At 59.0% G+C, this 55,717-nt stretch carries 57 protein-coding genes, 1 tRNA gene and 1 riboswitch (2 of these 59 only partly in view); of the genes, 29 read left to right on the top strand and 29 right to left on the bottom strand.

Annotated features, from left to right (window positions below; all coding sequences use genetic code 11):
- The 5 genes from QFX16_RS24345 to QFX16_RS24325 all read right to left on the bottom strand — a co-directional run.
- Positions 1–495, bottom strand: partial view of a ribose-phosphate pyrophosphokinase gene (locus QFX16_RS24345; protein ID WP_003208392.1) — the 5' portion only. The gene continues 447 nt to the left of window position 1, outside the view; only the first 495 of its 942 coding nucleotides appear in the window; it begins with the start codon at positions 493–495; the stop codon falls past the left edge of the window.
- Positions 496–540: 45 nt separating this feature from the next.
- A tRNA-Gln gene (locus QFX16_RS24340) sits at positions 541–615 on the bottom strand.
- Between the two features lie 37 nt (positions 616–652).
- Positions 653–1,504 carry a 4-(cytidine 5'-diphospho)-2-C-methyl-D-erythritol kinase gene (gene ispE / locus QFX16_RS24335; RefSeq protein ID WP_283184629.1) on the bottom strand — a complete coding sequence of 284 codons (852 nt, stop codon included), beginning with the start codon at positions 1,502–1,504 and terminating at the stop codon, positions 653–655.
- Between the two features lie 2 nt (positions 1,505–1,506).
- Positions 1,507–2,124 (bottom strand): lipoprotein insertase outer membrane protein LolB, encoded by a 618-nt coding sequence (gene lolB, locus QFX16_RS24330; protein ID WP_283181653.1) that lies wholly within the window; start codon positions 2,122–2,124, stop codon positions 1,507–1,509.
- A gap of 4 nt (positions 2,125–2,128) precedes the next feature.
- Entirely contained in the window at positions 2,129–3,853 is a 1,725-nt protein-coding gene (locus tag QFX16_RS24325; protein WP_283181652.1) for a tetratricopeptide repeat protein, read from the bottom strand.
- A gap of 182 nt (positions 3,854–4,035) precedes the next feature.
- On the opposite strand from QFX16_RS24325, the gene hemA reads away from it, so the two are divergent.
- The 6 genes from hemA (at position 4,036) to QFX16_RS24295 (ending at position 9,400) form a co-directional block, all read left to right on the top strand.
- Positions 4,036–5,325, top strand: coding sequence for a glutamyl-tRNA reductase (gene hemA, locus QFX16_RS24320; protein ID WP_033061251.1), 1,290 nt, complete (start codon positions 4,036–4,038; stop codon positions 5,323–5,325).
- Positions 5,322–6,404, top strand: coding sequence for a peptide chain release factor 1 (prfA, locus tag QFX16_RS24315; protein WP_283181651.1), 1,083 nt, complete (start codon positions 5,322–5,324; stop codon positions 6,402–6,404). The genes hemA and prfA overlap by 4 nt, the downstream gene beginning before the upstream one ends.
- A complete protein-coding gene (prmC, locus tag QFX16_RS24310; protein ID WP_283181650.1) occupies positions 6,405–7,235 on the top strand; it encodes a peptide chain release factor N(5)-glutamine methyltransferase in 831 nt (276 codons plus the stop codon).
- The gene (locus QFX16_RS24305; protein ID WP_283181649.1) at positions 7,229–7,984 is read left to right on the top strand and encodes a molybdopterin-synthase adenylyltransferase MoeB; all 756 of its coding nucleotides are present in this window, start codon (positions 7,229–7,231) and stop codon (positions 7,982–7,984) included. The genes prmC and QFX16_RS24305 overlap by 7 nt, the downstream gene beginning before the upstream one ends.
- Positions 7,977–8,768, top strand: a complete 792-nt coding sequence (gene murI, locus QFX16_RS24300; RefSeq protein ID WP_283181648.1) for a glutamate racemase — start codon at positions 7,977–7,979, stop codon at positions 8,766–8,768. Before QFX16_RS24305 ends, murI begins: the two co-directional genes overlap by 8 nt.
- Positions 8,769–8,881: 113 nt before the next feature.
- Positions 8,882–9,400, top strand: coding sequence for an acyloxyacyl hydrolase (locus QFX16_RS24295; RefSeq protein ID WP_283181647.1), 519 nt, complete (start codon positions 8,882–8,884; stop codon positions 9,398–9,400).
- A 39-nt stretch (positions 9,401–9,439) separates the two neighbouring features.
- On the opposite strand, the gene QFX16_RS24290 is transcribed toward QFX16_RS24295, so the two are convergent.
- From QFX16_RS24290 to QFX16_RS24240, 11 genes are all read right to left on the bottom strand, one after another.
- Positions 9,440–9,745: a YkgJ family cysteine cluster protein gene (locus tag QFX16_RS24290; protein ID WP_046030160.1), complete on the bottom strand. Its 306-nt coding sequence runs from the start codon at positions 9,743–9,745 to the stop codon at positions 9,440–9,442.
- Between the two features lie 53 nt (positions 9,746–9,798).
- Positions 9,799–10,302: a DUF2878 domain-containing protein gene (locus QFX16_RS24285; protein WP_283181646.1), complete on the bottom strand. Its 504-nt coding sequence runs from the start codon at positions 10,300–10,302 to the stop codon at positions 9,799–9,801.
- Positions 10,295–11,566 carry an SAM-dependent methyltransferase gene (locus QFX16_RS24280; protein WP_283181645.1) on the bottom strand — a complete coding sequence of 424 codons (1,272 nt, stop codon included), beginning with the start codon at positions 11,564–11,566 and terminating at the stop codon, positions 10,295–10,297. Before QFX16_RS24280 ends, QFX16_RS24285 begins: the two co-directional genes overlap by 8 nt.
- Positions 11,553–12,368, bottom strand: a complete 816-nt coding sequence (locus tag QFX16_RS24275; RefSeq protein WP_283181644.1) for a DUF1365 domain-containing protein — start codon at positions 12,366–12,368, stop codon at positions 11,553–11,555. The genes QFX16_RS24280 and QFX16_RS24275 overlap by 14 nt, the downstream gene beginning before the upstream one ends.
- Complete coding sequence (locus QFX16_RS24270) at positions 12,365–13,612, bottom strand: NAD(P)/FAD-dependent oxidoreductase (RefSeq protein WP_283181643.1); 1,248 nt, start codon at positions 13,610–13,612, stop codon at positions 12,365–12,367. The genes QFX16_RS24275 and QFX16_RS24270 overlap by 4 nt, the downstream gene beginning before the upstream one ends.
- Entirely contained in the window at positions 13,609–14,391 is a 783-nt protein-coding gene (locus QFX16_RS24265; RefSeq protein ID WP_283181642.1) for an SDR family NAD(P)-dependent oxidoreductase, read from the bottom strand. Before QFX16_RS24265 ends, QFX16_RS24270 begins: the two co-directional genes overlap by 4 nt.
- Positions 14,388–14,810, bottom strand: a complete 423-nt coding sequence (locus tag QFX16_RS24260) for a nuclear transport factor 2 family protein (protein ID WP_283181641.1) — start codon at positions 14,808–14,810, stop codon at positions 14,388–14,390. The genes QFX16_RS24265 and QFX16_RS24260 overlap by 4 nt, the downstream gene beginning before the upstream one ends.
- A complete protein-coding gene (phrB, locus tag QFX16_RS24255) occupies positions 14,803–16,248 on the bottom strand; it encodes a deoxyribodipyrimidine photo-lyase (RefSeq protein ID WP_283184628.1) in 1,446 nt (481 codons plus the stop codon). Before phrB ends, QFX16_RS24260 begins: the two co-directional genes overlap by 8 nt.
- A gap of 20 nt (positions 16,249–16,268) precedes the next feature.
- On the bottom strand, positions 16,269–17,210 hold the full coding sequence (locus QFX16_RS24250) for a MerR family transcriptional regulator (RefSeq protein ID WP_283181640.1): 942 nt from the start codon (positions 17,208–17,210) through the stop codon (positions 16,269–16,271).
- Positions 17,211–17,220: 10 nt separating this feature from the next.
- On the bottom strand, positions 17,221–18,180 hold the full coding sequence (locus tag QFX16_RS24245; RefSeq protein WP_283181639.1) for a YbgA family protein: 960 nt from the start codon (positions 18,178–18,180) through the stop codon (positions 17,221–17,223).
- A gap of 129 nt (positions 18,181–18,309) precedes the next feature.
- The gene (locus QFX16_RS24240) at positions 18,310–19,296 is read right to left on the bottom strand and encodes an NAD(P)/FAD-dependent oxidoreductase (RefSeq protein ID WP_283181638.1); all 987 of its coding nucleotides are present in this window, start codon (positions 19,294–19,296) and stop codon (positions 18,310–18,312) included.
- Between the two features lie 196 nt (positions 19,297–19,492).
- Between QFX16_RS24240 and QFX16_RS24235 the strand changes: the two genes are divergently transcribed.
- Together QFX16_RS24235 and hemH are read left to right on the top strand one after the other, a co-directional pair.
- Positions 19,493–20,395, top strand: a complete 903-nt coding sequence (locus tag QFX16_RS24235; RefSeq protein WP_283181637.1) for a TIGR01777 family oxidoreductase — start codon at positions 19,493–19,495, stop codon at positions 20,393–20,395.
- A 13-nt stretch (positions 20,396–20,408) separates the two neighbouring features.
- Entirely contained in the window at positions 20,409–21,434 is a 1,026-nt protein-coding gene (gene hemH, locus QFX16_RS24230) for a ferrochelatase (RefSeq protein ID WP_283181636.1), read from the top strand.
- 110 nt (positions 21,435–21,544) lie between these two features.
- Here the strand turns inward: hemH and QFX16_RS24225 are convergent, their stop codons facing one another.
- Positions 21,545–22,819 (bottom strand): uracil-xanthine permease family protein, encoded by a 1,275-nt coding sequence (locus tag QFX16_RS24225; protein ID WP_076029807.1) that lies wholly within the window; start codon positions 22,817–22,819, stop codon positions 21,545–21,547.
- 2 nt (positions 22,820–22,821) lie between these two features.
- Complete coding sequence (gene upp, locus QFX16_RS24220) at positions 22,822–23,460, bottom strand: uracil phosphoribosyltransferase (RefSeq protein WP_150658982.1); 639 nt, start codon at positions 23,458–23,460, stop codon at positions 22,822–22,824.
- 166 nt (positions 23,461–23,626) lie between these two features.
- On the opposite strand from upp, the gene QFX16_RS24215 reads away from it, so the two are divergent.
- From QFX16_RS24215 to QFX16_RS24200, 4 genes are all read left to right on the top strand, one after another.
- A complete protein-coding gene (locus tag QFX16_RS24215; RefSeq protein WP_283181635.1) occupies positions 23,627–24,184 on the top strand; it encodes a hypoxanthine-guanine phosphoribosyltransferase in 558 nt (185 codons plus the stop codon).
- Between the two features lie 4 nt (positions 24,185–24,188).
- Complete coding sequence (locus QFX16_RS24210) at positions 24,189–24,662, top strand: WbuC family cupin fold metalloprotein (protein ID WP_283181634.1); 474 nt, start codon at positions 24,189–24,191, stop codon at positions 24,660–24,662.
- 172 nt (positions 24,663–24,834) lie between these two features.
- The gene (locus QFX16_RS24205; RefSeq protein ID WP_283181633.1) at positions 24,835–25,320 is read left to right on the top strand and encodes a hypothetical protein; all 486 of its coding nucleotides are present in this window, start codon (positions 24,835–24,837) and stop codon (positions 25,318–25,320) included.
- Between the two features lie 63 nt (positions 25,321–25,383).
- Complete coding sequence (locus QFX16_RS24200; RefSeq protein WP_008153397.1) at positions 25,384–25,671, top strand: PA4642 family protein; 288 nt, start codon at positions 25,384–25,386, stop codon at positions 25,669–25,671.
- A 67-nt stretch (positions 25,672–25,738) separates the two neighbouring features.
- Here QFX16_RS24200 and mqo read toward each other — a convergent pair whose 3' ends face one another.
- Positions 25,739–27,247, bottom strand: a complete 1,509-nt coding sequence (gene mqo, locus QFX16_RS24195) for a malate dehydrogenase (quinone) (protein ID WP_223429649.1) — start codon at positions 27,245–27,247, stop codon at positions 25,739–25,741.
- 739 nt (positions 27,248–27,986) lie between these two features.
- Positions 27,987–28,220 carry a hypothetical protein gene (locus QFX16_RS24190; RefSeq protein WP_150658978.1) on the bottom strand — a complete coding sequence of 78 codons (234 nt, stop codon included), beginning with the start codon at positions 28,218–28,220 and terminating at the stop codon, positions 27,987–27,989.
- A 205-nt stretch (positions 28,221–28,425) separates the two neighbouring features.
- Here QFX16_RS24190 and QFX16_RS24185 point away from each other — a divergent pair, with 205 nt between their 5' ends.
- Complete coding sequence (locus QFX16_RS24185) at positions 28,426–29,010, top strand: YajG family lipoprotein (protein WP_150658977.1); 585 nt, start codon at positions 28,426–28,428, stop codon at positions 29,008–29,010.
- 102 nt (positions 29,011–29,112) lie between these two features.
- On the opposite strand, the gene QFX16_RS24180 is transcribed toward QFX16_RS24185, so the two are convergent.
- Positions 29,113–29,319: a hypothetical protein gene (locus QFX16_RS24180; RefSeq protein WP_283181632.1), complete on the bottom strand. Its 207-nt coding sequence runs from the start codon at positions 29,317–29,319 to the stop codon at positions 29,113–29,115.
- 192 nt (positions 29,320–29,511) lie between these two features.
- Between QFX16_RS24180 and QFX16_RS24175 the strand changes: the two genes are divergently transcribed.
- On the top strand, positions 29,512–29,796 hold the full coding sequence (locus tag QFX16_RS24175) for a hypothetical protein (protein ID WP_283181631.1): 285 nt from the start codon (positions 29,512–29,514) through the stop codon (positions 29,794–29,796).
- A 64-nt stretch (positions 29,797–29,860) separates the two neighbouring features.
- On the opposite strand, the gene QFX16_RS24170 is transcribed toward QFX16_RS24175, so the two are convergent.
- Entirely contained in the window at positions 29,861–31,024 is a 1,164-nt protein-coding gene (locus tag QFX16_RS24170) for a 1-acyl-sn-glycerol-3-phosphate acyltransferase (protein WP_176471583.1), read from the bottom strand.
- 142 nt (positions 31,025–31,166) lie between these two features.
- Between QFX16_RS24170 and QFX16_RS24165 the strand changes: the two genes are divergently transcribed.
- From QFX16_RS24165 to QFX16_RS24155, 3 genes are read left to right on the top strand one after another with little or no spacing between them, the layout of a single operon-like run.
- The gene (locus QFX16_RS24165) at positions 31,167–31,349 is read left to right on the top strand and encodes a CPXCG motif-containing cysteine-rich protein (protein WP_283181630.1); all 183 of its coding nucleotides are present in this window, start codon (positions 31,167–31,169) and stop codon (positions 31,347–31,349) included.
- A 9-nt stretch (positions 31,350–31,358) separates the two neighbouring features.
- Positions 31,359–31,619, top strand: a complete 261-nt coding sequence (locus QFX16_RS24160; RefSeq protein ID WP_283181629.1) for a putative signal transducing protein — start codon at positions 31,359–31,361, stop codon at positions 31,617–31,619.
- Positions 31,620–31,654: 35 nt separating this feature from the next.
- A complete protein-coding gene (locus QFX16_RS24155; protein WP_283181628.1) occupies positions 31,655–32,278 on the top strand; it encodes an SOS response-associated peptidase in 624 nt (207 codons plus the stop codon).
- A 188-nt stretch (positions 32,279–32,466) separates the two neighbouring features.
- Here the strand turns inward: QFX16_RS24155 and QFX16_RS24150 are convergent, their stop codons facing one another.
- Positions 32,467–34,608 carry a methyl-accepting chemotaxis protein gene (locus QFX16_RS24150; protein ID WP_283181627.1) on the bottom strand — a complete coding sequence of 714 codons (2,142 nt, stop codon included), beginning with the start codon at positions 34,606–34,608 and terminating at the stop codon, positions 32,467–32,469.
- 273 nt (positions 34,609–34,881) lie between these two features.
- Between QFX16_RS24150 and QFX16_RS24145 the strand changes: the two genes are divergently transcribed.
- Positions 34,882–35,700: a M48 family metallopeptidase gene (locus QFX16_RS24145; protein WP_283181626.1), complete on the top strand. Its 819-nt coding sequence runs from the start codon at positions 34,882–34,884 to the stop codon at positions 35,698–35,700.
- A gap of 122 nt (positions 35,701–35,822) precedes the next feature.
- Here QFX16_RS24145 and QFX16_RS24140 read toward each other — a convergent pair whose 3' ends face one another.
- The 3 genes from QFX16_RS24140 to QFX16_RS24130 all read right to left on the bottom strand — a co-directional run bounded on the left by QFX16_RS24140 (position 35,823) and on the right by QFX16_RS24130 (position 38,668).
- Positions 35,823–36,407, bottom strand: a complete 585-nt coding sequence (locus tag QFX16_RS24140) for a TMEM165/GDT1 family protein (protein ID WP_283181625.1) — start codon at positions 36,405–36,407, stop codon at positions 35,823–35,825.
- An 88-nt stretch (positions 36,408–36,495) separates the two neighbouring features.
- Positions 36,496–36,619: riboswitch (yybP-ykoY riboswitch) on the bottom strand.
- Positions 36,620–36,670: 51 nt separating this feature from the next.
- Entirely contained in the window at positions 36,671–37,669 is a 999-nt protein-coding gene (locus QFX16_RS24135; RefSeq protein ID WP_283181624.1) for a methyltransferase, read from the bottom strand.
- 33 nt (positions 37,670–37,702) lie between these two features.
- Positions 37,703–38,668: a 2-hydroxyacid dehydrogenase gene (locus tag QFX16_RS24130; protein WP_283181623.1), complete on the bottom strand. Its 966-nt coding sequence runs from the start codon at positions 38,666–38,668 to the stop codon at positions 37,703–37,705.
- A 91-nt stretch (positions 38,669–38,759) separates the two neighbouring features.
- Between QFX16_RS24130 and QFX16_RS24125 the strand changes: the two genes are divergently transcribed.
- The 5 genes from QFX16_RS24125 to QFX16_RS24105 all read left to right on the top strand — a co-directional run bounded on the left by QFX16_RS24125 (position 38,760) and on the right by QFX16_RS24105 (position 48,004).
- Positions 38,760–39,389 (top strand): LysE family translocator, encoded by a 630-nt coding sequence (locus QFX16_RS24125; RefSeq protein ID WP_046048281.1) that lies wholly within the window; start codon positions 38,760–38,762, stop codon positions 39,387–39,389.
- Between the two features lie 160 nt (positions 39,390–39,549).
- Entirely contained in the window at positions 39,550–41,232 is a 1,683-nt protein-coding gene (locus tag QFX16_RS24120) for a fatty acid--CoA ligase (RefSeq protein ID WP_283181622.1), read from the top strand.
- Between the two features lie 336 nt (positions 41,233–41,568).
- Positions 41,569–43,506, top strand: coding sequence for a DUF1302 domain-containing protein (locus QFX16_RS24115; protein ID WP_283181621.1), 1,938 nt, complete (start codon positions 41,569–41,571; stop codon positions 43,504–43,506).
- Positions 43,507–43,534: 28 nt separating this feature from the next.
- Positions 43,535–44,899: a DUF1329 domain-containing protein gene (locus QFX16_RS24110; protein ID WP_283181620.1), complete on the top strand. Its 1,365-nt coding sequence runs from the start codon at positions 43,535–43,537 to the stop codon at positions 44,897–44,899.
- Positions 44,900–45,268: 369 nt separating this feature from the next.
- Positions 45,269–48,004 (top strand): winged helix-turn-helix domain-containing protein, encoded by a 2,736-nt coding sequence (locus QFX16_RS24105; RefSeq protein WP_283181619.1) that lies wholly within the window; start codon positions 45,269–45,271, stop codon positions 48,002–48,004.
- Between the two features lie 54 nt (positions 48,005–48,058).
- On the opposite strand, the gene QFX16_RS24100 is transcribed toward QFX16_RS24105, so the two are convergent.
- Positions 48,059–48,877, bottom strand: a complete 819-nt coding sequence (locus tag QFX16_RS24100) for a PP2C family serine/threonine-protein phosphatase (RefSeq protein WP_283181618.1) — start codon at positions 48,875–48,877, stop codon at positions 48,059–48,061.
- 231 nt (positions 48,878–49,108) lie between these two features.
- Between QFX16_RS24100 and QFX16_RS24095 the strand changes: the two genes are divergently transcribed.
- Both QFX16_RS24095 and QFX16_RS24090 read left to right on the top strand, forming a co-directional pair.
- A complete protein-coding gene (locus QFX16_RS24095) occupies positions 49,109–49,753 on the top strand; it encodes an MBL fold metallo-hydrolase (RefSeq protein ID WP_056740859.1) in 645 nt (214 codons plus the stop codon).
- Positions 49,754–49,869: 116 nt separating this feature from the next.
- A complete protein-coding gene (locus QFX16_RS24090; protein ID WP_283181617.1) occupies positions 49,870–50,586 on the top strand; it encodes a YiaD family glycine zipper/OmpA-like lipoprotein in 717 nt (238 codons plus the stop codon).
- 84 nt (positions 50,587–50,670) lie between these two features.
- Here QFX16_RS24090 and QFX16_RS24085 read toward each other — a convergent pair whose 3' ends face one another.
- Positions 50,671–51,105: a Z-ring associated ZapG family protein gene (locus QFX16_RS24085; protein ID WP_283181616.1), complete on the bottom strand. Its 435-nt coding sequence runs from the start codon at positions 51,103–51,105 to the stop codon at positions 50,671–50,673.
- Positions 51,106–51,249: 144 nt separating this feature from the next.
- Between QFX16_RS24085 and QFX16_RS24080 the strand changes: the two genes are divergently transcribed.
- The 3 genes from QFX16_RS24080 to zapE all read left to right on the top strand — a co-directional run bounded on the left by QFX16_RS24080 (position 51,250) and on the right by zapE (position 54,445).
- The gene (locus tag QFX16_RS24080; RefSeq protein WP_283181615.1) at positions 51,250–51,879 is read left to right on the top strand and encodes an alpha/beta hydrolase; all 630 of its coding nucleotides are present in this window, start codon (positions 51,250–51,252) and stop codon (positions 51,877–51,879) included.
- A 24-nt stretch (positions 51,880–51,903) separates the two neighbouring features.
- Positions 51,904–53,259 (top strand): tryptophan--tRNA ligase, encoded by a 1,356-nt coding sequence (locus tag QFX16_RS24075; RefSeq protein WP_283181614.1) that lies wholly within the window; start codon positions 51,904–51,906, stop codon positions 53,257–53,259.
- Positions 53,260–53,350: 91 nt separating this feature from the next.
- On the top strand, positions 53,351–54,445 hold the full coding sequence (gene zapE, locus QFX16_RS24070; RefSeq protein WP_283181613.1) for a cell division protein ZapE: 1,095 nt from the start codon (positions 53,351–53,353) through the stop codon (positions 54,443–54,445).
- Between the two features lie 127 nt (positions 54,446–54,572).
- Here the strand turns inward: zapE and QFX16_RS24065 are convergent, their stop codons facing one another.
- Positions 54,573–55,469: a GlxA family transcriptional regulator gene (locus tag QFX16_RS24065; RefSeq protein ID WP_173860460.1), complete on the bottom strand. Its 897-nt coding sequence runs from the start codon at positions 55,467–55,469 to the stop codon at positions 54,573–54,575.
- 244 nt (positions 55,470–55,713) lie between these two features.
- Between QFX16_RS24065 and QFX16_RS24060 the strand changes: the two genes are divergently transcribed.
- Positions 55,714–55,717 carry the 5' end (the start) of an acyl-CoA dehydrogenase family protein gene (locus QFX16_RS24060; protein WP_283181612.1) on the top strand. 1,133 nt of this gene lie beyond the right edge of the window, so the window shows 4 of its 1,137 coding nt (coding positions 1–4); the start codon lies at positions 55,714–55,716; its stop codon lies beyond the right edge, outside the window.

Raw genomic sequence — 55,717 nt, 5'->3', positions numbered from 1 at the left:
CATCAGGTTTTCGAAGCGCTGATCTTCAATGTCATCCACCAATACCGGGGAGCCGTAGATGTTATCTACCGGAATATCGAAGAAACCCTGGATTTGGTCAGCATGCAGATCAACCGTGAGAACACGGTCAATGCCGACTACGGTAAGCATGTCAGCAACGACTTTCGCGCTGATAGCCACACGTGCGGAACGCGGACGGCGATCCTGACGGGCATAACCAAAGTAAGGAATAACAGCAGTGATACGAGTAGCCGAGGAGCGGCGGAAGGCATCAGCCATCACTACCAGTTCCATCAGGTTATCGTTGGTCGGAGCGCAAGTCGGCTGAATAATGAAGACATCTTTACCGCGGACGTTTTCATTGATCTCGGCAGTAATTTCGCCGTCGGAGAACTTTCCGACAGAGATGTCACCGAGAGGGATATGCAGCTGACGTACAACACGCCGAGCCAGATCGGGGTTAGCGTTCCCCGTAAAGACCATCATCTTGGACACGCGCAGTACCTAGAGGCTGAGGGTAACCTGGATGAGTATAGAAAATGGCAGGGGCGGCTGGATTCGAACCAACGCATGGCAGGATCAAAACCTGCTGCCTTACCGCTTGGCGACGCCCCTGTATCTGTTGCAACGAGTACCCAGTACTCGATTCCTTTTAGAGCAGACTTTGCAGCTTGCGATGCAACATCGAAATGTTGCTTCCCTTTGCTACAAACCCTGTAAGGGTCTCTGTAAGAAGGGCCGAGACTTTATCAGCTTCAGCTTTGCTTGGGAAGCCCCCAAACACACAACTTCCAGTTCCGGTGAGTTTTGCTTCGGTAAATTTACCTAACAAATTCAATGCGTTACGTACATCTGGATAACGCCTTGCTACCACCGGTAAGCAGTCATTTCGACTGTTTCCCTTGGGAACGGGGCGCACTTTAATGGGAGAAGAGTTACGTGTCAACAACGGATCTGAAAAAATTTCTGCTGTACTTACAGAGACTTGCGGCACAAGCACGAGATACCACGGTTCTTCGGGGTCTACAGGGGTCAGTTTCTCCCCCACGCCTTCGGCAAAAGCCGCGTGCCCACGTACGAAAACCGGGACGTCCGCGCCAAGCGTCAGGCCCAAAGTGGCCAGCCGATCCTCATCCCAACCCAGTTGCCAAAGATGATTGAGGCCGAGCAAAGTCGTCGCGGCATTTGAACTGCCGCCACCGATTCCACCGCCCATGGGCAGAATTTTTTCGATCCAGATGTCGATACCGAGCGAACAACCGGATTGCTCCTGAAGTTTTTTTGCAGCTCGAACAATCAGATTGCTGTCGTGAGGAACGCCATCGAATTCGGTGTGCAGTCGAATCACACCGTCATCACGAACGGCGAACGTGATTTCATCGCCATAATCGAGAAACTGAAAAATAGTCTGCAACTCGTGATAACCGTCTTCACGGCGCCCGAGGATGTGCAGCATCAGATTGAGTTTGGCCGGGGAGGGCAGCGTCAAGCGCGGAGCGGTCATGTTCACTGCCCCAGTTTGCGAGGTTGCCATTCCTTGATCACCAGCGTGACGTCAAGGTCGGTGCCGTGCAGTTTGATCCGCTCGGGCAGCCAAATGCCATTTTGCTCGGCATAGCTGAGGTATTCGACCTGCCAGCCATCCTGCTCAAGATTGGCCAGGCGGCTGTCGGCATCGAGCGTCAGACGGCTTTTGCTGTCCGGGGCCGGGAGCCCGCGAACCCACCAGGCCAGATTGGACACCGGTAACTTCCAGCCCAGCTGTTCTTCGACCAACACTTCAGGCGTCGGCGCTTCATAGCGGCCCTGGTTGGCAACTTCCAGCGAGACCTTGCCGGGGCGGCCGGTCAGGCGTGCGGCGCCACGACCCAAGGGGCCGGAGAGGCGAATGTCGTAGTAATCCTGTCGCTGCAGCCAGAACAACGTGCCGCTGCCCGAGTCTTTCGGGGCGCGAATGCCGATCTTGCCGTTGATCTGCCAGCCGTCGAGGCTGGTCAGTTGCTGTTTGTACTCGCGCCATTGGGCCGTGTTGCCTTGACCCTGGACTGATTCGCGGGCACCGAAGCCCGCGCAACCGGCGAGCAGGGCGATGAAACTGAAAACAATGAGGTGGCGCAAAAACATAATCTTAAAGAGTCTCTGATCCGGTCAGGCGCTTGATGGTGCTGCGCAGGATGGGGCTGTCGGGCTGCTCCTTAAGGAACTTGCTCCAGATTTGTTTGGCTTCCCGTTGCTTGCCATTGGCCCACAGGACTTCACCCAGGTGCGCGGCGACTTCCTGATCGGGGAAGCGCTCCAGCGCCTGGCGCAGCAGGCGTTCGGCTTCGTCGAGATTGCCGATGCGGAAATTCACCCAGCCGAGACTGTCGAGTACCGCCGGGTCTTCCGGATTGATTCGGTGCGCCTGTTCGATCAAGGTCTTGGCTTCGGCGTAGCGCGTCGTACGGTCGGACAGGGTGTAACCGAGGGCGTTCAATGCCATCGCGTTGTCCGGATCGCGCTTGATGATCAGGCGCAGGTCTTTTTCCATCTGCGCCAGGTCATTGCGTTTTTCCGCTTGCATGGCGCGGGTGTACAGCAGATTCAGATCGTCCGGGTATTGCTGCAAGGCTTGCTTCAATACATTCCAGGCCTTGTCGGGCTGTTTATTGGCGGACAAGGTTTCGGCTTCGATCAAATACAACTGAATCGCGTAATCGGGCTGCTCATCGCGCTCCGCAGCCAGACGGCTTTGGGCTTCGGCTGTCTTGCCGTTGTTCATCAGGATATCGGCCTGACGCAATTGCGCTGGCAGGTAATCGTTGCCCGGGCCGACCTGGGCGTACTCGATCAACGCGGCTTGAGGGTCGTTGCGCTCTTCAGCGATACGACCGAGGTTCAAGTGAGCCGAATCGACGTGGCTTTCCCGGGCAATCAGGTCTTCCAGGTAGCCCTTGGCCTCATCCCAGGCCTTGGCCTCCAGGCAGACCAGCGCCAGGGAATAACGCAGTTCATCGTCTTCGGGGTACTGCTGAACCAGGCTCGAAAACTCGGCTTTGGCGTCGTCCATGCGGTCCTGTTCAACCAGCATGCGCGCGTAAGTCAGGCGCAGGCGTTTGTCGTCCGGGTACTTCTTGATACTTTTTTGCAGCAGCGGCAACGCTTCATCGCCACGATTGAGGGTTTGCAGCAGGCGCGCGCGCAGCAGGATTGGCGCTATTTCGCCGTCGTCCGGTGGATTGTCTTCCAGCAGGCCCAGCGCACCCTTGGCGTCACCGTCCTGTTGCAGGAGCAAGGCTTTGCCGAAAATCAGCTGACTGTTGTTCGGATGGCGCTGCAACAAACGGTCAAAACTTTTCATCAAGCCGTTGCGCGTGTCCTGGTCGGTATCGGCCGCAGACAGGGCGAGGAAGTCGAAATGCGTGTCGCCCTTGCCTTGCAGGACTTTCTCCATATAGACCATGGAGTCGTCATAACGCCCGGCACGAGCCAGTTGCACGGCAGCGGCCCGTTGCGCCTCGAGGTCGTCCGGGGCGTTTTTCGCCCAGATCAATGCGGTGTCCAGGGCAGCCTGATCGGCGCCCAGGTATTCGGCGATACGGAATGCCCGCTCGGAGATGCCCGGATCCTGAGTATTGATCGCCTGGGTGACGTAGTTGTCCAGGGCAATGTCGAAACGATTGCGTTGGCCAGCCAGTTCGGCGCTCAACAGACTGAAGACGGTTTCTTCACTGAATGAGCTGTAAACCTTGGGCTTTTCAGGGGCCGGAGTGCTGTCTTCGACCGGCGGCGTACCGTCCGACGAAACGGGTGCCAAGGCCTGGCAGCCGCTGAGGAAGACAAAAGCGAGGAGCAACGCGGAAGATCTATTCATATAGGAAGAGGACGACTAACCTGCGGTCGGATCATCATGACACAAGCCTTCAGCCAAACATAACCGAGTCTCAATCGGTGCCTTTATAGAGGCAGGTCATTGGGACAATAGTCAGCGGTAGTTGTTCTGGCTCTGTCGAAGTAGGACAATTGCCGGCTTCACGTCACTATCAGCGACCTTGAATGGCCTTCCTTGCACTCGGTATTAACCACAAGACTGCTTCAGTAGACGTCCGCGAGCGCGTGGCCTTTACCCCTGAGCAGCTGGTGGAGGCCTTGCAGCAGCTCTGCCGACTCACCGACAGCCGCGAAGCTGCGATCCTCTCCACCTGCAATCGCAGTGAACTCTATATAGAACAGGATCACCTTTCGGCAGACATCATATTGCGCTGGCTGGCCGATTATCACCATTTGAGCCTCGAAGAGCTGCGCGCGAGTGCTTATGTGCACGAAGATGATGCGGCAGTTCGTCACATGATGCGGGTGGCCTCCGGGCTTGATTCGCTGGTGTTGGGCGAACCGCAGATTCTCGGTCAGATGAAATCGGCCTACGCCGTGGCCCGCGAGGCCGGCACCATCGGTCCGTTGCTCGGGCGACTGTTCCAGGCGACGTTCAATGCGGCCAAACAGGTGCGCACCGACACCGCCATCGGCGAGAACCCGGTGTCTGTGGCGTTTGCCGCGGTCAGTCTGGCGAAACAGATTTTCAGCGACCTGCAACGCAGCCAGGCCTTGCTGATCGGCGCCGGCGAGACCATCACCCTGGTCGCCCGTCATCTGCACGAACTGGGTGTAAAGCGCATCGTCGTTGCCAACCGCACTCTGGAGCGCGCGAGCATTCTGGCCGAGCAGTTCGGCGCCCACGCGGTGTTGCTTTCGGACATCCCGGCGGAACTGGTGCGCAGTGACATCGTTATCAGTTCCACCGCCAGCCAGTTGCCGATTCTCGGTAAAGGCGCGGTGGAAAGCGCCCTGAAGCTGCGCAAACACAAACCGATCTTCATGGTAGACATCGCCGTTCCCCGGGATATCGAGCCGGAAGTCGGCGAACTGGACGACGTCTACCTTTATAGCGTCGACGATCTCCATGAAGTGGTCGCCGAGAACCTCAAGAGTCGCCAGGGCGCAGCCCAAGCGGCGGAAGAGATGGTCTCGATCGGTGCCGAAGATTTCATGGTCCGCCTGCGTGAGCTGGCGGCGGTGGATGTGCTTAAGGCCTATCGCCAACAAAGTGAGCGCATGCGCGACGAAGAATTGCAGAAGGCCCAACGCATGCTGGCCAACGGCAGCAGCGCCGAAGACGTGCTGGTGCAACTGGCGCGGGGCCTGACCAACAAACTCTTGCACGCACCGAGCGTACAGTTGAAAAAGCTTTCTGCCGAAGGCCGCCTCGATGCGCTGGCCATGGCCCAGGAACTCTTTGCCCTCAATGAGGGCTCATCGGATAGCTTTTCGGATAAAAAACCGCAATGAAAGCGTCACTGCTCAATAAGCTGGACATCCTCCAGGACCGTTTCGAGGAATTGACCGCCTTGCTTGGCGACGGCGAAGTCATTTCCGATCAGAACAAATTCCGCACCTATTCCAAGGAATACGCGGAAGTCGAACCGATTGTCGAAACCTATAAACAGTTGCTCAAGGTGCAAAGCGATCTCGAGGGGGCTCAGGCGCTGCTCAAGGACAGCGACCCGGACATGCGCGAAATGGCCGTGGAAGAAGTCCGCGAAGCCAAAGAGCAATTGATCGAAATCGAAGCCAGCCTGCAACGCATGCTGCTGCCCAAGGATCCGAACGATGGGCGTAACGTGTTCCTCGAAATCCGCGCCGGCACCGGCGGTGACGAGGCGGCGATTTTCTCTGGTGACCTGTTCCGCATGTATTCGCGTTACGCCGAGCGTCGCGGCTGGCGGGTGGAAATTCTCTCGGAGAACATCGGTGAGCACGGCGGCTTTAAAGAAGTCATCGCTCGCGTCGAAGGCGACAATGTCTACGGCAAGCTGAAATTCGAATCCGGTGCGCACCGCGTGCAGCGGGTTCCGGCCACCGAATCCCAGGGTCGCATCCACACCTCGGCCTGCACCGTAGCCGTGTTGCCCGAGCCGGACGAACAGGAAGCGATCGAGATCAACCCCTCGGATTTGCGCATCGATACCTACAAATCCTCCGGTGCCGGTGGTCAGCACGTTAACAAAACGGACTCGGCGATCCGCATCACGCACTTGCCGTCCGGTATTGTCGTCGAGTGCCAGGAAGAACGTTCCCAGCACAAGAACCGCGCCCGGGCGATGTCCTGGCTGTCGGCCAAGCTCAACGATCAGCAGACCAGCGCCGCCGCGAACGCTATCGCTAGCGAGCGTAAATTGCTGGTGGGTTCGGGCGATCGCTCGGAGCGGATCCGCACCTACAACTTTGCCCAGGGTCGGGTCACCGACCATCGGGTCAACCTGACGCTGTATTCCCTCGACGAAATCCTCGCGGGTGGCGTCGATGCGGTGATCGAGCCGTTGCTGGCCGAATACCAGGCCGACCAATTGGCAGCGATAGGTGAGTAAATGACGATCATTGCCAGTTTGTTACGCGCAGCCGACCTGCCCGATTCGCCCACCGCGCGCCTGGATGCCGAATTGTTGCTGGCCGCTGCACTGGGCAAGTCCCGCAGTTTTCTGCACACCTGGCCCGAGCGCATCGTCCCGAGCGAGGCGGCGCTTAAATTTGCCGAGTATTTGCAGCGCCGCCGTGGCGGTGAGCCAGTGGCCTACATCCTCGGTCAGCAAGGTTTCTGGAAGCTTGATCTGGAAGTGGCGCCGCATACGCTGATCCCGCGCCCGGACACCGAGCTGTTAGTGGAGGCGGCGCTAGAACTCCTGCCAGCCACACCTGTCAAGGTCCTCGATCTCGGCACCGGCAGCGGCGCCATTGCGTTGGCCCTGGCCAGCGAGCGTCCGGCCTGGAAGGTGACCGCCGTGGATCGCGTGCTCGAAGCCGTGGCCCTGGCCGAGCGCAATCGCCAGCGCTTGCACCTGAACAACGCCATCGTGCTGAGCAGTCATTGGTTCAGCGCGCTGGAAGGTCAGCGCTTTCAACTGATCATCAGCAATCCGCCTTACATTGCATCCGCCGATCCGCATCTGGTAGAAGGCGATGTGCGTTTTGAGCCGGCCAGTGCCTTGGTGGCTGGCGTCGACGGGCTCGACGATCTGCGTCTGATCGTCGCCCAGGCGCCGGATTATCTGGAGGCGGGCGGTTGGCTGATGCTTGAACACGGTTACGATCAAGCCACTGCAGTACGCGATTTGCTACTGGCTCGCGGCTTTGAAGAAGTCCACAGCCGCACCGATCTGGGCGGTCACGAACGTATCAGCCTGGGGCGCCTGCCGTGCTGAATGATCAGGAATTGTTGCGCTACAGTCGGCAGATTCTGTTGCAACACGTCGACATCGACGGCCAGTTGCGACTGAAAGAAAGCCGCGTGTTGATCGTCGGTCTCGGCGGTCTCGGCTCGCCGGTTGCGCTGTATCTGGCAGCCGCCGGCGTCGGCGAGTTGCATCTGGCGGACTTCGACACCGTCGACCTGACCAACTTGCAGCGCCAGATCGTTCACGACACCGACAGCGTCGGCCTGAGCAAGGTCGATTCGGCTATTCGCCGACTGACTGCAATCAATCCCGAGATTCAGTTGATCGCCCATCGCACCGCGCTGGACGAAGACTCCCTGGCCGCCGCCGTGGCTGCGGTGGATCTGGTGCTGGACTGTTCCGACAATTTTTCCACCCGCGAAGCGGTCAACGCTGCGTGTGTCGCCGCCGGCAAACCTCTGGTCAGCGGCGCAGCGATTCGGCTCGAAGGTCAGTTGTCAGTGTTTGACCCGCGCCGTCCGGAAAGCCCGTGCTACCACTGTTTATATGGTCACGGCAGCGAAGCCGAACTGACGTGCAGCGAAGCCGGCGTCGTAGGACCTTTGGTTGGCCTGGTGGGCAGCCTTCAGGCGCTGGAAGCCATGAAGTTGCTGGTGGGTTTCGGCGATCCGCTGGTGGGTCGCCTGTTGTTGATCGATGCCTTGGGCTCGCGCTTTCGCGAATTGCGGGTCAAGCGTGATCCGGGCTGCAGCGTCTGTGGTTCGAAGCATGCGTGAAGCGCCGATTGGCGTGTTCGACTCCGGTGTCGGTGGGCTTTCGGTGCTGGCCGAGATCCGGCGTTTGCTGCCCAACGAGTCACTGTTGTACGTCGCCGATTGCGGGAATATTCCCTACGGCGAGAAAACCCCGGAATTCATCCGTCATCGCTGCAGTGTGATGGCTGGTTTTTTTCAGCAGCAGGGCGCCAAGGCCCTGGTGTTGGCCTGCAACACAGCGACTGTCGCTGGGGTTGCAGACTTGCGGCGCGATTATCCCGAGTGGCCCATTGTCGGTATGGAGCCTGCGGTCAAACCGGCCGCTGCCGCCACCCGCAGCGGTGTGGTCGGTGTGCTCGCCACCACCGGCACCTTACAGAGTGCCAAGTTCGCCGCTTTGCTCGACCGATTCGCCACCGATGTGCAAGTCATCACTCAGCCGTGCCCCGGCCTGGTGGAGCTGATTGAAAACGGCGATCTGCACAGTGAGGCATTGCGCCAGTTGCTTGCCAGGTATGTCGAACCGCTGCTCGGCGCCGGGTGCGACACGATAATTCTTGGCTGCACGCATTACCCCTTCCTAAAGCCGTTGCTTAGGCAGATGATCCCCGATGACATCAGCTTGATCGACACCGGCGCCGCTGTAGCGCGGCAACTTCAGCGTCTGTTGGCCGAGCGTGAATTGCTCGCCGAGGAGCCTGCTCGTGCTGCACAGTTCTGGACGAGTGCCGATCCGGAGCATTTCAGAAATATCTTGCCGATACTGTGGAATACCGCTGGCGTTGTGCAAAGCTTTAAAGGGTAAGTTAAAGCCTGGGGCAAACGAGTAATTTGGGTGAACTTCTGATTAAACGTCGACTTCTATAGCGTTAAGCAACAAAAAAACCATACGAAATCGTTCGGAAAAGGATGTTTCTAATGAAGCGACTATTCTGCTTGGCCGCGATTGCGGCCGCACTGATGGGGCACAGTTTTACCGCACAGGCGGCAGGCGTGGAGTTCGCGGTCGGCCAGACTAGCGAGTCGACCATGACCTATCGACTGGGCATGCAATTCGATTGGGACAAGAGCTGGTTGCAGAGTGATATCGGTCGTTTGACCGGTTACTGGAGCGGTGCCTACACCTATTGGGAAGGCGACAAGACCACCAGCAACCACAGCCTGTCGTTCTCCCCGGTGTTGGTTTACGAGTTTGCCGGGCAGACCGTTAAACCCTACCTGGAGTTGGGCGTTGGCGTTGCGGTGTTCGCCAATACCGAAGTCGAAAACAACAATCTCGGCAATGCCTTTCAGTTTGAAGACCGGTTCGGTTTTGGGCTGCGCTTTACGGGCGGACATGAAGTCGGGATTCGTGCGACGCACTATTCAAATGCCGGGCTGAGCAGCCCGAACGATGGTGTAGAAAGCTACGCGCTGCATTACACGATGCCGCTCTAAGCACACTGCCCAATCAATGGGGGTGGGTTTGGTTTGAGTTCAGCGATACGCCGTGGTAATCCCCTGGCGTTCGTCGATGCATTCAGGCGCTCCCATCTCGAACTCCCTGCAGATCAGCGGGCGTTTTTCATAGATGGTGCACATCATGCTGTTGCGATCCAGCGCAGCACACCAACCGTCATCCAGACGCAACATGACTTCCCCACCCCAGTCATCAGTATCGATAAAACGTTCGGGCACGCCTGTGTCGGTGATCAGCATGACTTCGAGCTGGCAGCAGCAAGCGGCGCAGGTCGAGCAGGTGACCACCGGTTCGGCGATTTGTGTGTGGGGAATGGTTTTCATGGCTCGCAGTGTAAGGCAGTGGGCCGGGGCTGTGTGAAAGGCCTGACGGACGCTCAGCTGTGAGTATCGGACGCCAGCCGCTGAGCCATGAAATGCAGCGTGGGAAACAGCAGCGCCCACAGTAATCCGATGCCGATCAGTGTCGGCCATTGTCCATAGGGAAATTGCACCCCGGCCAATTGTCCTCCCGCGTAATACGACATCGGCCCACCGACGGCGCCTAGTAGGCTGCCGAGCCACCAGGGATTGGCGGTCCATAGCAGGCAATGTCGCAAAGTGGTTGCCAGCAACGCCCACAACAGCATCAGCCACATCGGAATCAGCGGCGCGACATCGTTGAAGTCGAACACCCCTAGCCAGCGCAACGAACTGTCGACCGTCGTTCCCAGCAGCACCACGCTGAGGATCAGTCGGCCTTCATCAGCCCAGCGACTTATCCACAACAGATGAATCACCAACACCGCCAACGCCACCAGCAACCACAGACCACTGCCTCCCATCACGCAGGCAAACCAGCCGACCTGAAACAGCGCGGCATTTGCCCATCGTTCAAGCATCGAATCGGCCGAGCAGCGGCGCCGGCATCGCGGCGGGTTTGGCCAGCAGCAATTGCGCCGTGCCGATGGTGCGTTCCAGGAAACCACCTTCGCAGTAGCACAGATAAAATTCCCACAGCCGCAGGAAATAGTCGTCGTAGCCCATTTCGCTCAAGCGACCGTGGGCGCGGCGAAAATTCTCATGCCACAGGCGCAAGGTTCGGGCGTAGTGCAGGCCGAAATCCTCCATGTGCAGTAGGTTCATGTCGGTGTCACGGCTGACAATCTCCAGCATTTTCTGCACGCAGGGCAGGGCGCCGCCGGGGAAGATGTAACGCTGAATGAAATCGACATTGCTCTTGGCTTGTTCGTAGCGCTGCTCGCGGATGGTGATCGCTTGCAACAGCATCAAGCCGTTGCTCTTGAGCAGCTGCGCGCATTGCTTGAAGTAGGTCGGCAGGAAGCGATGACCAACCGCTTCGATCATCTCGATCGACACCAGTTTGTCGTACTGCCCGGTCAGGTCGCGATAATCGGACAGCAGCAGTGTGACCTGGTCTTGCAAACCCAGGGCTTCGATCCGTTGCGCGGTAAAGGCGTACTGCTCTTTCGACAGCGTGGTGGTGGTGACTTTGCAGCCGTAATTCTGGGCGGCGTAAAGCGCCATGCTGCCCCAGCCGGTGCCGATTTCCAGCAGGTGATCGCTGGGTTGCAGCGCGAGTTTCTGGCAGATACGTTCGAGCTTGTTCAGTTGCGCCTGTTCCAGGGTGTCTTCAGGGGTGAGGAACTGCGCGGCGGAATACATCATGGTCGGGTCGAGAAACTGCTCGAACAAGTCATTGCCTAGGTCGTAATGTGCCGCGATGTTTTTTTGCGAGCCCTTGCGTGTGTTGCGATTGAGCCAGTGCAGGCTCTGCACGAACGGGCGGCTCAGTTTTGCCAGTCCACCTTCCAGCGCATCCAGCACGTCAAGGTTGCTGACGAAGACACGCACCACTGCCGTCAAATCCGGCGAACTCCAGTAGCCGTGGATAAACGCTTCGCCTGCGCCAATCGAGCCGTTACTCGCCACCAGTCCCCAGGCCGCGGCGTCGAGGATATGGATTTCGCCCACGGGATGGCTACCGGCGGTACCGAAGACGTGCCGTTCGCCGTCTTCGAAGACCACCAGTTGCCCGTGTTTGAGCTGCGCCATCTGCCGCAACACACCACGGCGCAGCAACGATCCGGTCAGGCCGTTGGTACTTAACAGGTTGGTTTTGGCCGAGACACTAGAGGGTTTCATGGCGGCGATCCTTGGGGGGAACAATGGTGGTCTGAAATCTGCCATCGGCAGCCGGATGAGCAAATATCGGCGCGCGTTTCAGTAGCAAGCGCACGGCTTGCCAATAAATCGCCAGACAGGTTTTCGCGGTCATCCACGGAAAGCGCCGCAAGTAACGGTGCAGGCTGCCGCGGGTGAGGGCTTCGCGGTGCAGGTTGAGTGTGGCGTCGAACAGTTTCAGTTCGCCTTGCCAATCCGCCATGTGCACGCCGAGTTTTTGCGCTGCGGGGCTGAAGCTCATGCGGTATTCAATGTCGCGCGGCAGAAACGGCGACACATGAAACGCCTTTGCCACGGCGAAATGCTGGTGGAAGTCCTGCACGTTCGTCGGTGCCTTGGCCGGTAACACGTAGTGGTAACGCTCGCGCCAGGGCGTATTGGTGACTTCGCAGAGAATCGCCGCCAGTTGGCCGTCGGCCTCATGGCAGTAGAAAAAACTCACCGGGTTGAACGACAGGCCCCAACTGCGGGCTTGGGTCAGGAGGCAGATCGAGCCGTGTGGCACATGGCCGATTACCTCGGCGACTTGCTGGCGTACCGCGTCGATCAAGCGCATGCCACTGCCAGTGAAGGCTTTCAAGTAATCGGTTTCGCGAAACGAGAACGGCGCGAAACGGCTGGTGCCCGACAGCGGCGACAAGCCAAGCACCGCGTCCTGTTCGTCGAGGTCCAGGTACAGCAGACCGATCCGGTAACGGAATTCATGGCGCCGCGGGGCAAACCGCCGATGGGCGATCCAGCCGCTGTAAAGGGCGCTGTTCACAACACTTCTCCCAGCGAGCGAGCAACCCGCAGCGCACTGACCACACCGTCTTCATGGAAACCACTGGCCCAGTAAGCGCCGCAAAACCAAGTGTGCTGCGCGCCGTCCAATTCATCCCAGCGTGCCTGCGCGGCGACGGCAGCCAAGCTGTATTGCGGATGGGCGTAGGTGAATTTGGCGAGCACTTTGTTCGGGCTGATGCCTGCACTCTGATTGAGGCTGACGCAAAACGTGGTGTCGCTCTGGATGCCTTGCAGAATGTTCATGTCGTAAGTGACGGCGGCCAGCGTGTGACCGGGACCACCGAGGCGATAATTCCAACTGGCCCAGGCAAGCTTTCGCACCGGCAGCAAGCGCGTGTCGGTGTGCAACACCACTTCGTTGTCGGCGTAGGGCAGGGCGCCAAGGATCGACTGTTCGGCGCTGCTCGGTTTGGCCAGCAGTTTGAGGGCCTGATCGCTGTGGCAGGCGAACACCACTTTGTCGAAACGCTCGCTGCCGGCGGCGCTGTGGATAACGACGCCGTCTTCATCGCGTTCAACGCGGGTCACCGGGCAATTGAGGCGGATCTTGTCTTTAAAAGACGCGGTCAGAGGTGCGACATAAGCGCTTGAACCACCCTCGATCACACTCCATTGCGGACGATTGCTGACGGACAGCAAGCCGTGATTCTTGAAAAACCGGATGAAGAACTGCAACGGGAAACCGAGCATATCGGCCATGGACATCGACCAGATCGCCGCGCCCATCGGCACGATGTAATGCAGGATAAAGCGCTCGCCGTAGCCGCCGGCCTTGAGGTATTGATCGAGGGTGGTGTCGGCGGCGATCCGTTGTTCTTCGAGGTCGCGCTGGGCTTCTTTGTTGAACCGCAGGATGTCGCGCAACATGCCCCAGAACCCTGGCGACATCAGGTTGCGACGTTGGGCGAACAGGCTGTTGAGGTTGTTGCCGTTGTACTCGAGGCCCGAGTCCGGGTCGGTGACCGAGAAACTCATCTCGGTGGGTTTGAAGCCCACGCCGAGCTGGCCCAGCAGGCGAATGAAATTTGGGTAGGTCCAGTCGTTGAACACAATAAAACCGGTGTCCACCGCATAGCGCTGGCCATCGACAGTCACGTCCACCGTATGGGTGTGACCACCGACCCAGTCGCTGACCTCGAACAGGGTGATCTCGTGCCTGCGATTGAGCAGGTAGGCGCTGGTCAGCCCCGAGATCCCGCTGCCGATGATGGCGATGTTCAAGGGACATCCTTGATCGGCGGACTGCTGCGCACCATGCGCTTGCCGATGGCCAGTTTCACGACGTTGGGCATTTTTGACAGCGGCCAGAGCGCGGCCATGAACAGTCCGGGAAACGCGATCTCCAGTGGGCGGTTTTTGAGTTTGGCGAAGATGTGCTTCGCAGCTTTATCCACAGGCCAACTGAGCGGCATCGGGAAATCGTTCTTCGCCGTCAACGGTGTCTCGACAAACCCCGGGCTGACCACGGTGACTTCAATGCCTTCCGGCGCCAGATCAATGCGCAACGATTCGAACAAGTAGCGCAGCCCGGCCTTTGACGCGCCATAGGCTTCGGCGCGGGGTAGCGGCAAGTACGTCACCGAACTGGCGACGCCCACCAAGTGTGGCGCGGTACCCTTGCGCAGCAACGGTAAGGCCGCCTCGATGCAGTACGCGCTGGCGAGCAAATTGGTGCGCACCACATGCTCGACAATCGACGAATCGAATTGGTGAACGTCAACGTATTCGCAGGTGCCTGCGTTGAGAATCACCGTGTCCAGGGATCCCCAGTCTTCGGCAATTTGCGCGCCGATTTCGCGGACTGTCTGGCTGTTGGTCAAGTCACCGGGCACCACCAGCACTTGCCCCGGATAACGCAGGGACAAGACTTTCAGCACCGCCGCCGAGCGTGAGCTGACGGCGACGTGGGCGCCGGTTTTCAGTATTTCTTCGGCCAGCGAGGCGCCAATGCCGCTGCTGGCGCCGGTTAACCAATATCGCCGTGGAGGTGTAAAACTCATCCCATTCTCCTTTTCAGCCAGGCAATCGCCCGACCCAATACGGGTACATGTTCGTAAAGCAGCGCCCCGGCATCGAAGTAATCCCGGTGGCGATAAACCTTATCGCGCCAGAGCAGGTGCGAGCAGCCATCGACCCGAATCAACTGACCGCTGGCCAGGCGCGGATGGCGATAACTCATGACCCAGCGCAAATAGCCCTCGCCTTCACTGATCTGGTCGAAGCCATGAAAGTCGAAGTGCAGATCGCTGACGTTGGCGTAGAGCTCGTTGAAGTAGCTGCGCATTTGCACTAGGCCCTGAACTTCGTGCAGAGGATCAGTGAAGTGCACGTCGTGGGTGTAGAGCTGATTGAGGTGTTGCAGGCAGTCTTTGTCCAAGGCTGCAAACTGTTGGGCAAAACGGCGCAGGAAATCACTCATCGTGTCCTCCGGCCTGTTGTCGTGTTGGCAGGTTCTTGAACGCGGCCAGTGCTCGTTGGCGCGAGGTGCTTAGGTTGACGATTGGCGACGGATAATCTGCCACGCCGAACAACCCACCAAGGTTGGCCGGGTTGTGCACTTCCTTTTTGTTCAACCCGGCCAGTTCCGGCAGCCAGTGCTTGATGAATACGCCTTCGCTGTCGAATTTTTCAGATTGGCTCAACGGATTGAAAATCCGGAAGTAGGGCGCCGAGTCGGTGCCGGTGGACGAGCTCCACTGCCAGCCACCGTTGTTCGCCGCGAGGTCGCCGTCGATCAGGTGCCGCATGAAAAAGCGCTCGCCTTCACGCCAGTCAATCAGCAGGTTTTTGGTCAGAAACATCGCCACGACCATGCGCAGTCGGTTGTGCATCCAACCGGTTTCGAGCAATTGGCGCATGGCCGCGTCGATGATCGGCAGGCCGGTGCGGGCTTCTTGCCACGCCAGCAGTTCTTCCGGGGCGTCGCGCCAGGCCAGGGCTTCGGTTTCCGGGCGGAAAGCACGGTGACGCGAGACCCGTGGGTAGCCCACTAGAATGTGTTTGTAAAACTCGCGCCACAGCAGTTCGTTAATCCAGGTCACCGCGCCGACCTTACCGCTTTCGAATTCCCCTTGATTGCTTTGCAGGGCGGCGTGCAGGCATTGGCGAGGGGAAATCACCCCGGCGGCGAGATAAGCCGAGAGCTGACTGGTGCCCGGTTTGGCCGGGAAGTCTCGCTCGTTTTTGTAATAGTCGATCTGGGCGTCGGCGAAGGTGTCGAGACGGCGCCGGGCTTCGGCTTCACCGGCCGGCCAGAGTGTGCGCAAACTGTGGGACGGCGTTTTGAAACCTTCAACGCTTGATGGGATTTTGTCGCTGCGCATAGCAAGTGGCACCTGAACCGCGGGTGCGACGACCAGCCCTGGTAACGACGCACGCAGACGGTCGTAGCAGACTTTGCGGAACTGGCTGAAGACTTGAAAGTAAGTGCCGGTCTTGGTCAGCACGCTGCCCGGTTTGAACAGCAGTTGATCGAGGTAGCTATAGACGTCGATGCCATGGGCCTTGAGCGACTCGGCCACGGCGTCATCACGACGGCTTTCATGAACGCCGTACTCTTCGTTGAGGTGCACCGCGCCAATCTTCAATAGCTGACACAGTTCGAGCAGCACCTTCGGCGCTTCATCCCAGCGTGATGCCGTGCGGATCAGCAAAGGAATATTCAGTTCGCCTAGCGTACGGCTCAACTCGCCAAGATTGCGCAACCAGAAATCCACTTTGCACGGCGCGTCATCGTGCTCCAGCCATTGCTCCGGGCTCAGCAGATACACCGCCACAGTCGGGCCGCGAGCAGCGGCGGCCGAAAGGGCGGTGTTGTCATGTAGGCGCAAGTCGCTGCGCAACCAGATCAATTGCATGGTGGTGTCCGTACGTTTCATTAAATTAGTCCACGCTGAACCAGGTCTTGATGGGCCGTTAACGGGTCTTCGGCCAAGAACAAATCAGCGATCTCAGTAGTTTTTACGGGCAACTCGGCGTGGTGGATGCATACCGTTGGTCCGGCAATCATTTTTGGGCAACTGACGCCATTCAAAAGTTTCGGCAGCTGTGAAAGGTTCATGGCTTTGCTGGAATACAGCAGTACGCCGCGGGCTTGCAGGTGATCGACCGCCAGCGCGAGTTCGCCGGCGGGAAGTGGCCAGTCGAACACTTCCACCGGGCAATCGGCGCTGCTGATCAGCCAGGCGGTCAGCCACAGGTGTGGTTCCAGTGGCACGTCCGATTGATTGATCAACAACAGTGGCGCGGTGCGTAACTGACGGTTGTTATGGTAGATGCGTGCGCCAAATTTGCTGCGTAACCAGGAGTAAAAAAACACCCGCTCCATCTGCGCGCCGAACTGGCCTTGCCAGCGTTGCTCCAATTCAGCCAGCAATGGCATCAGCAGTTGTGCGCACAAGGTCCGTGGTGGATACAACGCCATGGCCTGATTGACGGTGTCATCGAGGGTGCGTTCGTTCAGTTGAGTGACCGCTTGCAGCAGCGTATGACGCATCACTTGCCAATCGTTTTCGACGGATTCGGTAAAGGCCTGCGGGGTGTCGAGCAGTTGCTTGACCTGGCTGACGGCCACGCCACGGTTGAGCCAGGTGAGAATCGTCAGGATGCGTTGAACGTGTTCGACAGAGAACAGCCGATGCCCCTTGGGCGTACGTTGCGGAACGATCAGGCCATAACGCCGTTCCCAGGCCCGCAGGGTGACGGCGTTGACGCCGGTTTGGCGCGCGACCTCACGGATCGGCAGCCAGCCTTCGTCGAGGGCTTTCTTGAAGTCGGCGCCGAGGTCTTCGCTGGCGCTGGTGTCGAGTGGGCTTTTCATTGGATTGTCATTAGATCGCGTTTCGCAGGCTGAGATTTTCCGGATGCGGTTGCAGGTAAACCTGTTGCGCAATGTATGGATCCGGGTGTTGACGGAAGTAGTGTTTGAGCAGCGTCAACGGCACCACCAGCGGCACGATGCCGTGGCGGTATTGACCGATGACGTGCTGCACTTCCTGTTTGTCTTCAGGGCTGATGGCCTGTTTGAGATAGCCACTGATGTGTTGCAGGACGTTGGTGTGGCTGCGGCGTGTGGCGCATTTTTTCAAGGCCGTCATCAGCTCGCTGAAATAGCGTGGGCCGAGTTCATTCGGATCGATCTGGCCCATGTTGCCCAGCAGATTGCCCAGGGTTTTGTATTGCATCGGGTTGTGGGCCATCAGCAGGTATTTGTAGCGCGAGTGAAAGTCCGTGAGGCCACGACGAGTCAGGCCGTCGCGCAGCAACTGCTGCCAGGCGCTATAGGCGAACACGCGGGTGAGGAAGTTTTCGCGCAGCACCGGGTCGTTGAGGCGGCCGTCTTCTTCAACTGGTAAATCCGGATGCCGCGCGCAGAACGCCTGGGCGTAGATGCCACGGCCACCACCGTCCACCGGCGCACCGTTGGCGTGGTAGACCTTGACCCGATCCAGGCCGCATGACGGGGATTTCTGCATGAAGATGTAGCCGCAGAGATCGCCCAGTTCCGCGGCCATTTTCTGTCCGTACTCGGCGAGCGGCCGGGTGACATTGAGCTCAGGGTTGACGGAGCCGACAGCCTCGGGATGTTCGGGATCGCCAACCAGGCGGATCGGCTCCCGAGGAATACCGAGGCCGATGGCGACTTCGGGGCAAACCGGGACAAAATCGAAATAGTCAGTGAGGGTGTGACAGCACAGCCGCGACGCCTTGTGCCCGCCGTTGTAACGCACTTCTGCGCCCATCAGGCAGGCGCTGATGGCGATCTTCGGTTTCACGGTGACGTGGGGCATCGGAGCACCTCGAATCTAAACCTGTACAGAGCGTTAATTCTGTACAACATGGTTTCATCATAGATTCAAAGGTGTACAAGTCAAATTATTTGTATAGGTTTTTGCCGTCGCTCCCTTAGGAGCTGCGATTCACTGCAGATGCGCATGCAAACGGCGGGCGGCTTCCTGGCCGCTGAGCCAGGCGCCTTCGACACGACCGGACAAGCACCAGTCGCCACACACATAGAGGCCCAGATCGGCATCGGCCAGGGCTCCCCATTCATGGCTGCTGGCGGGGCGGGCGTAGAGCCAGCGGTGAGCTAGGCTAAAGGTCGGGGCAGGCATGGCGCTGTGCAGCAGCTCGGCAAATGCGCCGTGTAATTGCTCGATCACTGCTTCTTTGGGCAGGTCGATATGTTGCCGGCTCCAGGCACTGGTGGCGTGCAGGACCCAGGTGTCGAGGGTGTTGTCACGTCCAGGTTTGCTGCGGTTGCGAGCCAGCCAGTCGAGCGGGCTGTCCTGTACGAAGCAGCCTTCCATGGGCGTATCCAGCGGTGTCTCGAACGCCAGCGCGACAGCCCAGGTCGGGTCCATTTTCACCCCGGCGGCGGCACCGGCGAGTTTCGGCGCGGAGGCCAGCAGTGCAGTCGCCTGAGGCGCCGGCGTGGCGATGATCACATGACTGAACGGGCCGTGGGTGAAGCCTTCGGCGTCCTGCAGATGCCAGTGCTCCTCGCCGCGATAGACCTCGGTAATGCGGCAGGCGAAATGCACTTCCAGGTCGCCGAGCAGGCCGCGGGTGATGGCGCTCATGCGCGGCGTGCCGACCCAGCGCGTCTGTTCGTCCGGCGACAGGCTGAGCTGGCCGCCATGGTAGGTGTAGAGCTGCGGCATCCATTCAGCGACCCAGCCGTTGCCTTGCCAGCGCTGGACTTCAGTGACGAAGCGGCGATCGCGGGCAGTGAAATATTGCGCGCCCATGTCCAGAGCACCCGCATCGCTGCGCTTGCTTGACATGCGTCCGCCACTGCCGCGGCTTTTATCGAAAAGTTGAACGACATGCCCGACCTCTGTCAGGGCTTGGGCGGCGGAGAGCCCGGCGATGCCGGTGCCGATGATTGCGATAGGTACAGTCATAGGGGCCTCGTTTACCTTTCTGTACAGACTACGCCGTGGTTTAAACCTGTACAATATTGTTTTTTGGTATAACTTTTAGCGTTCTCGTTCTGACAGCTTGGCCTATTGTTAATCACAGAGCCTGCCCGATACCAAAGATCCCTGCTTATAAAAATAGACTAGTGATCAGGGTAAAACGCTACGCGAGGAAGTAGTCATGCACATATTGCTGACCGGCGGTACTGGTTTGATAGGACGTCAACTCTGCCGCCTCTGGTTGAGTCAGGGTCATCGCCTGACGGTCTGGAGTCGCCAGCCTGAAAAAGTCGCGAAAATCTGCGGTGCCCAAGTGCGCGGAGTGGCCCGCCTCGAGGACATCGGCCAGGAGTCGGTGGATGCGATTATCAACCTCGCGGGTGCACCGATTGCCGATCGCCCCTGGACAACCAGACGCAAAGCGCTGTTGTGGAGCAGTCGCATCACCCTGACCGAAACCCTGCTGGCCTGGCTCGAAACCCGTGAACAAAAACCGCAGGTGTTGATTTCGGGGTCTGCGGTCGGTTGGTACGGTGACGGGGGCGAGCGGGAATTGACCGAGAAGTCTCCACCGGTCATCGATGATTTCGCCAGCCAGTTGTGCATCGCCTGGGAAGAAACCGCCCAGCGTGCCGAAGGCTTGGGCATTCGCGTGATCTTCATTCGTACCGGGCTGGTGTTGTCGGCCGAGGGCGGCTTTTTGTCGCGGCTGTTGCTGCCCTTCAAAGTGGGGCTGGGCGGGCTTATCGGCAGTGGCCGGCAGTGGATGCCGTGGATCCATATCAACGATCAAATCGCCCTGATTGATTTTCTTCTGCATCAGGAAGACACCAGTGGTCCTTATAATGCCTGCGCGCCCAAGCCGGTGCGCAACCGCGAGTTTGCCAAGACATTGGGCAGCGTGCTGCACCGCCCGACGTTCATGCCGATGCCGGCCCTGGCGTTAAAGGTGTGTCTGGGCGAATTGTCATTGCTGTTGCTGGGCGGCCAGAAGGCCGTACCGGCTCGCTTGCTGGAAGCGGGTTTCACTTTCCAGTTCACTGATTTGCGCGCGGCTCTGGACGACCTTTCCAGCCGCCTTTGAAATAGGACGTTGCATGACTGATCACGCATTGCTTCTGGTCAATCTGGGCTCACCGGCCTCCACCTCGGTGGCGGATGTGCGCAGTTACCTTAATCAATTTCTGATGGACCCGTATGTGATCGACCTGCCATGGCCGGTGCGACGTTTGCTGGTGTCGCTGATCCTGTTCAAGCGCCCGGAGCAGTCTGCCCACGCCTACGCCTCGATCTGGTGGGAGGAGGGCTCGCCGTTGGTGGTGCTCAGCCGTCGCCTGCAACAGGCCATGACAGCCCAGTGGACCCACGGACCGGTGGAGCTGGCGATGCGTTACGGTGAACCGTCGATTGAGTCGAAATTGGTGCAGCTGGCCGCCCAGGGCCACAAAAAAATCACTCTCGCGCCGCTTTATCCACAGTTCGCTGACAGCACCGTGACTACGGTAATCGAAGAAGCCAAACGAGTGGTGCGCGAGAAGAAGCTCGACGTACAGTTCTCGATTCTCCAGCCGTTCTACGATCAGCCGGAATACCTCGATGCGCTGGTCGCCAGTGCCAAGCCCTATTTGGAACAGCATCACGATCACCTGCTGCTGAGTTTTCACGGTTTGCCGGAGCGGCACCTGACCAAGCTCGATCCGACCGGGCAGCATTGCTTCAAGAATGAAGACTGCTGCAAGAACGCATCCCCCGAAGTGTTGGCCACCTGTTACCGCGCCCAATGCCTTCGCACCGCCTCCGAGTTTGCCAAGCGCATGGGCTTGGCGGACGGCAAGTGGTCGGTGTCGTTCCAGTCGCGTCTGGGCCGGGCGAAGTGGATTGAACCCTACACCGAAGCACGCCTCGATGAGTTGGCTGGAATGGGCGTGAAGAAAGTGCTGGTGATGTGCCCGGCATTCGTCGCCGATTGCATTGAGACGCTGGAAGAGATCGGTGATCGCGGCAAAGAGCAGTTCCACGAGGCGGGAGGGGAGGAGTTGGTGCTGGTGCCGTGTCTCAACGACGATCCGCAGTGGGCGCGGGCGTTGAGCTCGTTGTGCGAGCGAGCGCCGCTGGCGCTTTAAAAGCTTCGCGAGCAGGCTCGCTCCCACATTGGATCGGCGTCGATCACAAAACCTGTGGGAGCGAGCCTGCTCGCGAAAGCAATCTAACTGGCAGCAAAGATCTCAAGCCGTTACAGCAACGATTCATTTGCCTTCTTGTGCTTCCAGCTGTCATTACCCGGCAGCAACAGGTTCAGTGCAATCGCCGTCACCGCGCACAGCGCGATGCCTTTAAGGCCGAAGTCGTCCGGCCCTGTGCCGGTGCCGACCAGGACGCCGCCAATCCCGAACACCAGGGTTACCGAGACAATCACCAGATTGCGCGCTTCGCCCAGGTCGATCTTGTGGCGAATCAGCGTGTTCATGCCCACCGCCGCGATCGAACCGAACAACAGGCACAGAATTCCGCCCATCACCGGCACTGGAATGCTTTGCAGCAGCGCGCCGAATTTGCCGACGAACGCCAGGCTGATGGCGAATATTGCCGCCCAGGTCATGATCTTCGGGTTGTAGTTCTTGGTCAGCATCACCGCGCCCGTCACTTCGGCATAGGTGGTGTTGGGTGGACCGCCAAACAGGCCGGCTGCGGTGGTGGCAATGCCATCGCCGAGCAGGGTGCGGTGCAGGCCGGGTTTCTTCAGGTAATCGCGACCGGTCACGCTACCGACAGCGATCACGCCGCCGATGTGCTCGATGGCGGGAGCCAGGGCCACCGGCACGATGAACAGAATCGCCTGCCAGTTGAATTCCGGCGCGGTGAAGTGCGGGATCGCAAACCACGGTGCAGCGGCAATTTTCGCGGTATCAACGACGCCGAAATAGAACGCCATCGCAAAACCCACCAGCACGCCGGAGATGATCGGTACCAGGCGGAAGATGCCTTTACCGAATACCGCGACGATCAGGGTGGTCAGCAGCGCTGGCATCGAGATCAGCATTGCCGTCTGATAATGAATCAGTTCGGTGCCGTCGCCAGCCTTGCCCATCGCCATGTTGGCGGCGATTGGCGCCATGGCCAGGCCGATGGAGATAATCACCGGACCAATCACCACTGGTGGCAGCAGACGGTCAATGAAACCGGTGCCTTTGATCTTCACCGCAAGGCCGAGGAAGGTGTAGACGAAACCGGCCGCCATCACACCGCCCATGGTCGCCGCGAGACCGAACTGGCCCTTGGCGAGAATGATCGGGGTGATGAAGGCAAAGCTTGACGCCAGGAACACCGGCACCTGACGCCCGGTGACGATCTGGAACAGAATCGTCCCCAGGCCTGCGGTGAACAGCGCCACGTTCGGGTCGAGGCCGGTAATCAGCGGCATCAACACCAGGGCGCCGAAGGCCACGAACAGCATCTGCGCACCCGACAGCACCGTGCGCCAGAGCGGATCGTTGAACTCTTGCTGCATGCTCAAGCGTCCTTCTGCTTGGTGCCGAAGATCTTGTCACCGGCATCGCCCAGGCCTGGGATGATGTAACCGTGTTCGTTCAGTCTCTCGTCAATGGAAGCGGTGTAGATGGTCACGTCCGGGTGAGCCTTTTCTACGGCGGCAATGCCTTCAGGGGCAGCCACCAGCACCATCGCGCGGATATCCCGGCAACCGGCTTTTTTCAGCAGGTCGATGGTCGCGACCATGGAGCTGCCGGTAGCGAGCATCGGGTCGATGATCATCGCCAGGCGCTCGTTGATTTCCGGAACCAGTTTTTCCAGGTAGGTGTGGGCCTGCAAGGTTTGTTCGTTGCGAGCCACACCCACGGCGCTGACTTTGGCGCCCGGGATCAGGCTCAGCACGCCTTCGAGCATGCCGATACCGGCGCGCAGGATCGGCACCACGGTAATTTTCTTGCCGGCGATTTTCTCGACCGACACCGTGCCGCACCAGCCTTCGATGTCGTAGCTTTCCAGCGGCAGGTCTTTGGTGGCTTCATAAGTCAGCAGGGCACCGACTTCCTGAGCGAGCTCACGGAAATTCTTCGTGCTGATGTCGGCGCGGCGCATAAGGCCGAGTTTATGGCGGATCAGCGGATGGCGGATCTCGAGGATGGGCATGGGAAAGGCTCCGGCGGCGGGCAAAAAAACCGGCCTAGATTAATCTATCCGAGGGTGTTGTCCTATAGACATAGAGTACGTTAGTCCATAAACGCTTGATCTGGCCGTGAGGGATGCGTACCTTTGCCCGCTTTTCCTCAGTCCGTCCCCCCCCCTGGAGAGCGCCATGTCTGCTGATCTCGAGCATATCCGTCAAATCATGCGAGAGGCTGACTGCCTGTACACCGAAGCTGAAGTCGAGGCGGCCATCGCCCGTGTCGGTGCACAAATCAACGATCAGATGGCTGAAAGCAATCCGGTGGTGTTCTGCGTGATGAACGGCGGGCTGATTTTTTCCGGCAAGCTGCTGACCTATCTGAACTTCCCGCTGGAAGCGTCCTACCTGCACGCCACTCGTTATCGCAACGAAACCAGCGGCGGCGATCTGTTCTGGAAAGCCAAGCCGGAAGTGTCGTTCATCGACCGTGACGTGCTGATCATCGACGACATCCTCGACGAAGGTCACACCCTGGGCGCGATCATCGACTTCTGCAAACACGCCGGCGCCCGTGCTGTGCACACCGCCGTGCTGATCGACAAGGACCACGACCGCAAGGCTCGCCCGGACCTGAAAGCCGACTTCGTCGGCCTGCCATGCATCGACCGTTACATCTTCGGTTACGGCATGGATTACAAAGGCTACTGGCGTAACGCCAACGGGATTTTTGCTGTTAAAGGAATGTAAGAACATGACCGCTCCGAGCTTTCTCGATCAAACCCTGTTCGCTGAATTGGCCGAGAAAGCCGCAGCCAATCCTCGCGGACGTCAGCATCACAACTTCCATCAGATGGAAGACGCTTGTCATCGCATGGCCGTAGGGTTGCAGCCGAACACCTACATCCCGCCTCACCGCCATCTGGGCGATAACAAAGCCGAAACCTTGCTGGTCCTCAAGGGGCGGCTTGGCCTGTTGATTTTCGATGAGTCGGGCGCCGTGCTGAAAAAACAGATTCTGCAGGCCGGTGGCGATTGTGTTGGCGTGGATCTGCCGACCGGTGTGTTCCATGGTCTGGTGGTACTGGAAGCCGACAGCCTGATGTTCGAATGCAAGGCTGGCCCTTATCGCCCGGTCGGTGAGGGTGAGCTTGCGCACTGGGCACCGCGCGAAGGCGAGCCGGGTGTGGCCGAGTATCACGCGTGGATGCGCGCGCAGTTCGATTGATAATCAGATTTCTGTAGCAGCTGGCGCAGCCTGCGTCCGGCTGCGCAGAAGCCGTAGAATCTGAACCCACGGTTTAACTGAAAAAACGCATTGCCTGTTTTACGACTGCTGCGCAGCCGGACGCAGCCTTCGGCAGCTGCTACAGTGCTCGGCCTCGTCTTGGGAGCCTGTCATGAGCCTTTTGATCCGCAGCTGCGTCGCCCTGTTGCTGACCGTCAGCCTGCCTCTGGCTGCCGCCCCGGCGCCGATGCACGCGCAGTTCCTGCCCCCCGATGACTTGACCCTGCGTGACGCGGAGCCCGAGCAGCAACAGCTGTTGCAGGTCACCGAGTACTCGGTGGTGGTCGGCAGTCAACGCCAGTCAAACCAGCAGCCGATTCCGGTGACCTCACCGTTGCTGATCCGTCTCAAGGGCAAATCCTTGAACAAGGGCGCGACCATCAACCAGGTGCTGGTCAATTTCGATGGCGAAAGCAAAAGCCTGAAAAAGCCGATCTACGACGACAAAAGCAAAACCTTGACGCTGTTTTACCCGATGGCCCAGTACCGGGTGGTGATCGACTTGTTGCGCAATGACACGGTGTATTGCCAGTTCCTCAGCTACGCCAACGGCCATGTCTGGGCCGATCTGCACACAGGCAGCGTTCGTCCGCGTTGAGCCCTATGCCCGCGGAGGGGTAAACTGCCCGTCCCGTGAAATGTCTGCGAGCTGGAGTCGGCAATGCGTAAAGATAAGAAGCAAGTGATTGGTGACGAGATCGGCGATGAGCAGATCAAGCTGTTCCTCGATTTCGAACCGGTCGACGCCACGTCGCCGTCGCTGCACAAACTGATCAAGGCCTACCGCGGCCTGCGCATCGATGACTTCGGGCGTTTTCTGACGTTTTTCGTCGAAGCCGGTCTGGATCTGGACGGCAAGGATGAGCACGGCAACGACTTCGTCGCCCTGATCAAGGATCAGCGCAACGCGGCCGAGTACATCGAACTGATCGAAAAGGCTCGCGGTTAAGATCTTTTAAAGGCACAAAAAAACGCCCCGCTCTCAATAAGAACGGGGCGTTTTTTATGCGGCCGAATCAAGCGTAGCTTTCGGTCTCGTTGCTGGCTTCAACCAGTTCCAGCGCGACGTTGTTCTGCACATTGATCTTGCGATACAGCGCAGCGTCGGTTTCCAGAACTTTTTCCCGAGCCGGGAAGATTTCCGCGAGCTTGGCAGCCCATTCACCAGAAGTTTTGTTCGGGAAGCATTTCTCGATCAGCTCAAGCATGATCGAAACGGTCACCGACGCACCTGGCGAAGCGCCGAGCAGGGCAGCAAGCGTACCGTCCTTGGCCGCGACCAGTTCGGTACCGAACTGCAGAACGCCGCCCTTTTTCGGGTCTTTCTTGATGATCTGCACCCGTTGGCCGGCCACTTCCAGGCGCCAGTCTTCGGCTTTCGCTTCAGGGTAGAAGCGACGCAGGGAATCCAGACGCTGTTCCATCGACTGCATCACTTCGCTGACCAGGTACTTGGTCAGGTCCATGTTGTTTTTCGCCACGGCCAGCATCGGGCCGATGTTGCCGGCGCGAACCGACATCGGCAGGTCCATGAAGGAGCCGTGCTTGAGGAACTTGGTGGTGAAACCGGCGTAAGGTCCGAACAGCAGGGACTTCTTGCCATCGACGACGCGGGTGTCCAGGTGCGGCACCGACATCGGTGGCGAACCCACGGCCGCCTGGCTGTAAACCTTGGCCTGGTGGTGTTTGACCACTTCCGGGTTGTCGCAACGCAGCCACTGGCCGCTGATCGGGAAGCCGCCGAAGCCTTTGCTTTCTTCGATGCCCGAAGCTTGCAGCAGCGGCAGTGCCGCGCCGCCAGCACCGAGGAACACGAATTTCGCGTCGACGTCACGGGAATTGCCGCTGTTGACGTCCTTGATGCTGACGGTCCAGCCACTGCCGTTACGCTTGAGGCCGGTCACGCGCTTGCAGTACTTGACCTGGGCATCGGGTGCGCTGGTCAGGTGCTTGAGCAGTTGATTGGTCAGGGCGCCGAAGTTGACGTCGGTGCCGTTCATGACGCGGGTGGCGGCGACGACTTCGTCGGCCGGCCGGCCAGGCATCATCAGCGGCATCCACTCGGCCATGGTGGCCTTGTCTTCGGTGTATTCCATGTCCGAGAAGGCGTGGTGCTTGCTCAGCGTCTTGAAGCGTTCCTTGAGGAAGGAAACGCCATCGTCACTCTGGACGAAGCTCAGGTGCGGCACCGGGCTGATGAACGTCTTGCACGAGCCGAAGGTGCTTTTCCTGGTCAGGTAGGACCAGAACTGCTTCGACACCTCGAACTGGGTGTTGATGTGCACGGCTTTCTTGATGTCGACGGTGCCGTCGGCGGCCTGCGGCGTGTAGTTGAGCTCACACAGCCCGGCGTGACCGGTACCGGCGTTGTTCCACGGGTTCGAACTCTCCGCGGCACCGGAATCCATCAACTCGACGACTTCCAGCTTGATCGCGGGGTCGAGCTCTTTGAGCAGTACAGCGAGGGTGGCACTCATGATGCCGGCCCCAACCAGTACTACGTCGACTGCTTCGTTATGCGCCATTTAACGCGTCTCCAAAATCTGCAGCACCAAATTGTCGGCATGGCTGCCAGGCGTTCAGGGGCGTGTCAGTGATGCCCCAGGTACCCATGGCAGTATCGCCATGTCCGAATCTTCGCAATTTTTCGCAACTTCGACGGACGCTACCGGCCGGGTCTAAAAGAGTTACATGAACTCACTTCAACGCGCGGCTGGCAATTCGACTTATGGTCGATACATCCGTTTGTGCAACCAAATCCGTAGAGGACAGGCTTCAGGATCCGGTGTTCGAGGCGTACTCGGTCCTGTGTCGTTGGGCTGTTTCAGACGCTAATGGTGCATATTCAGACGCAAAACTATTCATTTGCTCGCCACACTCTTGTGAAGTTGTGAAAACCCGTTTTTTTCACGCTCTTTTGAAGACGTGAACCTCAAAAAAGGGCTGCCCCAGCCTGGCACCGTGCCCGGATGGATTGCCGCCATGGGATACATGACAGGCAAAACGGGCAAACAGCTCAGTAACCGAGCGTAATGACAGCTCTGCAGATTCGCGAAAAGTGGGGGTTTTGCTCAAGGAACAGCAAGCGCGCCAGCTTCACTCGATCTGTGTGGGCGGCTCTCTGTGGGCGGTGCGGGGTGTCAATACAAGCGCATTGACGATGCTGCGAGGCCCGATCAGGAGACGTCCTTATAATCGGGGGGAGATTGTAGCGAAGAAACGTAGGGAAATGGTCGTGTTTAATGACTTTTATTAGGTGTTCGGTCAGGTGGTCAACAGATGTTGAGCCCGCGCACGTGGCTGGCGCTGGCTGACACGGGCGCTAGGGGGCAGGGGATGGTGTAACCAGTTGAGACGGATTTCTTCGATTTCGACCCAGTCATCACCCATCGGCTGGAGGCTGCACTGTTTGAATGCCTGGCAGTGGCCGTTACGGTCGAGCAGGGCGAAGCAGCGATGCAGAGGACGTGGGTTGAACAGCGAGATGAGATAGCGCATGGCGAAGTACCTTGTGGGGTGACTGCTGTGAAGGTTGCCAGCGAGCCGTGACGTGAAAGTGTATGGGCGATGACATCTGTGTGACAGGAACCGGCTTCCCAAGGGTTTGTCAGACATTTCAGTATTCACTGTGGGGTGCTGGTTAGCCGCAGTGGCGCACCGCTATACTGCCGGCCTGTTTGTGCCTGATTCTGGAGAAAAGAGCATGTTGCAACGCCTGTTGTTCGGTTTGATCACTGTGACCAGTTTGACGCTGGTCGGCTGCGCCCACAGCCCGCAACAACTGAATCCGGAACCCAAGCTGACGACTCAGCTGGCACCGGTCGGTCATGGTCAACCGGTGGTGGTGCGTGTGGTGGACGGTCGTCCGTCGCCGACTTTGGGCACCCGTGGTGGCCTGTACCCTGAGACCAGCGCGATCACCGTGCAGGGCGCGCAAATTCTGCCGAAGTTGCAGGCTCAGGCCGAAGCGGCCGTGCGGTTGCTGGGTTTTACGCCAACCAACAATGCACCGAATGCACCGCAAATAACCGTGACCCTGGCCGAGCTGAAGTATCAGTCGCCTAAAGAAGGCATGTACGTGACTGAGGCCACCATCGGCGCGACGTTCCGCTCCGATGTGCAGAATGCCAATCGTCGTTACAGCGGGCGTTACGGTGCGTCCCTGGATCAACGTTTTGGTATGGCGCCGAATCAGGAAACCAATACCAAGCTGGTCAGTGATGTGCTGAGCGATGCGTTGACGCGTCTGTTCAAGGATCCGACGATTGGTCAGATTCTCGGCGAATAAACATTCGCTGGATTCAAAAAAGCCCGGTTGCCAGCAATGGCCCCGGGCTTTTTCATGCTTGCTGATTTTTGGTGGGACTACTCCCACAGGGGGGCAGCGGTGTCATGCTGCTTCGGAGTAAAAATCCAGAACACTCACGCCTGTCAGCAAATCCGTCTCTGGCAAATCCGAATGCTGATGCCCACCCAATGCGCAATACACCAGCCAGTGGCGGTCCTGGACGTTGAAGGCGAGGCTGCCAACGAGGTTTTGTTGTTCGTCGCTTTGAGCAATGAGGTAGAGGCGATCCTGGTTTTCGGCGTGCAACATGACGGTTTCCGTGTCGGTTTCGAGGGGCGCCAGACTGGCGTATTCAGATGACGGCGCCGTGACACAGGACAGGAATCGGTCAAATGGTTCGTTACTTGTCGGAAAGCAAGGGCACGAGGCGAGGCTTTCAGTAGAATTCGCGCCGCGGTCGTCGGTTCGGCGTCTGCCACACCTGTTTTGCTGAGGTCCGTGATGTCGTTGCATTTGATTTCGCTGTTTACCAACCATCCCGCCAAGTTGATCAACCTGTTGGCCTTGTTGTTTGCCTTTCCGGGCGGCTGGTTGCTGCATGCCACTCGCCGCCGCGAACAGCGCGCGTTGGCCATTCTCGAAGCGCAAGGCCAGAGCCGTCGTATCGATGAACCGACGTTGATGCTGGATGGGGCGACCTTGCGCATGAACCGGTTTTTTTATCGATTCGGTTTTGCCTGCCTGGGATTGGCGCTGCTGGTGTCGTGGATCAGTACACGCTTCTGACAGCAAAATACGCAGCAATGAAAACGGCGCCCGAGGGCGCCGTTGTCGTATCCCGCCAAAAACGTTACAGCGGCAATCCTGCTTTCACACGGTACTGATTGCGCACCGGCGTCGCGTATTGCAGGACCATGAACGGACGATGCTCCTCAGGGCACGCGTCCAGACGCTGTTGCCATTGCTCCTGAGCCTTGGCCAGTTCATCCGCTGCAAACACCTCAGCGGCTTTCGGCACCTGCAATTGCGGGTCGGCGTCTTTCCACTGGGCGTAGGCCAGGTAGTGCACCGGGAACAGGCGGTAGCCGCCGAGGATCTGCCGGTCCATCTCGATCGCCAATTGCTTGGTGTCGTCGAACAGCTCGGTGATCGGCGAGGCGAAGTTCACATGCACGCGGCCCTTGTAGCCGGTGATGCCCTTGGCGATGCTCACATCGTCCTCGCCCGGCACTTTGGTGTAGCTGCCGGTGGTGGCGCGGATGAACAGCTCGCGCGCCTTGGCTTGATCGCACGGGTCGTATTCATAGCTGATCGACACCGGGGTGAGGTTCAACGACTGAATGACTTCGCCGAACGGCTCGTCCTTGCGGCTCATGTGGAACATCTTAAGGATGGCCGACTCGGTGCGGTCGTCGCCATCCTTGGCCCGGCCTTCGGCCTGGGCGATCCAGATCGAGGCGCAATCCTTGCGGATCGAGTGGTTGATGTAGGCCGACAGCAGTTGATACGCCGCCATCTTCTCGCGTCGACCGGCGATCGAACGATGCACGATGAAGCTCTTGTTCAGGCGCATCAGATCGCTGACGAAGGGCTTTTGCAGCAGGTTGTCGCCGATCGCGATGCGCGGTGTCGGCAGGCCGGCGTGGTACACGGCGTAGTTGACGAAGGCCGGGTCCATCACGATGTCGCGGTGGTTGGCAATGAACAAGTAAGCGCTGCCGGACTTGAACTGCTCGACGCCGGTGTACGTCACACCGTCCGTGGCTCGCTCGATGGTGTGGTCGACGTACATCTCGACTTTATCCTGCAACGTGGCCACCGACGTAACGCCGGCGAACTCACGGCGCAGCCGATGAGCTATAAGAGGTTTGAGCATCCAGCCGAAAGCGCCGGCAAAACGCGGGAAGCGGAAGTGGATGAGGATATCTAGAAACGCCTTGTCGCCGAGCAGCCGGTCCAGCACTGCCGGGACTTCGCTGTCATTGTAAGGTCGGATGGCATCGAATTCGCCCATCATGCTCTCTTGTTAGAAACGGCTAGGGTAAGTAAAGGTTTTGATCGAAAACCAACGGGGCACGGTCTGAAAAGTCAGCCAGACAAAAATAGCCCTGCAAATAGACCGGCGATTATACGCACAAGTCACCTGGGAGACCGCGATGCTGGAAACTGCGCAGTATGAATGTCCGTATTGTGGTGAGGAGGTTGAGACGTCTGTGGATCTGTCCGGGGGCGATCAGACCTATATCGAGGACTGTCAGGTGTGCTGTCGGCCGATAACGTTTGTGTTGCAGGTTCACGGAGAGGAATGGCATCTCGAAGTGTTCAGCGAAAATGAGTGAGGGGCGTCTATGCAGCGAATCTACGAGCCTGAAAACCTGATGGAAGGTGAGTTGCTGCAAGGCATGCTGGCCAGCGAGGGCATCGAAGCGCATCTGGTGGGGCGTGATTTGCTCGGTGGAAGCGGCGAACTGCCGATTTACGGCTTGCTGGGCTTGTCGGTGGATAACGACCAGGCCGAATACGCCCGGGAGCTGATCACCGCGTACAATGCCGCGCTTCCACTGCCCGGCGACGAACCGGAAAGTTTTCCCGGCACGCTGGTCTGTTAGGCTGGCGTTCGTTTTATTTAGAGTCGTGTTGCCCCATGTGTGGACGTTATGCCCTGTTTCGCTGGAACCCCGCCTTCGCGGCCCTGCCCGGCTTCCCCGCCGATCAGCAGGCCCAGTGGAATATTTCTCCCAACGATTCGGTGTTGATGCTGCGCGCGGGTGTTGACAGTCAGCGTGAGTTGGCCCGAGCGCGTTGGGGGTTGACGCCGCCGTGGCTGACCGACCTGTCCCGCACACCGGCCCATGCCCGGGCCGAAACCGTTGCCGAACAACCGATGTTTCGCCAGGCCCTGCGCGAGCGCCGTTGCCTGCTGCCGGCCAATGGTTTTTACGAATGGCGCGGCACCACACGCAAGCGTCCGTATTGGCTGACACCGGGTGAGGGCTCGACGCTGTTCTTTGCGGCGATTTGGGAAGCGTATCCAGTGCAGGAGCAGGTGTGGCTGAGTACAGCGGTGATCACGCAACCGGCGGCGAGTCAGCGTCGGCCGTTGATTCTCGATGCGGCGGGGCAGGAGGCGTGGCTCAATCCCGAAACGCCGTTGCATGCCTTGCAAGCGTTGCTCGCCAGTGAACCCGCGGCGTTGCGCGAGCGGGTGTTGGCGAATCTGGTGAATGATCCGAAGCTTAATGGGCCGGAGTGTCTTACTCCGGGTTGAGGTCTGTGTCTGGTTCAAAAGCCACCCCTCACCCCAGCCCTCTCCCCAGAGGGGAGAGGGGGAAAGGGAGCCGATCTTTGTCACTTTCAAAACTTGAGTTCGACTCGATATTTCAGGTCGATGGATAGCGCCATACACCTCGGTCAGTCCCCTCTCCCTCTGGGAGAGGGTTAGGGTGAGGGCGCTCTTCAGACCTTGAACTGATTAATCAACCGCCGCTGCTGTTCAGCCAACTTGGTCAGATCCGCACTCGCCGCACTCGATTCATCCGCCCCGCCGGCCACTTCATTGGCCACTTGCCCAATGTTGATCACGTTCCGATTAATGTCGTCAGCCACCGCACTCTGTTCCTCAGCCGCACTGGCAATCTGGGTGTTCATGTCGTTGATCACTGACACCGCCTGAGTAATCGTCTCCAGCGCCTCGGCCGCTTTCGCCGCGTGCTGCACGCTTTCGTCGGTACGGTTCTGACTGTCCTCCATCACACGCACCACATCACGTGTGCCTTGTTGCAGCTGCTGAATCATGGTCTGAATTTCTTCAGTGGCTTTCTGAGTCTTCTGCGCCAGGTTGCGCACTTCATCGGCTACCACCGCAAAACCGCGTCCCTGTTCGCCAGCGCGGGCCGCTTCGATGGCAGCGTTCAAGGCCAGCAGGTTGGTCTGTTCGGCGATCCCGCGAATGGCCGTCAGGATCGCATTGATGTTCTCGCTGTCCTTGGCCAAGGTTTGCACCACGCCGACAGCCTTGCCGATTTCTATCGCCAGCACGCCAATCGAGTTCGACGTATCGCGGACGATTTGCATGCCTTGCGCCGCTGCCTGATCCGCATGACTGGCGGCTTGCGCAGCCTGGGTCGCGTTGCGCGCCACGTCCTGGGCGGTGGCGGTCATTTCGTGCACCGCCGTGGCCACCTGATCGATCTCGGCCATTTGCTTGTGCACGCCGATGTTGGTGCGGATGGCGATGTCGGCGGTGTGTTCCGACGAGTCGCTGACGCTCTGCACCGAAGTCACCACCTGGGTGATCATCACCTGCAACTTGGCCAGGAATGTGTTGAAGCCTTTGGCGATTGAGCCCAGTTCGTCGGCGCGGTCGCTGGTCAGGCGTCGAGTCAGGTCACCTTCGCCCTGAGCGATGTCGTCGAGCATGGCAACCATCTGCTTCAGCGGCCGGGCAATGCCGTGGCCCACCAGCCAGATCACCAGCAAACCGATACCGGCGATCAACAAACCGACCATGGCCATGCCAAAGGTGTCGGACTTGCGCTGAGCGTCCAGATCGGTCTGAAGTTTTTGCAGGTCGGCCATCACCGCGTTCAACGGCAGTTGCAGCATGAGGGTCCAGCGAGCGTCGGTCTGGCCGATGCCGAATGGCAGGTACAACTCGATCCGGCCCTGGGCCTTGTCGACGGTGTAGGTGACTTCACCGCGCTTGAGATTGGCCATGTTGGCGATCTGCTGGCTGTCGAGGATGTCGCTGACTTTCTCACCGAATTTGCTCGGGTCCTTGGTGTAGGCAACGATCCGGCTGTTGCCGCCAATCAGGGCCATTTCACCAGCGCCGCTGTACAACTTCTGATTCGCGCCGAGGAGCATTTCCTGGATGAAGTTCACCGAGAGGTCGGCGCCGACGATGCCCTGGAAGGCCCCGTTGAGCATGATCGGTTCAATAAAGGAGGCGAGCATGACGATCTTGTCGCCGACCTTGTAAGGCGCCGGATCGATCACGCAGGATTTTTTGGTTTCTTTCGAGCACAGGTAGTACTCGCTGGCGCGCACGCCGGTGGACAGGGTTTTCTGGTCGTCGACGTCCACCAGTTTATCCAGGCCAAGGCTGCCGTCTTCGTTGCGGAACCACCACGGCAGGAAGCGGCCGTTGCTGGCGTCGATGCCGACAATCTTGGTGTCGACGTAGGCCGCATCGTTGTGATCGAGGGCGTTTTTTTCCCAGCCGACGTAGGTGCCGAGAATTTTCGGGTTCTTAGTGACGTTTTCCTTAATCAGGCTGATCAATTGCTCACGGCTCAGGCTCAACTGTGGCTGGCCATCGGCGCCCGGGGTACCGATCAATGCATTGACTCGCACCAGTCCGCCGGCAATCAGCAGTGGCGCTTCGAGCTCGCGCTGGATCTGGCTGACCTGGGTTTGCGCCAGTGACGTCAGGCGTTGTTCGATGACTTGCTCGAATTGTGCCTGGGTCCGCTGCTGGACCATGTCTTGTGTCCGTGCGCCGGAAAACAACGCGTACAGCACCAGAGCTGCCACGACACTAAGAATGATGGCGCCGGCGAGGGCCGCCACGGAAAACTGGATCGACTTGAATTTCATGGGTGCTCCGCACGCAAGAGGACGTCTGCGGTGCTGTATCGGCAGGGGTGTCGATGGCCATGAGCGGGGTTTGGCGAATTGGCTGTTTTGTAGGCGTTAATGTCGCAAATGAATCATTACGGGCCGTTATCGACCGCGGTGGGCGCTGTTAGGTGAATTTTTTCCTACGGTCATGAGAGCTTTGTCTGAAATGTGCGTCTACACCTCTGTTGTATCTGGCGCCAATACAATTCACCGCCTAGGATAACCGGCATGTTTTCAGGGAAATTTTTGATGAATAAGACATTGGTTGTGTGTGCGCTGAGCGCAGGTCTGCTGCTCGCGGGTTGTCAGTCGGTCAACACCACCAGCGGTGGCGCGGTGGGCGTTGAGCGCAAACAGTACATGTTCAGCATGCTGTCGACCGATCAGGTTAATCAGATGTACGCCCAGTCTTATCAAAAGACAGTCGGCGAGGCGAGCAGTAAAGGCGTGCTGGACAAGACCAGTAGCGAGGCCAAACGTGTCCAGGCCATTGCCGACCGGCTGATTGCCCAGGCGCCGATTTTTCGACCAGATTCGGCCCAGTGGAAGTGGGAGGTCAACCTGATCAAGAGCGACGAACTCAATGCCAACTGTGGGCCTGGCGGCAAGATCATTTTCTACACCGGCCTGATCGACAGCCTAAAACTGACCGACGATGAAATCGCCGCGATCATGGGCCACGAAATCGCCCACGCCCTGCGCGAGCATGGTCGTGAAGCGATGTCCAAGGCTTACGGCATCGAAATGGCCAAGCAGGGCGCCGGTGCCTTGTTCGGTCTGGGTCAGGACAGCCTGGCGCTGGCGGATACCGTGGCCAACTACGGCATGACCTTGCCCAACAGTCGCTCCAATGAAAACGAGGCGGACCTGATCGGCCTGGAACTGGCTGCTCGCGCCGGCTACAACCCGAACGCGGCGATCACCTTGTGGAACAAGATGAGCAAGGCTTCGCAAGGTTCGCCGCCAGAGTTCATGAGCACGCACCCGGCGTCGGCCAGTCGGGTTGCTTCGTTGCAAGCGGCGATTCCGAAAGTCATGCCGCTGTACGAGAAAGCCAAGAAATCCTGATGTTCATGCGGTGCTGCCACTGACGCTATCGCGAGCAGGCTCGCTCCCACATTGGAACGCGATCACCTGTGGGAGCGAGCCTGCTCGCGAAGAACGATAACGCGGTCTGACGGCCTACCGCATCAAGCCCAACCGCTGCTCTGCATCGCCTTGTACACCGCGACAATGGCGAGGATGAAGAACGCCGACGCCGCCAGGCGACGGATCAGGGTCAACGGCAATTTATCCGCGGCAAAGTTACCCGCCAAAACCACCGGCACGTTGGCAATCAACATCCCGACGGTGGTGCCGATGATCACCAGCCACAGCTCCGGGTATTGCGCAGCGAGCATCACCGTGGCGACTTGAGTCTTGTCGCCCATCTCCGCAAGGAAAAACGCGATCAACGTGGTCAGGAACGGTCCGAACTTGCGGGCGGTGCTGGCTTCGTCGTCATCCATCTTGTCCGGCACCAGGGTCCACAATGCGGTCGCGGTGAAGCTCGCGGCGAGGATCCAGTGCAGCGTCGCATTCGAGAAGAAACTACCGACCCAGGCACCTACCGCGCCGGCGGCCGCGTGGTTGGCCAGGGTTGCAGCGACGATGCCGGCGATGATCGGCCAGGGTTTGCGAAAGCGAGCGGCGAGAATGAGCGCGAGCAGTTGCGTCTTGTCGCCGATTTCGGCCAAGGCAACGATTGCGGTGGGAACGAGAAATGAGTCCAGCATCAGGGTTTTCCTAAGGGGCGGGTCGACACGGCTATGACACGTACAGCCTTCCCGCCCCGGGTAAGGTGTTCGTGTCATAGGTCTTGTCAAACCCTGCGATCCGTCTGATGCGGACGCTTGGTCGCATACGCCATGGTCTGTTGACCAAGTATGTTGACGTATGCCGGACGAGCATGGCGCTCGTGGGAGACTACTCCCCTAGGACGGAGCGGATTCTGCCTAGACAAATCCGATTGGGCAAGCCTCTTTTTTAAAAAGAAGACCTAGCCGCGTTTGGCCCGATAGATTCTGAAACCCTGTCCTTCAGCCTTGATCGCACACACGCCCAGATGCTCTTCGATCAGCGGCTGATACTTCAGGAAGCTGTTGGCTACCAAGCGCAGTTCTCCACCATTTTTCAGATGTTTAGCAGCTTTTCGCAGCAAGTTCTCGGTAGCGAAGTAGTCGGTGTGAACCCCGACATGGAAGGGTGGGTTGCTCAGAATTGCACTCAAGCCCATCGGTGCTGCGTCGATACCGTCACCGGTAATCACGTCAGCTTCCAGACCGTTGGCAGCCAATGTCAGGCGACTGCTGGCGGCGGCAAAGGCATCCACATCAAGCAAGGTGACCTGATTGTGTGGATAGCGACGTTTCACCGCTGCTCCCAACACACCGGCACCGCAACCGAAGTCCAGCAAATGGCCGCTCGGCAATTTGTCCAAATGTTCCAGCAACAGCGCGCTGCCGCGATCCAGCCGACCGTGGCTGAACACGCCCGGCAGGCTGATGACTTTTAGCGGACCTTCGGCCAGCGGCAACTCATAAGTCTGGGCCAGGCTTTCCAGGGACTTGGCTTCTGGCGCAGTGGCCACGGTAACCTGCCACAGCTGGCAATGCCGCGCGCTGTCGAGCTTGCGCGGTTTGCCGAAGGGGTTCAGTTGCTTGGCCGCACCTTCGATGCCGCTGCGTTTTTCACCCACCAGATACAGTTCACGACCGGCCAGTCTGGAGGCGAGGGCGTTGAGGATGTAGTCGGTCAGGTCCTTGGACTTGGGCAGAAACACCACGGCGGTGTCGAACGCGCGCTCCGGTGCATTCACGCCGAAATGGCTGCGCTCGGCGAAGCGGGCATCCAGCGCTGCTTGATCGCCGGCATGCCAGCACCAGCCATGAGCGTCGGGCAAACGGCCCAGCAGATCATCGGCGGGCAAACCGGTCAGCAGCACCGAACCCTGGAATAACTCGGCCTGACGAAGCAGTACTTCACTGCGCGGATCCATACTCTGCTCCTGTGAAAAAAGTGCCGCAGTCTATCAACTGACGACCCGCAGCGCTTTACCACTGAAGTATCCCTGAGCGTTTTCGGTCAACTGGCCCACGATTCGCTGGCGTGCCTCGCGACTGCCCCAAGCATTGTGCGGGGTGACAATCAACCGTGGAATGTCTTGGGCCAGCAGCGGATTGCCGGCGGTCGGTGGCTCGACGCTCAACACGTCGGTGGCCGCGCCGCCCAGGTGACCGTTGCGCAAGGCATCGGCCAGGGCCTGTTCGTCGATCAGGCCGCCGCGTGCGGTGTTGACCACGAATGCACCGGGTTTCATCGAGGCCAGCTCACGGGCTCCGATGAAGTGGCGGGTGTGTTCGTTGAGCGGGCAGTGCAGGGTCAGCGCGTCGATCTGCGGCAGCAGCTCCTCCAGTGGCAAACGATCCGGTCGGGCAGGGCGCCCGGGAATCTGGCCGAGCAGTACACGCATGCCAAAGGCTTCGGCCAGTCGTGCGACCGCGCCGCCAAGTTCGCCGTGACCGAGCAGGCCGAGGGTTTTGCCTTCCAGTTCGACAATCGGGTAATCCAGCAGACAGAACTGTTTCGCCTGCTGCCAGCGACCTTCGCCGACTGCCTTTTGATAATCGGCCAGGCGCGTCGCCAGATTGAGCAGCAACATGATCGTGTGCTGCGCCACCGAGGGCGTGCCGTAACCCTGGCAGTTGCAGACGGTAATTCCGTTGGCGCGGGCGGCGGCGAGGTCAACGTTGTTGGTGCCGGTGGCCGTGATCAGGATCAGCTTCAGCTCGGGGCTGGCTGCGATGGCGGCGGCGTCGATCAGGATTTTGTTGCTGATGGCAACGGTGGCGCCCTTGAGGCGTTCGATCACCTGGTCCGGCGTGGTCTGGGCGAAAAGCTGTAAGTCGCTGAAACACTCTTGCAGCGGGCTGAGGTCGAGGTCACCCAGGTCCAGGGACGGGTGGTCGAGGAAAACGGCGCGGTGAGTGTTCGTCATCAACTGTACCTTTTGTGCAATGAACTGAAGGCGTAATCTGCCGAGCCTACCAGATGAAACAAACAGTTACGCTTGGCCAAAAGGATCCCCCATGTACTGGACAGAGTTTTTGACCGTTGCCCTGATTCACTTGCTGGCCGTGGCCAGCCCCGGCCCGGACTTTGCCGTGGTGGTGCGTGAGAGCGTGACCCATGGTCGTCGCGCTGGCACCTGGACGGCGCTGGGTGTCGGCACGGCCATTTTCCTGCACGTCGGCTATTCGTTGCTCGGCATTGGCCTGATCGTGTCCCAGTCGATCGTGTTGTTTAATGCCCTGAAATGGGCCGCCGCCGCGTACCTGCTGTACATCGGCTTCAAGGCCTTGCGAGCACAGCCGGCCCAACCTGCGGCTGACGATCTGCACAAGGAAGCGGGCGAGCGCACTGCTCGCGGCGCCTTCACGTCGGGTTTCGTGACCAACGGTCTGAACCCGAAAGCGACGCTGTTCTTCCTTTCGCTGTTCACCGTGGTGATCAATCCGCACACGCCGCTGGCGGTACAGGCGGGCTACGGCATTTACCTCGCGGTGGCCACCGCTGTGTGGTTTTGCCTGGTGGCGATGCTGTTCAGCCAGCAGCGCGTGCGCGCAGGTTTTGCCCGGATGGGCCACTGGTTCGATCGGACGATGGGCGCGGTACTGATCGCCATCGGTGTGAAACTCGCGTTTACCGAGATGCATTGATCGCGCTATGAGTCATGGATAAGAAATACCAGCAGGTGCTGGCGCAACGCTAGCATTTGCACGACTTTGCAAATCATTCCTTTGGCTGATTTGGCTGGCGTCCAAGACCACTAAAGTGCTTACTTTCAGCCACGACCGTGCAGTCAGAAAAGGGACTCTTATGTTGCAGACTCGCGTTATCCCTCCAGCCGAAGGCGCTTACCAGTATCCGCTGCTGATTAAACGGCTGCTGATGTCCGGCGCTCGTTATGAAAAAACCCGCGAGATCATTTACCGTGACCAGTTGCGCTACAGCTATCCGACCCTGATCGAACGGGTCGCCAGGCTGGCCAACGTGCTGACGGCGGCCGGCGTCAAGGCCGGGGATACCGTGGCGGTGATGGACTGGGACAGCCATCGTTATCTGGAATGCATGTTCGCCATCCCGATGATCGGCGCGGTGATCCACACCATTAACGTGCGGCTGTCTCCGGAACAAATCCTCTACACCATGAACCACGCCGAGGACCGCTTTGTGCTGGTCAACAGCGAGTTCGTCGGGTTGTATCAGGCGATTGCCGGGCACCTGACCACGGTGGAGAAAACCCTGCTGCTGACTGACCTGCCTTCGAGTCCCGCCGACCTGCCGAACCTCATCGGCGAGTACGAGCAGTTGCTGGCGGCGGCGAGCACGCAGTACGACTTTCAGGATTTCGACGAAAATTCGGTCGCGACCACGTTCTACACCACCGGCACCACCGGTAATCCCAAAGGTGTGTACTTCACCCATCGGCAACTGGTGCTGCACACCATGGGCGTGTCGACCATCATGGGCGCCATCGACAGCGTGCGTTTGCTGGGCACCAACGATGTCTACATGCCGATCACCCCGATGTTCCACGTGCACGCTTGGGGCCTGCCGTATGTAGCGACCATGCTCGGGCTCAAGCAGGTCTATCCCGGTCGTTATGACCCGGAATACCTGGTGGAGCTGTGGCGCAAGGAGAAGGTCACTTTTTCCCATTGCGTACCAACCATTCTGCAAATGCTCCTTAATTCCAAGGCCGCGCAAGGCACCGACTTTGTTGGCTGGAAAATTGTCATCGGCGGCAGTGCGTTGAACCGCACGTTGTACGAAGCCGCCAAGGCCAATGGCATTCAGCTGACCGCCGCTTACGGCATGTCGGAAACCGGACCGCTGATCTCGTGCGCGCACCTCAACGACGAGCTGATGGCCGGCACCGAAGACGAACGCACCACGTACCGGATCAAGGCCGGTGTGCCGGGGCCATTGGTGGAGGCGGCGATCGTCGACACCGACGGCAACTTCCTGCCCGCCGATGGCGAGACCCAAGGCGAACTGGTGCTGCGTGCGCCGTGGCTCACCGAGGGCTATTTCAACGAACCGCAAAAGGGCGCCGAGCTCTGGGCCGGGGGCTGGCTGCACACCGGTGACGTAGCGACCCTGGACAGCATGGGTGTGATCGACATTCGCGACCGGATCAAGGATGTGATCAAGACCGGCGGCGAGTGGATCTCCTCCCTGGACCTTGAAGACTTGATCAGTCGCCACCCTGCGGTACGCGAAGTAGCAGTTGTGGGCATCGCCGATCCGCAGTGGGGTGAACGTCCGTTCGCACTGCTGGTGGTCCGCGAAGGCCATGAGATCGGGGCCAAAGAACTGAAGGAACACCTCAAACCGTTCGTGGAACTGGGGCACCTGAGCAAGTGGGCCATCCCGAGCCAGATCGCCCTTGTTACTGAAATTCCCAAGACCAGTGTCGGTAAACTCGACAAGAAGCGCATTCGCGTCGACATCACCGAATGGCAAGCCAACAACAGCACCTTCCTCTCGACGCTTTAAGCGTCACCTGGCGTGCCCAAAAGGGCACGCCAGCCCCACCAAGCAAGCGCTTGGCTTGTCAAATCTGAAATTTCAGCCATCCTTGCCGTGCCGACGGGCGTCGGCTTGGCAAAGGACTGTTCCAGAGTGGTCGGTAGCTGCAAATCACACTTTAGAGGGATCAAGCAGTACTACCTGCTGGCTATAGTCCGCTCAAGGATTTTTAAGAACGGAGCAAACGCACACACCGGGGCGATGCAACTTTGGCATGACTTAGGGATACCTTGGCTCCCAGTCATCCACAGCGTTTTTAGAAGTACTCACTGCCATAACAATAATGCACATGGAGTAGCGTCGATGACATCAGTAAACCAGTTCTGGCGCCGGGCGAAACTGCCCCTGGCGGTCAGTCTTGCCTCTACGCTCGCCGGGCCAGCATTCGGCGTCAGTTTCAACGTTGGTGAAATCGAAGGTCAGTTCGACTCGTCCCTGTCGATCGGTGCCAGTTGGTCTACTGAAAGTGCCAACAAGAACCTCATCGGCGTCAACAACGGCGGCCGTGGCCTGTCCCAGACCTCCGACGATGGTCACCTGAACTTCAAGAGCGGCGAAACGTTCTCCAAGATCTTCAAGGGCATCCATGACCTCGAATTGAAATATGGCGATACCGGCGTATTCGTCCGTGGCAAATACTGGTACGACTTCGAACTCAAGGACGAAAGTCGTCCGTTCAAGGACATCAGCGACAGCAACCGCAAGGAAGGCGCCAAGTCCTCCGGCGGCCAGATCCTCGACGCCTTTGTCTACCACAACTACTCCGTTGCCGATCAGCCGGGCTCCGTGCGTCTGGGCAAGCAAGTAGTAAGCTGGGGTGAAAGTACCTTCATCGGCGGCGGCATCAACTCGATCAACCCGATCGACGTGTCCGCGTTCCGTCGTCCAGGTGCCGAGATCAAGGAAGGCCTGATCCCGGTCAACATGTTCTACGTCTCGCAGAGCCTCACCGAGAACCTCTCGACCGAAGCCTTCTACCAGCTCGAATGGGACCAGACCGTTACCGACAACTGCGGCACCTTCTTCTCGCAACCGGACGTGATTTCGGATGGCTGCGACAACAACCTGGCCGTACTGCGCACCCGTAACGGGCTCAACAGCGCACTGACGGCTGCGGGGCTGCCGGCTTCGTTGCGTAATGCCAGCATCAACACCCTGGCTGCCAGAGGCGTGACCTGGGGTGACCCGGATGAAGGTGTCATCGTTCGTCGCGGTCCGGATCGCGATGCCCGTGACAGCGGTCAATTTGGCGTGTCCTTCAAATACATGTTCGATCCGCTGGACACCGAGTTCGGCGCCTACTTCATGAACTACCACAGCCGTGCGCCGATTTTCAGCGGCAAAGGTGCTCCGGCGAGCGCTTACAGCGCGGCGGGCCTGGTGGGCTCGCTGGTGGCCAGGGGTGTTCCTCTCGCTGTCGCGCGTAACCTGGCACCGACCTTGTTGCCATTGAATGTGGCCGGTAACTCCAGCTACTACGTCGAGTACCCTGAAGATATTCGCCTGTATGGCTTGAGCTTCTCGACCACATTACCTACAGGTACTGCGTGGAGTGGTGAAGTCAGCTACCGGCCGAATGCTCCGGTTCAGCTCAACACCACTGACATTCTATTTTCCGGTCTGACGCCTCTGAACCCTAACGTTTCCGTGCTCCAGGGTACGCCAGGGGCGGATCAAAAAGGCTATCGCCGCAAGGAAGTCACCCAACTGCAGACGACCCTTACTCACTTCTTCGACCAGGTGATGGGTGCTGAGCGGCTGACTCTGGTGGGCGAGGTCGGCTTTACTCACGTTGGTGGTCTGGAAAGCACTAACAAAGCGCGTTACGGCCGTGACCCGAGCTACGGCCCTGGTCCATTGCCAGGTGGTCAGTGCCAGACATTGAACACCGGCACCCTGGCAGGCGGACCGCAAAACAACGTGAGCCGCTACTGTGAAAACGACGGATTCACCACTGCAAACTCCTGGGGTTACCGCGGTCGTGCCATCTGGGAATACAACGACGTATTCGCCGGTGTGAACCTCAAGCCGAACGTGGCCTGGTCTCATGACGTGGAAGGCTACTCGCCTGGCCCTGGCGGCAACTTCGAGGAAGGTCGCAAAGCGGTGAGCCTGGGCGTCGATGCCGAGTACCAGAACACCTACACCGCGAGCCTGGCTTACACCAACTTCTTTGATGGCAAGTACACCACCGTCGATGACCGCGATTTCGTTGCGCTCAGCTTCGGCGTGAACTTCTAAGCACTGTATTTTCAGGACGAACACACCTATGAAAACGACAAAGAGTCTGTTCCACGCTGGATTTCTGGGGCTTACGCTGCTGGCGACCAGCGTCATGGCTGCGGTCCCTGCGGCCGAAGCGGACAAACTGGGCAAGAGCCTGACCCCGATGGGCGCCGAGATGGCGGGCAACGCCGACGGTTCGATCCCGGCCTGGAAGCCAATGGCGAAAAACGCCGGCACCGTCGACGGCAAAGGTTTCCTGTCCGACCCGTTCGCCAGTGAAAAACCACTGTTCACCATCACGGCGCAGAACGTCGACCAGTACAAGGACAAACTCGCACCGGGCCAGTACGCGATGTTCAAGCGCTACCCGGAAACCTTCAAAATGCCGGTCTATCCGTCCCATCGCGGCGCGACCGTGCCGGATGCCGTGTTTGCCTCCATCAAGAAAAACGCCACCGCCACTAACCTGGTGTCCGGCGGCAACGGTCTGGAGAACTTCGAAACCGCAATCCCATTCCCGATTCCGAAGACCGGCGTGGAAGTCATCTGGAACCACATTACCCGCTATCGCGGTGGCAGCGTGACCCGTCTGGTGACCCAGGCCACGCCGCAGCCGAACGGTTCGTACAGCCTGGTGTACTTCCAGGACCAGTTCGTGTTCCGCGACAAGATGAAGGATTACGATCCGGCGAACCCGGGCAACATCCTGTTCTACTTCAAGCAGAAAGTGACCGCGCCGGCACGTTTGGCCGGTGGTGTGCTGCTGGTGCACGAAACCCTCGACCAGGTAAAAGAGCCACGTTCGGCGTGGGTCTACAACGCCGGTCAGCGTCGTGTGCGTCGCGCACCACAAGTGTCCTATGACGGGCCGGGCACCGCAGCCGATGGCCTGCGTACCTCCGACAACCTGGACATGTACAACGGTGCACCGGATCGTTACGACTGGAAACTCGAAGGCAAGAAAGAGATGTACATCGCCTCCGACGCCTACAAACTCGACTCGCCGCAACTCAAGTACGACGACATCATCAAAGCCGGTCACATCAACCAGGACCTGACTCGTTACGAGCTGCGTCGGGTCTGGCATGTGGTGGCTACCTTGAAGGAAGGTCAGCGTCACATCTACGCCAAGCGTGACTTCTACATCGACGAAGACACCTGGCAAGCGGCCGTGATCGACCACTACGACGGTCGTAATCAACTGTGGCGTGTGGCGGAAGCTCACTCCCAGAATTACTACAACGTTCAAGTGCCGTGGTACACCCTGGAAACCTTGTACGACCTGCAATCGGGCCGCTACCTGGCACTGGGCATGAAGAACGAAGAGAAATCGGCGTATGACTTTGGCTTCACTGCCACCACCAGCGACTTCACTCCGGCGGCTCTGCGCCAGGAGGGTGTTCGCTAAGCTGCCCTGAACAGAGGCCGCATCCTCGAAAAACGCCCCGACTGGTTCGGGGCGTTTTTTTTTCAGTTCACAAAGATCGCTGTAGCAGCTGTAGCAGCTGTAGCAGCTGTCGAGGCTGCGGAGCAGTCGTGAAGTCAAACGCTGCGGTGCTTCAGGACAACCTTGCATTCAGGTTTTACGACTGCTTCGCAGCCGAACGCAGCCTCGCAGGCTCGACAGCTGCTACAAGGTGAGTGCAGATCAAGTGGATACTTCTGCTTGTATTCTTTTTGTAGCCATTTGTAGCAATAACCTTCATTCCCTCTTCGTTTACCGCTAGGCTGCGGACATCTGCAACGCCGCCAACCGCCATTCAAACAAGAGCCGGCCATGACTGATCTGTCCCCACACCCGGGCCCTGCAAGCGTTGCCATCGCGGTACTGGACGGGCGTTTTTTTCGGCCTCCATTGCCCGACGGCCATGTGCTGCGGCCTCGTCTGTGCGAGCGCCTGAGTGCGGGCCTCGGTGGCAGGCTGTTGCTGGTCAGCGCACCGGCGGGGTTTGGCAAGAGTTCGTTGGCGGTGGAGTTCTGTCAGGGCTTGCCGGCTCACTGGCAAAGTCTGTGGCTGGGGTTGAGTCCGCGAGACAGCGATCCCGGACGTTTTCTCGAGCGGTTGCTCGAAGGCCTCCAGGACTTTTTTCCGCAACTGGGCAGCAAGTCCCTGGGCCTGCTGAAAATGCGCCAGCGGCATCAACCGTTTGCCTTTGAAGAATGGCTGGACGGTTTGCTCGATGAGTTGACCGTGCACTTGTCTGCAAGTACGCCTCTGCTGTTGGTGCTGGATGACTACCATCTGGCACAGGGCCCGGTTCTCGATCGCTGCCTGCAATTTTTCCTCAATCACCTGCCTGACGGCTTGCTGGTCATGGTCACCAGTCGGCAGCGACCAGATTGGCATCTGGCGCGCCTGCGGCTGTCACGGCAACTGCTCGAGTTGAATGAACAGGACTTGCGCCTGACTCACGATGAAGCCTTGACCCTGCTTGATCGTCATAGCAGTTCCTTGCGCGGCGAAGCGCTGGAGAGCCTCATCCAGCGCAGCGAAGGTTGGGTCGCCGGACTGCGTTTCTGGCTACTGGCGGCGTCCGAAGCGGGTACCCAGGGTGCTTTGCCGCAGACGCTGCATGGCGGGGAAGGGCTGATCCGCGATTATCTGCTGGAAGAAGTCATCGATTGTCTGCCCGCCGAGGTGCAGTCATTCCTTTACGACACAGCACCTCAGGAACGCTTTTGCAGCGAACTGTGCGACGCCGTTCGCGAAGCCCATGACAGTGCCGAGATCCTGCGTTTTCTGCTGGCCCATCAGGTGTTCCTGGTGCCACTGGATGAAAACGGTCACTGGTACCGCTACCACCACTTGTTTTCCGACCTGTTGCGCACCCGGCCTACCGCGCAAGCGATGGTGCCGGCGGCCAGCCTGCACCTGCGCGCCTGTCGCTGGTTCAATGCCCAGGGGCTGCTCGATGAAGCGGTGGAGCAGGCATTGCGCGCCGGGCATCTGGACGTCGCGGCGAACCTGGTGCAGAACCTCTCCGAAGAACAACTGCTGGCCGAACAGAACGTCGGCATGTTGCTGCGCTGGAAAATGGACTTGCCCGACAGCCTGCTGATCAGCACACCACGGCTGATCGTGTTGTACAGCTGGGCGTTGGGGCTGGCTTGTCAGCTGGACGCCGCCGAGGAACTGGCCAGTCATTTGAGCCGCTTCCTGCCGGCCCCGTCCGCCACTGCGCAGAAATCCATGCTGGCGCAATGGCTGGCCCTGAGCGGGATCATCGCTCGCGGGCGCGGCAATCGTGAGCTGACGCTGCTCTACTGCACCGAAGCGCAGGAGAGCCTGCCCGCCAAACGCTACGGGCAGCGCCTGATGTGCCTCTCGACCCTGTCCAACCTGGCCATTGCCGACGGCGACTTGTGGCGTGCCCGCGGGTTGAACCGTGAGTCTCTGGAGTTGGCGCAACGGGTCGGCAACCCGCTGTTCGAAGCGCTGGCCCATTACGACCGCGCTCGCGTGCTGCAAGCACGAGGGGAAATCCTTCGTGCGCTGGATGAAGTGCGCCAGGGGCAGCAACGCCTGCAACGGTTATCCCCGCAACGGCTCTATGCCGTACGCGCCCGACTGACTTTGTACGAAGGCTTTTTGTTAGCCCTGCGCTTGCAGCCCCAAGCCGCGCGGGCACGCTTGCAAGCCGGTTTGAATGAAGCACGCGCCTGTCGTGATATCAGCGTATTGATCGGCCACTGCGTGATCGCCAGGCTGGAGGGCAGCAGCGGCGAATTCGCCAAAGCCTTCGCTGAACTTGCCGAAGCCGAGCGCCTGATGCACATCTGGGACGTGCCACCGATCTACTACCTGGCGATGATCACCCTGGTCAAATGCGAACTCTGGCTGGCGCAGGGGCGTACCGATCTGGCCGAAGCCTGGCTCGCTCGCTTGGGCCAGACCTATAACGGTGAACACGCGGCAGCCCCTCCGGAGTTTCATCCGCAACTGCCGCTGCATATCGAGTTGCAACAGGCCTTGCTGGAGGTCATTCAGGGGCAGCCGATGCTGGCCGAAGGACGATTGAATGCGTTGCTAGAGCATGGGCAGCAAACGGGCAGGCAACTGCTCAGCGTGATGGCACTGACTCAGAAAGTGACGTTGTTGCTGGGGGGCGGGCGCGAACCCGAAGCCCGTAAGGCCTTTAGTCAGGCACTGGAAGCTGCGGCCGGAGGAGTGCTGCAACCGTTTGACAGGTTGTTGGCTGAACATCCGGACTGGCTGCGTGGACAACTTCAACTCAGTGCGCCGACACCCGTTTCACAGAGCCTTTCAGAACAGCTTCCGACAGTGGCAGCCCGTCCCGCGGAGTCATCCACTGCGGCGGAACAACTCAGTACGCGGGAAATGGCTGTCCTGCGACTGATCGCCCAAGGCTGTTCGAATCAGGAGATCAGCGACCAGCTGTTCATTTCGCTGCACACGGTGAAAACCCATGCCAGCCATATCAACAGCAAGCTTGGGGTTGAACGGCGCACGCAAGCGGTCGCCAGGGCAAAAGAGTTGGGTGTATTGCAGTAATCGCCGTTTGAAGACCTCCGAAACAAGTTGGGCCTTGCGATCAGAAGTTTTCGGTCATTTCTCCTCTGAGACAGTCACTCCGGATGACTGCCCCACGTCGACGGAGTGCTTCAGGATCGACAGTAAGCCTATGGAGCAGTCATCTCCGGTTTTACTGGCAATGGACTGTTGCAAATTATCACCCAACACTTCCTTCATTTTTTTTCTGGGCAACGTTGCATTCCATTCCAGCAGCTTTTGGATCGCCGGGGCGGGGACGCCGCTGGATTTGTCATAGAGGCTTTCTGTGGTGCCGTCGCTCATGATCGCGAAGCCAGTCGTGGCTTCGATTTGCCCACGGTACAACCTGAGCCGCGACGCCGCTTTATGGTCAGTCAGCAACGGGGCGGTATTGGCCGACTCGCCATTTTCTGGATGAGAAAGGACCAGAAGTTGTCCGTCCGCATCAACGCTTGCGATGACGCCATCGCCCAAGTGACCTGCCAGGTAGCGGCCTCGTGAGTAAGCGACGAACGACAAGGTAGAAGCCAGGTCGTTGATATCGCCGCCAAGCTTTGCAGATTTGCGTCTGAACGCGTCCAGGCAGCGATTAACCAGTCGCTGGGCTGCCTTCGCGTTGTGTTTGTCCATGTTTTGCCAGAGGCTTTCAAAGTTTTTGCAGACAAAGGCCAGGGTAGCCGTGACCGCTACTTGAGCGCCGATTTCGGATTTGGCTCTGGAGCCAGCCCCATCGGCCAATGAAATGCAGGTCACCTCGTTGGACTCTCTGGCCGCGACATAGTCCTGGCAAGGCGTTTGAGTCTTGAGGTGCGAGCGTCCTGCCACAAACGCGCAGGTCGTTTTACAGCTGAAGTCTACCGGGATCTCAGGCATGGTTCAGACCTGTGCCCAGGCTTCGATACCTTTAATGTCCTGACGAAGGAGATAGTCTTCTTGCATGGGATTATCCTTTTTGGGCTGAGCGTTAAAAAACGCTTCTAGAGTCGTTTGAACCGGGCATTGGCTTCCTGCCGTCTTGTTTCAAAATAGGCGCGGCGCGAGGATAACCTATCAATTTTGCGGATCACAACCGCAGTACCCAGCCTTGGCACCAGGATTAAACCCATGCAAACCCCGAATACAGCCCTCATCCGCGAAACCTTCCCCGTCGGCCCGTTGCAGTGCAACTGCACGATCATCGGCGACCCGATCACCAAAAAGGCCATCGTGGTCGATCCGGGCGGTAATCACGAACTGATCCTCGCGCGGCTCGACGCACTAGGCCTGAAAGTGGTCAGCATCATTCATACCCATGCGCACCTCGATCACTTCCTGGCTTCCGGTCAGTTGAAGGAGAAAACCGGCGCAACCCTGCATTTGCATAAAGAAGATCAATTTCTCTGGGACAACCTGGAGATGCAGTGCCAGATGTTCGGTGTGCCTTACACGCCGGTGCCGTCGCCGGATCGCTGGTTGGCCGATGATGAAGAACTGGCGTGCGGTTGCGGCGTAGCGTTGCACACGCCAGGTCATACGCCGGGCTCCATGAGCTTTTGGTTTTCAGAGGCTAAGCTGCTGATTGCCGGTGACACGTTGTTTCGTCGCGGGGTAGGGCGCACGGATTTGTGGGGTGGCGATCAGGCGACCATCGTGCGGTCGATCAAGCAGCGGCTGTATACCCTCGACGAAGAGGCGACGGTGGTAACCGGGCATGGTCCCGACACGCGTCTGGGCGATGAAATGCGCGAGAACCCTTTTGTGCGGGCGTGATTTCTAACGTTGTGAGGGGCGTGGCGGAATTATTTTCATCTGCAATGATCCAACGCCCGCGAAGGTTTAATGCCTTAGTCCGTTGCACCACAGAATGCAAAAAGTAGGAGCTCTTCATGTTCACCAAGCAGCGTTTGATTATTGTCGCTACGGCTGTGGCCTTGCTGTCTGGCTGCGCCTCACCTAACCCTTACGACAACCAGGGCCAGGCCGACGGTGGTTCCACGGGCATGAGTAAAACCGCCAAATACGGCGGCCTCGGCGCTCTGGCCGGTGCGTTGGCCGGTGCCGCCATCGGTCACGACAACCGTGGCAAGGGCGCGCTGATTGGCGCTGCCGTTGTCGGTGCTTCCGCCGCTGGTTACGGGTATTACGCCGACCAGCAGGAGAAGAAGCTGCGCGCCAGCATGGCCAACACCGGGGTGGAAGTGCAGCGCCAGGGGGATCAGATCAAACTGATCATGCCGGGCAACATCACCTTCGCTACCGATTCGGCGAACATCGCGTCGAGTTTCTACCAGCCGCTGAACAATCTGGCAGGCTCGCTCAAGGAGTTCAGTCAGAACCAGATCGAGATCGTCGGTTTCACCGACAGCACCGGCAGCCGCCAGCACAACATGGACCTGTCCCAGCGTCGCGCCCAGAGCGTGGCCACTTACCTGACGTCTCAGGGCGTGAGCGGTGCCAACCTGTCGGCTCGCGGTGCCGGCCCGGATAACCCGATTGCCAGCAACGGTGACGTCAATGGTCGGGCGCAGAACCGCCGGGTCGAGGTCAACCTGAAGGCGATTCCGGGTCAGCAGTATCAGCAACCGACTCAGCAGTACCAGTAACAGCCTGACTGAACCCCAGGCGTAAAAAAGCCCGCCCGATCCTTAACAGATCGGGCGGGCTTTTTTGTATCGCGCGAAACCTGATTACTTCTTCAGGCCGTAATGCTCATCGAGCATGCCCGGCGCGTTCGGGGCTTTGGGGGCGTAATCACGAGGCGGCTCCTGATTGCGCGGCGGCGTCAGGCGTTCCCGTGGGGCCACTGCCGCGTCGGCGTGCAGGGAGGCCAGCAGGCGTTGGCGGGTTTGCTCGTCCAGGGCCAGGCGGTTGGCACCCTCGGCGAGGTGATCCTGCACCTCCTGATAGCTCTGAGTCAGCTTCTTGACCAGTGTTGCAGTGCTATTGAAGTGGGTGACCACCTCGTTCTGATAACTGTCGAAACGTTCCTGAACGTCATCCAGCTGACGTTGTGTGCTGCTAGGAGCGGCATTCGGCACCAGGCGAGCGATCAGGAAACCAATGGCGACACCCACAACCAGGGCAAGAGTCGGCAACAACCAAACTAAGAGCGAGTGTTCCACGAGTCCTTCCTCTATAAACGGCTTTGCTTTACGTTAACGGCTCGAACCTGCGCTGTATACCGCGATTCACTCGCAATAGATTGGCACAGACAATTTGCTAGACGAGTCGACCCGATTCGAGGTCACGGAGTTCCTTCCTTGCTTATGCGCGAAACCCCTGTAGTGATTGATGGCCCGGTCGGTCAACTGGAAGCTTTGTATCTGGATAATGAGCAGCCGCGCGGCGTTGCGCTGATCTGCCACCCGAACCCGGTGCAGGGCGGCACCATGCTCAACAAAGTCGTCTCGACCTTGCAGCGCACCGCGCGCGATGCCGGTTTGATTACTTTGCGTTTCAATTATCGCGGCGTGGGTGCCAGTGAAGGCACCCACGATATGGGCACGGGCGAAGTCGATGATGCCCAGGCGGTGGCCGAATGGCTACGAGCCAAACACCCCGAGTTGCCGCTGACGCTGTTCGGATTCTCCTTCGGCGGTTTTGTTGCAGCAAGTCTCGGCGGACGACTGGAAGCCAAGGGCGAACAGCTCAAGCATTTGTTCATGGTTGCGCCAGCGGTCATGCGCCTGGGCGATCAGGATCAACTGCCGCAGCAAGGCGAGCTAACGCTGATCCAGCCGGAAACCGACGAAGTCATCGATCCGCAAGCCGTCTACGACTGGTCCTCGAAACTCGAGCGCCCCCATGAGCTGCTGAAAGTGGCAGAATGCGGACACTTTTTTCATGGCAAGCTGACCGATCTCAAGGATCTGATCCTGCCGCGCCTTTCGAATTGATTGCAGTCTGACAAGCGATTACCCATGACGACTCGTACCCGTATCCTCACCGGCATCACCACCACCGGCACGCCGCACCTGGGCAACTACGCCGGCGCTATCCGTCCGGCGATCATCGCCAGCCGTGACAGCAATGCCGATTCGTTCTACTTCCTGGCCGACTACCACGCCCTGATCAAATGCGATGACCCGCTGCGCATCCAGCGCTCGCGTCTGGAAATCGCCGCGACCTGGCTGGCCGGTGGCCTGGATGTGGACCGCGTAACCTTCTATCGCCAGTCCGACATCCCGGAAATTCCCGAGCTGACCTGGCTGCTGACCTGCGTTGCCGCCAAGGGCCTGCTCAACCGCGCCCACGCCTACAAGGCTTCGGTGGACAAGAACGTTGAAACCGGCGAAGACCCGGACGCTGGCATCACCATGGGCTTGTACAGCTACCCGGTGCTGATGGCCGCGGACATTCTGATGTTCAACGCTCACAAGGTGCCGGTCGGTCGTGACCAGATCCAGCACGTGGAAATGGCCCGTGACATCGGCCAGCGTTTCAACCATCTGTTCGGTCAGGGCAAAGAATTCTTCACCATGCCTGAGGCGCTGATCGAAGAAAGCGTCGCCACGCTGCCAGGCCTCGACGGTCGCAAGATGTCGAAGAGCTACGACAACACCATTCCGTTGTTCAGCAGCGCCAAGGAAATGAAGGACGCGATTTCGCGGATCGTCACCGATTCCCGCGCGCCGGGCGAAGCCAAAGATCCGGACAACTCGCACCTGTTCACTTTGTTCCAGGCCTTCGCCACCCCAGCGCAGGCCGACGAATTCCGCAGCGAATTGTTGCAGGGCCTGGGTTGGGGCGAGGCGAAAAATCGTCTGTTCCAACTGCTCGACAGCGAACTGGGCGAGTCCCGCGAGCGCTATCACCGGTTGATCGAACGCCCGGCAGACCTGGAAGATATCTTGCAGATCGGCGCGAAAAAGGCCCGCTCCGTTGCGACGCCGTTCCTTCACGAACTGCGTGAAGCGGTCGGCCTGCGCTCTTTCGTTGCCCAGACCCAAGTCGCGGCCACCACCAAGAAGAAAGCCGCGAAAGCCGCGCGTTTCGTCAGTTTTCGTGAAGACGATGGCAGCTTCCGCTTCCGTCTGCTGGCGGCCGATGGCGAGCAATTGTTGCTGTCGCGCAACTTTGCCGACGGTAAAACCGCCGGTCAGGTGACCAAGCAGTTGCAAGCCGGCCAGCCTCTGGACGTGCGCAGCGAAGACCTGAGCTTCAGCGTCTGGCTGGAAGGCGAGTGCGTCGGCGACAGCCCGGCCTTCGCCGACAGCGCTGCTCGCGACGTCGCCATCGACGCCTTGCGTGTGGCCTTGACGCCGGTCCAGGAATAAATCAGCGGCTCGGCCCGACCAAGGGCCGATTGCCATTCCCACGGGCCGTCGCTACAGTGACGGCCCGTTTTTGTTGCCTTGCTAACGAATTATGACGCCCCTAGAACGATATCAAGCTGATCTGAAACGCCCGGAATTCTTCCATGACGCTTCGCAGGAAACTGCGGTGCGCCATTTGCAGCGCCTGTACGACGATCTGGTCGCGGCCTCGCACAGCAAACCGGGCCTGTTCGGCAAACTGTTTGGCAAGAAAGACGCGGCACCGGTCAAGGGTCTGTACTTCTGGGGCGGCGTCGGTCGCGGCAAGACTTATCTGGTCGACACCTTCTTCGAAGCGCTGCCGTTCAAGGAAAAGGTCCGCACTCACTTCCACCGCTTCATGAAGCGTGTGCACGAAGAGATGAAGACCCTTGGCGGCGAGAAAAACCCGCTGACCATCATCGCCAAGCGCTTCTCCGACGAAGCCCGGGTGATTTGTTTCGATGAATTCTTCGTGTCCGACATCACCGACGCGATGATCCTCGGCACGCTGATGGAAGAGCTGTTCAAGAACGGCGTGACCCTGGTCGCGACTTCGAACATCGTGCCGGACGGTCTGTACAAGGACGGCCTGCAACGTGCGCGCTTCCTGCCGGCGATTGCGCTGATCAAGCAGAATACCGACATCGTCAACGTCGACAGCGGCGTCGATTATCGTCTGCGTCACCTTGAGCAAGCGGAGCTGTTCCACTTTCCGCTGGATGATGCGTCCCACGAAAGCCTGCGCAAGAGCTTCCGCGCCTTGACGCCGGAATGCACGGCAGCCATCGAGAACGATGTGCTGATGATCGAGAACCGCGAAATCCGTGCCTTGCGCACCTGCGATGACGTGGCCTGGTTCGACTTCCGCGAACTCTGCGACGGCCCGCGCAGCCAGAACGATTACATCGAACTTGGCAAGATCTTCCACGCTGTGTTGCTCAGCGGCGTCGAGCAGATGAGCGTCACCACCGACGACATCGCCCGACGCTTTATCAACATGGTCGACGAGTTCTACGATCGCAACGTGAAGCTGATCATTTCCGCTGAAGTCGAGCTCAAAGACCTCTACACCGGTGGTCGCCTGAACTTCGAGTTCCAGCGCACGCTCAGCCGTCTGCTGGAAATGCAGTCTCACGAATTCCTGTCCCGGGCGCATAAGCCGTAGGACATTTCGGAAAATAAAAAAGGGCCTGCAAATGCAGGCCCTTTTTTGTGCGCTGAAGATCCTTGTGCCCGAATCCTGAGGCTCACCACAAGCCCGCTCCCACATCGGTTTGTGTTGTGTCAGCTGCCTACGCAGCTTGCTGGAACTGCTGTCGATACTGGTTTGGCGACAACTCCGTGTGCTGGCGGAACAACCGAGCGAAGAAGCTTGCATCGTCGTAACCGACTTCATAGCTGATGGTCTTGATGCTCTTGCGGCTGCCGGACAGCAAGCCCTTGGCGGTTTCGATGCGCAGTCGTTGCAGGTAATGCAGCGGCTTGTCGCCGGTGGCGGTCTGGAAGCGCCGCATGAAATTGCGGATGCTCATGCCGTGTTCGCGAGCCACGTCTTCGAAACGGAATTTGTCGGCGAAGTGTTCTTCGAGCCAGTGCTGGATCTGCAGGATGATCACATCCTGGTGCAGCTTCTGACCGCCGAAACCGATTCGTCCTGGCGAGTAGCTGCGCTGCACTTCATAGAGAATGTCCCGCGCCACGGCCTGAGACACGTTGGCGCCGCAGAAGCGTTCGATCAGGTAAATGTAAAGGTCGCAGGCCGAGGTGGTTCCTCCAGCGCAATACAGGTTGTCGGCATCGGTCAGGTGCTTGTCCTGATTGAGCTGAACCCGTGGGAAGCGTTCGGCAAATGCATTGAAGAAGCGCCAGTAAGTGGTCGCTTCCTTGCCGTCGAGCAGTCCGGCCTCGGCCAGCCAGAACACCCCGGTGGCCTCGCCGCAGAGCACTGCGCCGCGAGCATGTTGCTGACGCAGCCAGGGCAGGACCTGTGGATAACGTTGGCAAAGGGTGTCGAAATCGTCCCAGAAGGCTGGAAGGACAATGATGTCGGCGTTTTCCAGGCCGCCGTCCACCGGCATGATCACGTCACTGAAGCTGTTCACCGGTTTGCCGTCGGGGCTGACCAGACGGGTTTCGAACGCTGGAGTCAGGCCTTGGCCCAGTTGTTTGCCGTAACGCAGGCTGGCCAGATGGAAGAAATCCTTGGCTTGCATGAGGGTGGAAGCGAAAACCCGGTCGATAGCCAGGATGCTGACGCGCCGCAAGGGCGTGGAGACTTGGTTAGACATAATTCAACTTTATTCTTATAGGGGAAAGTGGTCACCAGACGGCTGGATCGTCTTATTTTTTGTCGGATGTGTCCAGTGTCCTGTATCGGATGCGAGGCATAGTCTCTGAAGGTCAATTCCGGCTAACAATAACGACAGGTGCCGCATGA

It is taken from the genome of Pseudomonas svalbardensis, assembly GCF_030053115.1.
GTDB lineage: Bacteria > Pseudomonadota > Gammaproteobacteria > Pseudomonadales > Pseudomonadaceae > Aquipseudomonas > Aquipseudomonas svalbardensis.
The sequence above is the reverse complement of the archived record's forward strand: the minus strand, read 5'-3'. Positions and strand labels throughout refer to the sequence as shown.

Bases quoted from the DNA above. Each gene is read 5' to 3' on its own strand.
- prfA (WP_283181651.1), top strand. From the start codon at position 5,322: ATGAAAGCGTCACTGCTCAATAAGCTGGACATCCTCCAGGACCGTTTC.
- QFX16_RS24245 (WP_283181639.1), bottom strand. From the start codon at position 18,180: ATGCCCCACGTCACCGTGAAACCGAAGATCGCCATCAGCGCCTGCCTG.
- QFX16_RS24240 (WP_283181638.1), bottom strand. From the start codon at position 19,296: ATGACTGTACCTATCGCAATCATCGGCACCGGCATCGCCGGGCTCTCC.
- QFX16_RS24200 (WP_008153397.1), top strand. From the start codon at position 25,384: ATGCGTAAAGATAAGAAGCAAGTGATTGGTGACGAGATCGGCGATGAG.
- QFX16_RS24160 (WP_283181629.1), top strand. From the start codon at position 31,359: ATGCAGCGAATCTACGAGCCTGAAAACCTGATGGAAGGTGAGTTGCTG.
- QFX16_RS24190 (WP_150658978.1), bottom strand. From the start codon at position 28,220: ATGCGCTATCTCATCTCGCTGTTCAACCCACGTCCTCTGCATCGCTGC.
- QFX16_RS24205 (WP_283181633.1), top strand. From the start codon at position 24,835: ATGAGCCTTTTGATCCGCAGCTGCGTCGCCCTGTTGCTGACCGTCAGC.
- phrB (WP_283184628.1), bottom strand. From the start codon at position 16,248: ATGCAATTGATCTGGTTGCGCAGCGACTTGCGCCTACATGACAACACC.
- prmC (WP_283181650.1), top strand. From the start codon at position 6,405: ATGACGATCATTGCCAGTTTGTTACGCGCAGCCGACCTGCCCGATTCG.
- QFX16_RS24150 (WP_283181627.1), bottom strand. From the start codon at position 34,608: ATGAAATTCAAGTCGATCCAGTTTTCCGTGGCGGCCCTCGCCGGCGCC.
- QFX16_RS24280 (WP_283181645.1), bottom strand. From the start codon at position 11,566: ATGAAACCCTCTAGTGTCTCGGCCAAAACCAACCTGTTAAGTACCAAC.
- QFX16_RS24175 (WP_283181631.1), top strand. From the start codon at position 29,512: ATGTCGTTGCATTTGATTTCGCTGTTTACCAACCATCCCGCCAAGTTG.
- QFX16_RS24265 (WP_283181642.1), bottom strand. From the start codon at position 14,391: ATGAGTTTTACACCTCCACGGCGATATTGGTTAACCGGCGCCAGCAGC.
- QFX16_RS24165 (WP_283181630.1), top strand. From the start codon at position 31,167: ATGCTGGAAACTGCGCAGTATGAATGTCCGTATTGTGGTGAGGAGGTT.
- mqo (WP_223429649.1), bottom strand. From the start codon at position 27,247: ATGGCGCATAACGAAGCAGTCGACGTAGTACTGGTTGGGGCCGGCATC.
- QFX16_RS24080 (WP_283181615.1), top strand. From the start codon at position 51,250: ATGCGCGAAACCCCTGTAGTGATTGATGGCCCGGTCGGTCAACTGGAA.
- QFX16_RS24170 (WP_176471583.1), bottom strand. From the start codon at position 31,024: ATGGGCGAATTCGATGCCATCCGACCTTACAATGACAGCGAAGTCCCG.
- QFX16_RS24120 (WP_283181622.1), top strand. From the start codon at position 39,550: ATGTTGCAGACTCGCGTTATCCCTCCAGCCGAAGGCGCTTACCAGTAT.
- lolB (WP_283181653.1), bottom strand. From the start codon at position 2,124: ATGTTTTTGCGCCACCTCATTGTTTTCAGTTTCATCGCCCTGCTCGCC.
- hemA (WP_033061251.1), top strand. From the start codon at position 4,036: ATGGCCTTCCTTGCACTCGGTATTAACCACAAGACTGCTTCAGTAGAC.
- QFX16_RS24260 (WP_283181641.1), bottom strand. From the start codon at position 14,810: ATGAGTGATTTCCTGCGCCGTTTTGCCCAACAGTTTGCAGCCTTGGAC.
- QFX16_RS24095 (WP_056740859.1), top strand. From the start codon at position 49,109: ATGCAAACCCCGAATACAGCCCTCATCCGCGAAACCTTCCCCGTCGGC.
- QFX16_RS24215 (WP_283181635.1), top strand. From the start codon at position 23,627: ATGTCTGCTGATCTCGAGCATATCCGTCAAATCATGCGAGAGGCTGAC.
- QFX16_RS24090 (WP_283181617.1), top strand. From the start codon at position 49,870: ATGTTCACCAAGCAGCGTTTGATTATTGTCGCTACGGCTGTGGCCTTG.
- QFX16_RS24100 (WP_283181618.1), bottom strand. From the start codon at position 48,877: ATGCCTGAGATCCCGGTAGACTTCAGCTGTAAAACGACCTGCGCGTTT.
- QFX16_RS24140 (WP_283181625.1), bottom strand. From the start codon at position 36,407: ATGCTGGACTCATTTCTCGTTCCCACCGCAATCGTTGCCTTGGCCGAA.
- QFX16_RS24210 (WP_283181634.1), top strand. From the start codon at position 24,189: ATGACCGCTCCGAGCTTTCTCGATCAAACCCTGTTCGCTGAATTGGCC.
- QFX16_RS24185 (WP_150658977.1), top strand. From the start codon at position 28,426: ATGTTGCAACGCCTGTTGTTCGGTTTGATCACTGTGACCAGTTTGACG.
- QFX16_RS24115 (WP_283181621.1), top strand. From the start codon at position 41,569: ATGACATCAGTAAACCAGTTCTGGCGCCGGGCGAAACTGCCCCTGGCG.
- QFX16_RS24145 (WP_283181626.1), top strand. From the start codon at position 34,882: ATGAATAAGACATTGGTTGTGTGTGCGCTGAGCGCAGGTCTGCTGCTC.
- QFX16_RS24155 (WP_283181628.1), top strand. From the start codon at position 31,655: ATGTGTGGACGTTATGCCCTGTTTCGCTGGAACCCCGCCTTCGCGGCC.
- murI (WP_283181648.1), top strand. From the start codon at position 7,977: ATGCGTGAAGCGCCGATTGGCGTGTTCGACTCCGGTGTCGGTGGGCTT.
- QFX16_RS24235 (WP_283181637.1), top strand. From the start codon at position 19,493: ATGCACATATTGCTGACCGGCGGTACTGGTTTGATAGGACGTCAACTC.
- hemH (WP_283181636.1), top strand. From the start codon at position 20,409: ATGACTGATCACGCATTGCTTCTGGTCAATCTGGGCTCACCGGCCTCC.
- QFX16_RS24290 (WP_046030160.1), bottom strand. From the start codon at position 9,745: ATGAAAACCATTCCCCACACACAAATCGCCGAACCGGTGGTCACCTGC.
- QFX16_RS24250 (WP_283181640.1), bottom strand. From the start codon at position 17,210: ATGAAAAGCCCACTCGACACCAGCGCCAGCGAAGACCTCGGCGCCGAC.
- QFX16_RS24225 (WP_076029807.1), bottom strand. From the start codon at position 22,819: ATGCAGCAAGAGTTCAACGATCCGCTCTGGCGCACGGTGCTGTCGGGT.
- QFX16_RS24180 (WP_283181632.1), bottom strand. From the start codon at position 29,319: ATGTTGCACGCCGAAAACCAGGATCGCCTCTACCTCATTGCTCAAAGC.
- zapE (WP_283181613.1), top strand. From the start codon at position 53,351: ATGACGCCCCTAGAACGATATCAAGCTGATCTGAAACGCCCGGAATTC.
- QFX16_RS24130 (WP_283181623.1), bottom strand. From the start codon at position 38,668: ATGACGAACACTCACCGCGCCGTTTTCCTCGACCACCCGTCCCTGGAC.
- QFX16_RS24105 (WP_283181619.1), top strand. From the start codon at position 45,269: ATGACTGATCTGTCCCCACACCCGGGCCCTGCAAGCGTTGCCATCGCG.
- QFX16_RS24285 (WP_283181646.1), bottom strand. From the start codon at position 10,302: ATGCTTGAACGATGGGCAAATGCCGCGCTGTTTCAGGTCGGCTGGTTT.
- upp (WP_150658982.1), bottom strand. From the start codon at position 23,460: ATGCCCATCCTCGAGATCCGCCATCCGCTGATCCGCCATAAACTCGGC.
- ispE (WP_283184629.1), bottom strand. From the start codon at position 1,504: ATGACCGCTCCGCGCTTGACGCTGCCCTCCCCGGCCAAACTCAATCTG.
- QFX16_RS24110 (WP_283181620.1), top strand. From the start codon at position 43,535: ATGAAAACGACAAAGAGTCTGTTCCACGCTGGATTTCTGGGGCTTACG.
- QFX16_RS24075 (WP_283181614.1), top strand. From the start codon at position 51,904: ATGACGACTCGTACCCGTATCCTCACCGGCATCACCACCACCGGCACG.
- QFX16_RS24295 (WP_283181647.1), top strand. From the start codon at position 8,882: ATGAAGCGACTATTCTGCTTGGCCGCGATTGCGGCCGCACTGATGGGG.
- QFX16_RS24125 (WP_046048281.1), top strand. From the start codon at position 38,760: ATGTACTGGACAGAGTTTTTGACCGTTGCCCTGATTCACTTGCTGGCC.
- QFX16_RS24135 (WP_283181624.1), bottom strand. From the start codon at position 37,669: ATGGATCCGCGCAGTGAAGTACTGCTTCGTCAGGCCGAGTTATTCCAG.
- QFX16_RS24325 (WP_283181652.1), bottom strand. From the start codon at position 3,853: ATGAATAGATCTTCCGCGTTGCTCCTCGCTTTTGTCTTCCTCAGCGGC.